Origin of the sequence: Roseovarius sp. (assembly GCF_040223625.1) — a bacterium.
Taxonomy (GTDB): Bacteria; Pseudomonadota; Alphaproteobacteria; order Rhodobacterales; family Rhodobacteraceae; genus Roseovarius.
In genome coordinates, this window is sequence record NZ_JAVKFX010000012.1 from 1 (window position 1) to 54,084 (window position 54,084).

Annotated in this window: 61 protein-coding genes (1 of these 61 only partly in view); 22 read left to right on the plus strand and 39 right to left on the minus strand. The window is 66.9% G+C overall.

The window, feature by feature from the left end; all coding sequences use genetic code 11:
• Positions 1-321 precede the first annotated feature (321 nt).
• A complete protein-coding gene (gene thyX / locus RLN94_RS03220; protein ID WP_350129428.1) occupies positions 322-1,230 on the minus strand; it encodes an FAD-dependent thymidylate synthase in 909 nt (302 codons plus the stop codon).
• Between the two features lie 203 nt (positions 1,231-1,433).
• Between thyX and RLN94_RS03225 the strand changes: the two genes are divergently transcribed.
• The 6 genes from RLN94_RS03225 to RLN94_RS03250 all read left to right on the plus strand — a co-directional run bounded on the left by RLN94_RS03225 (position 1,434) and on the right by RLN94_RS03250 (position 6,576).
• Positions 1,434-2,489: a thymidylate synthase gene (locus tag RLN94_RS03225; RefSeq protein WP_350129431.1), complete on the plus strand. Its 1,056-nt coding sequence runs from the start codon at positions 1,434-1,436 to the stop codon at positions 2,487-2,489.
• Positions 2,473-3,879, plus strand: a complete 1,407-nt coding sequence (locus RLN94_RS03230; protein ID WP_350129434.1) for a surface lipoprotein assembly modifier — start codon at positions 2,473-2,475, stop codon at positions 3,877-3,879. Before RLN94_RS03225 ends, RLN94_RS03230 begins: the two co-directional genes overlap by 17 nt.
• Positions 3,880-3,963: 84 nt before the next feature.
• Positions 3,964-4,392 carry a VOC family protein gene (locus RLN94_RS03235; RefSeq protein ID WP_350129437.1) on the plus strand — a complete coding sequence of 143 codons (429 nt, stop codon included), beginning with the start codon at positions 3,964-3,966 and terminating at the stop codon, positions 4,390-4,392.
• Complete coding sequence (locus RLN94_RS03240) at positions 4,386-5,099, plus strand: DUF1194 domain-containing protein (protein ID WP_350129440.1); 714 nt, start codon at positions 4,386-4,388, stop codon at positions 5,097-5,099. The genes RLN94_RS03235 and RLN94_RS03240 overlap by 7 nt, the downstream gene beginning before the upstream one ends.
• Positions 5,096-5,797, plus strand: a complete 702-nt coding sequence (locus tag RLN94_RS03245; protein ID WP_350129443.1) for a DUF1194 domain-containing protein — start codon at positions 5,096-5,098, stop codon at positions 5,795-5,797. Before RLN94_RS03240 ends, RLN94_RS03245 begins: the two co-directional genes overlap by 4 nt.
• Positions 5,794-6,576 carry a DUF1194 domain-containing protein gene (locus tag RLN94_RS03250; RefSeq protein WP_350129446.1) on the plus strand — a complete coding sequence of 261 codons (783 nt, stop codon included), beginning with the start codon at positions 5,794-5,796 and terminating at the stop codon, positions 6,574-6,576. Before RLN94_RS03245 ends, RLN94_RS03250 begins: the two co-directional genes overlap by 4 nt.
• Here RLN94_RS03250 and RLN94_RS03255 read toward each other — a convergent pair.
• The 3 genes from RLN94_RS03255 to RLN94_RS03265 all read right to left on the minus strand — a co-directional run bounded on the left by RLN94_RS03255 (position 6,523) and on the right by RLN94_RS03265 (position 7,792).
• Complete coding sequence (locus RLN94_RS03255; protein WP_350129449.1) at positions 6,523-7,023, minus strand: MarR family winged helix-turn-helix transcriptional regulator; 501 nt, start codon at positions 7,021-7,023, stop codon at positions 6,523-6,525. The genes RLN94_RS03250 and RLN94_RS03255 overlap by 54 nt on opposite strands.
• 90 nt (positions 7,024-7,113) lie before the next feature.
• A complete protein-coding gene (locus RLN94_RS03260) occupies positions 7,114-7,338 on the minus strand; it encodes a succinate dehydrogenase assembly factor 2 (protein ID WP_350129571.1) in 225 nt (74 codons plus the stop codon).
• 49 nt (positions 7,339-7,387) lie between these two features.
• A complete protein-coding gene (locus RLN94_RS03265; RefSeq protein ID WP_350129452.1) occupies positions 7,388-7,792 on the minus strand; it encodes a helix-turn-helix domain-containing protein in 405 nt (134 codons plus the stop codon).
• Between the two features lie 126 nt (positions 7,793-7,918).
• Here RLN94_RS03265 and RLN94_RS03270 point away from each other — a divergent pair, with 126 nt between their 5' ends.
• Positions 7,919-9,121, plus strand: a complete 1,203-nt coding sequence (locus RLN94_RS03270; protein ID WP_350129455.1) for a pyridoxal phosphate-dependent aminotransferase — start codon at positions 7,919-7,921, stop codon at positions 9,119-9,121.
• Between the two features lie 13 nt (positions 9,122-9,134).
• Positions 9,135-9,545, plus strand: coding sequence for a hypothetical protein (locus RLN94_RS03275; protein ID WP_350129458.1), 411 nt, complete (start codon positions 9,135-9,137; stop codon positions 9,543-9,545).
• 9 nt (positions 9,546-9,554) lie between these two features.
• Here the strand turns inward: RLN94_RS03275 and RLN94_RS03280 are convergent, their stop codons facing one another.
• The 5 genes from RLN94_RS03280 to RLN94_RS03300 all read right to left on the minus strand — a co-directional run bounded on the left by RLN94_RS03280 (position 9,555) and on the right by RLN94_RS03300 (position 13,819).
• Positions 9,555-10,370, minus strand: a complete 816-nt coding sequence (locus RLN94_RS03280; RefSeq protein ID WP_350129461.1) for a class I SAM-dependent methyltransferase — start codon at positions 10,368-10,370, stop codon at positions 9,555-9,557.
• A 67-nt stretch (positions 10,371-10,437) separates the two neighbouring features.
• Positions 10,438-11,802: an MATE family efflux transporter gene (locus RLN94_RS03285; protein WP_350129464.1), complete on the minus strand. Its 1,365-nt coding sequence runs from the start codon at positions 11,800-11,802 to the stop codon at positions 10,438-10,440.
• A gap of 39 nt (positions 11,803-11,841) precedes the next feature.
• Positions 11,842-12,807 (minus strand): nickel/cobalt transporter, encoded by a 966-nt coding sequence (locus tag RLN94_RS03290; RefSeq protein ID WP_350129467.1) that lies wholly within the window; start codon positions 12,805-12,807, stop codon positions 11,842-11,844.
• Entirely contained in the window at positions 12,789-13,427 is a 639-nt protein-coding gene (locus tag RLN94_RS03295) for a DUF1007 family protein (RefSeq protein WP_350129470.1), read from the minus strand. Before RLN94_RS03295 ends, RLN94_RS03290 begins: the two co-directional genes overlap by 19 nt.
• Before the next feature lie 80 nt (positions 13,428-13,507).
• A complete protein-coding gene (locus RLN94_RS03300; protein ID WP_350129473.1) occupies positions 13,508-13,819 on the minus strand; it encodes an ETC complex I subunit in 312 nt (103 codons plus the stop codon).
• Positions 13,820-14,075: 256 nt separating this feature from the next.
• Here RLN94_RS03300 and uvrB point away from each other — a divergent pair, with 256 nt between their 5' ends.
• The 3 genes from uvrB (at position 14,076) to RLN94_RS03315 (ending at position 17,275) form a co-directional block, all read left to right on the plus strand.
• Positions 14,076-16,277, plus strand: a complete 2,202-nt coding sequence (gene uvrB, locus RLN94_RS03305; protein WP_350129476.1) for an excinuclease ABC subunit UvrB — start codon at positions 14,076-14,078, stop codon at positions 16,275-16,277.
• Positions 16,278-16,450: 173 nt separating this feature from the next.
• Positions 16,451-16,702 carry a hypothetical protein gene (locus RLN94_RS03310; protein WP_350129479.1) on the plus strand — a complete coding sequence of 84 codons (252 nt, stop codon included), beginning with the start codon at positions 16,451-16,453 and terminating at the stop codon, positions 16,700-16,702.
• Between the two features lie 39 nt (positions 16,703-16,741).
• Positions 16,742-17,275 (plus strand): histidine phosphatase family protein, encoded by a 534-nt coding sequence (locus RLN94_RS03315; protein ID WP_350129482.1) that lies wholly within the window; start codon positions 16,742-16,744, stop codon positions 17,273-17,275.
• A gap of 9 nt (positions 17,276-17,284) precedes the next feature.
• On the opposite strand, the gene RLN94_RS03320 is transcribed toward RLN94_RS03315, so the two are convergent.
• Positions 17,285-18,040, minus strand: coding sequence for a sulfotransferase-like domain-containing protein (locus RLN94_RS03320; protein ID WP_350129485.1), 756 nt, complete (start codon positions 18,038-18,040; stop codon positions 17,285-17,287).
• A 119-nt stretch (positions 18,041-18,159) separates the two neighbouring features.
• Positions 18,160-18,402 carry a TFIIB-type zinc ribbon-containing protein gene (locus tag RLN94_RS03325; protein ID WP_300893978.1) on the minus strand — a complete coding sequence of 81 codons (243 nt, stop codon included), beginning with the start codon at positions 18,400-18,402 and terminating at the stop codon, positions 18,160-18,162.
• Between the two features lie 261 nt (positions 18,403-18,663).
• Here RLN94_RS03325 and RLN94_RS03330 point away from each other — a divergent pair, with 261 nt between their 5' ends.
• Entirely contained in the window at positions 18,664-19,164 is a 501-nt protein-coding gene (locus tag RLN94_RS03330) for a YdcF family protein (protein WP_350129488.1), read from the plus strand.
• A 118-nt stretch (positions 19,165-19,282) separates the two neighbouring features.
• Positions 19,283-19,828, plus strand: coding sequence for a hypothetical protein (locus RLN94_RS03335; protein ID WP_350129491.1), 546 nt, complete (start codon positions 19,283-19,285; stop codon positions 19,826-19,828).
• Between the two features lie 334 nt (positions 19,829-20,162).
• Here RLN94_RS03335 and RLN94_RS03340 read toward each other — a convergent pair whose 3' ends face one another.
• The 5 genes from RLN94_RS03340 to RLN94_RS03360 form a co-directional block, all read right to left on the minus strand.
• Entirely contained in the window at positions 20,163-20,549 is a 387-nt protein-coding gene (locus tag RLN94_RS03340) for a PLP-dependent aminotransferase family protein (protein WP_350129494.1), read from the minus strand.
• Between the two features lie 103 nt (positions 20,550-20,652).
• Positions 20,653-21,060 (minus strand): universal stress protein, encoded by a 408-nt coding sequence (locus RLN94_RS03345; RefSeq protein ID WP_350129497.1) that lies wholly within the window; start codon positions 21,058-21,060, stop codon positions 20,653-20,655.
• Between the two features lie 71 nt (positions 21,061-21,131).
• Positions 21,132-22,046 carry a DMT family transporter gene (locus tag RLN94_RS03350; protein WP_350129500.1) on the minus strand — a complete coding sequence of 305 codons (915 nt, stop codon included), beginning with the start codon at positions 22,044-22,046 and terminating at the stop codon, positions 21,132-21,134.
• 51 nt (positions 22,047-22,097) lie between these two features.
• Positions 22,098-22,415, minus strand: a complete 318-nt coding sequence (locus tag RLN94_RS03355; RefSeq protein WP_350129503.1) for a DUF5665 domain-containing protein — start codon at positions 22,413-22,415, stop codon at positions 22,098-22,100.
• Positions 22,412-22,732, minus strand: a complete 321-nt coding sequence (locus RLN94_RS03360; protein WP_350129506.1) for an antibiotic biosynthesis monooxygenase family protein — start codon at positions 22,730-22,732, stop codon at positions 22,412-22,414. Before RLN94_RS03360 ends, RLN94_RS03355 begins: the two co-directional genes overlap by 4 nt.
• Positions 22,733-22,862: 130 nt before the next feature.
• Here RLN94_RS03360 and RLN94_RS03365 point away from each other — a divergent pair, with 130 nt between their 5' ends.
• The gene (locus tag RLN94_RS03365; protein WP_350129509.1) at positions 22,863-23,507 is read left to right on the plus strand and encodes a hypothetical protein; all 645 of its coding nucleotides are present in this window, start codon (positions 22,863-22,865) and stop codon (positions 23,505-23,507) included.
• A gap of 6 nt (positions 23,508-23,513) precedes the next feature.
• Here RLN94_RS03365 and RLN94_RS03370 read toward each other — a convergent pair whose 3' ends face one another.
• Both RLN94_RS03370 and RLN94_RS03375 read right to left on the minus strand, forming a co-directional pair.
• Positions 23,514-25,805, minus strand: coding sequence for a glycosyl hydrolase family 28-related protein (locus tag RLN94_RS03370; protein WP_350129512.1), 2,292 nt, complete (start codon positions 25,803-25,805; stop codon positions 23,514-23,516).
• Between the two features lie 148 nt (positions 25,806-25,953).
• Complete coding sequence (locus RLN94_RS03375; protein ID WP_350129515.1) at positions 25,954-26,352, minus strand: DUF4864 domain-containing protein; 399 nt, start codon at positions 26,350-26,352, stop codon at positions 25,954-25,956.
• A gap of 145 nt (positions 26,353-26,497) precedes the next feature.
• On the opposite strand from RLN94_RS03375, the gene RLN94_RS03380 reads away from it, so the two are divergent.
• Entirely contained in the window at positions 26,498-26,941 is a 444-nt protein-coding gene (locus tag RLN94_RS03380) for a DMT family transporter (protein WP_350129518.1), read from the plus strand.
• 67 nt (positions 26,942-27,008) lie between these two features.
• Positions 27,009-27,317 carry a hypothetical protein gene (locus tag RLN94_RS03385; RefSeq protein ID WP_350129521.1) on the plus strand — a complete coding sequence of 103 codons (309 nt, stop codon included), beginning with the start codon at positions 27,009-27,011 and terminating at the stop codon, positions 27,315-27,317.
• Between the two features lies 1 nt (position 27,318).
• Here RLN94_RS03385 and RLN94_RS03390 read toward each other — a convergent pair whose 3' ends face one another.
• The 5 genes from RLN94_RS03390 to proS form a co-directional block, all read right to left on the minus strand.
• The gene (locus RLN94_RS03390) at positions 27,319-28,299 is read right to left on the minus strand and encodes an Ldh family oxidoreductase (protein WP_350129524.1); all 981 of its coding nucleotides are present in this window, start codon (positions 28,297-28,299) and stop codon (positions 27,319-27,321) included.
• Positions 28,300-28,373: 74 nt separating this feature from the next.
• Positions 28,374-29,057, minus strand: coding sequence for an ABC transporter ATP-binding protein (locus RLN94_RS03395; protein ID WP_350129527.1), 684 nt, complete (start codon positions 29,055-29,057; stop codon positions 28,374-28,376).
• Complete coding sequence (locus RLN94_RS03400) at positions 29,050-30,339, minus strand: lipoprotein-releasing ABC transporter permease subunit (protein ID WP_502949415.1); 1,290 nt, start codon at positions 30,337-30,339, stop codon at positions 29,050-29,052. The genes RLN94_RS03395 and RLN94_RS03400 overlap by 8 nt, the downstream gene beginning before the upstream one ends.
• A gap of 71 nt (positions 30,340-30,410) precedes the next feature.
• Entirely contained in the window at positions 30,411-30,905 is a 495-nt protein-coding gene (locus RLN94_RS03405) for a hypothetical protein (protein ID WP_350129530.1), read from the minus strand.
• Positions 30,906-30,912: 7 nt separating this feature from the next.
• A complete protein-coding gene (proS, locus tag RLN94_RS03410; RefSeq protein ID WP_350129533.1) occupies positions 30,913-32,310 on the minus strand; it encodes a proline--tRNA ligase in 1,398 nt (465 codons plus the stop codon).
• 210 nt (positions 32,311-32,520) lie between these two features.
• Here proS and RLN94_RS03415 point away from each other — a divergent pair, with 210 nt between their 5' ends.
• Genes RLN94_RS03415 through RLN94_RS03430 form a run of 4 tightly spaced genes read left to right on the plus strand, consistent with a single transcriptional unit; the run spans position 32,521 to position 38,085 of the window.
• Entirely contained in the window at positions 32,521-33,588 is a 1,068-nt protein-coding gene (locus RLN94_RS03415; protein WP_350129536.1) for an AI-2E family transporter, read from the plus strand.
• The gene (locus tag RLN94_RS03420; protein WP_350129539.1) at positions 33,588-34,262 is read left to right on the plus strand and encodes a P-loop NTPase family protein; all 675 of its coding nucleotides are present in this window, start codon (positions 33,588-33,590) and stop codon (positions 34,260-34,262) included. The genes RLN94_RS03415 and RLN94_RS03420 overlap by 1 nt, the downstream gene beginning before the upstream one ends.
• 53 nt (positions 34,263-34,315) lie before the next feature.
• Positions 34,316-36,490, plus strand: coding sequence for an RNA degradosome polyphosphate kinase (locus RLN94_RS03425; RefSeq protein ID WP_350129542.1), 2,175 nt, complete (start codon positions 34,316-34,318; stop codon positions 36,488-36,490).
• Positions 36,491-36,540: 50 nt separating this feature from the next.
• Positions 36,541-38,085: a Ppx/GppA family phosphatase gene (locus tag RLN94_RS03430; RefSeq protein ID WP_350129545.1), complete on the plus strand. Its 1,545-nt coding sequence runs from the start codon at positions 36,541-36,543 to the stop codon at positions 38,083-38,085.
• 15 nt (positions 38,086-38,100) lie between these two features.
• On the opposite strand, the gene RLN94_RS03435 is transcribed toward RLN94_RS03430, so the two are convergent.
• From RLN94_RS03435 to scpA, 8 genes are all read right to left on the minus strand, one after another.
• Entirely contained in the window at positions 38,101-38,520 is a 420-nt protein-coding gene (locus RLN94_RS03435) for a hypothetical protein (RefSeq protein ID WP_350129548.1), read from the minus strand.
• 43 nt (positions 38,521-38,563) lie between these two features.
• Positions 38,564-39,331: a potassium channel family protein gene (locus RLN94_RS03440; RefSeq protein ID WP_350129551.1), complete on the minus strand. Its 768-nt coding sequence runs from the start codon at positions 39,329-39,331 to the stop codon at positions 38,564-38,566.
• A 10-nt stretch (positions 39,332-39,341) separates the two neighbouring features.
• A complete protein-coding gene (locus tag RLN94_RS03445) occupies positions 39,342-40,373 on the minus strand; it encodes an endonuclease/exonuclease/phosphatase family protein (protein WP_350129554.1) in 1,032 nt (343 codons plus the stop codon).
• A 1-nt stretch (position 40,374) separates the two neighbouring features.
• A complete protein-coding gene (locus tag RLN94_RS03450) occupies positions 40,375-41,052 on the minus strand; it encodes a TerB family tellurite resistance protein (protein WP_350129557.1) in 678 nt (225 codons plus the stop codon).
• A gap of 38 nt (positions 41,053-41,090) precedes the next feature.
• Positions 41,091-41,585 (minus strand): GNAT family N-acetyltransferase, encoded by a 495-nt coding sequence (locus RLN94_RS03455; RefSeq protein ID WP_350129560.1) that lies wholly within the window; start codon positions 41,583-41,585, stop codon positions 41,091-41,093.
• Positions 41,582-42,193: a VOC family protein gene (locus RLN94_RS03460; protein WP_350129562.1), complete on the minus strand. Its 612-nt coding sequence runs from the start codon at positions 42,191-42,193 to the stop codon at positions 41,582-41,584. The genes RLN94_RS03455 and RLN94_RS03460 overlap by 4 nt, the downstream gene beginning before the upstream one ends.
• Before the next feature lie 67 nt (positions 42,194-42,260).
• Positions 42,261-42,776: an MAPEG family protein gene (locus RLN94_RS03465; protein WP_350129565.1), complete on the minus strand. Its 516-nt coding sequence runs from the start codon at positions 42,774-42,776 to the stop codon at positions 42,261-42,263.
• Positions 42,777-42,840: 64 nt separating this feature from the next.
• Entirely contained in the window at positions 42,841-44,970 is a 2,130-nt protein-coding gene (scpA, locus tag RLN94_RS03470; protein WP_350168543.1) for a methylmalonyl-CoA mutase, read from the minus strand.
• A 189-nt stretch (positions 44,971-45,159) separates the two neighbouring features.
• Between scpA and RLN94_RS03475 the strand changes: the two genes are divergently transcribed.
• Complete coding sequence (locus tag RLN94_RS03475) at positions 45,160-45,618, plus strand: DUF4174 domain-containing protein (protein WP_350158477.1); 459 nt, start codon at positions 45,160-45,162, stop codon at positions 45,616-45,618.
• A 10-nt stretch (positions 45,619-45,628) separates the two neighbouring features.
• On the opposite strand, the gene RLN94_RS03480 is transcribed toward RLN94_RS03475, so the two are convergent.
• The 7 genes from RLN94_RS03480 to RLN94_RS03510 form a co-directional block, all read right to left on the minus strand.
• A complete protein-coding gene (locus tag RLN94_RS03480) occupies positions 45,629-46,141 on the minus strand; it encodes a hypothetical protein (protein ID WP_350126191.1) in 513 nt (170 codons plus the stop codon).
• Positions 46,142-46,146: 5 nt separating this feature from the next.
• Positions 46,147-48,192, minus strand: coding sequence for an acetyl-CoA carboxylase biotin carboxylase subunit (locus RLN94_RS03485; protein ID WP_350126193.1), 2,046 nt, complete (start codon positions 48,190-48,192; stop codon positions 46,147-46,149).
• A gap of 341 nt (positions 48,193-48,533) precedes the next feature.
• Positions 48,534-48,890, minus strand: a complete 357-nt coding sequence (locus tag RLN94_RS03490; RefSeq protein ID WP_300893944.1) for a hypothetical protein — start codon at positions 48,888-48,890, stop codon at positions 48,534-48,536.
• Between the two features lie 81 nt (positions 48,891-48,971).
• On the minus strand, positions 48,972-49,121 hold the full coding sequence (locus tag RLN94_RS03495) for a hypothetical protein (protein ID WP_350126196.1): 150 nt from the start codon (positions 49,119-49,121) through the stop codon (positions 48,972-48,974).
• A gap of 214 nt (positions 49,122-49,335) precedes the next feature.
• Positions 49,336-49,731 (minus strand): DUF6497 family protein, encoded by a 396-nt coding sequence (locus RLN94_RS03500; protein WP_350126286.1) that lies wholly within the window; start codon positions 49,729-49,731, stop codon positions 49,336-49,338.
• A 5-nt stretch (positions 49,732-49,736) separates the two neighbouring features.
• Complete coding sequence (locus RLN94_RS03505) at positions 49,737-50,072, minus strand: hypothetical protein (RefSeq protein ID WP_350126199.1); 336 nt, start codon at positions 50,070-50,072, stop codon at positions 49,737-49,739.
• Positions 50,073-50,159: 87 nt separating this feature from the next.
• Positions 50,160-51,692: an acyl-CoA carboxylase subunit beta gene (locus RLN94_RS03510; RefSeq protein WP_350126202.1), complete on the minus strand. Its 1,533-nt coding sequence runs from the start codon at positions 51,690-51,692 to the stop codon at positions 50,160-50,162.
• Positions 51,693-51,926: 234 nt separating this feature from the next.
• On the opposite strand from RLN94_RS03510, the gene RLN94_RS03515 reads away from it, so the two are divergent.
• Positions 51,927-53,198, plus strand: coding sequence for a multidrug effflux MFS transporter (locus RLN94_RS03515; RefSeq protein ID WP_350126205.1), 1,272 nt, complete (start codon positions 51,927-51,929; stop codon positions 53,196-53,198).
• 57 nt (positions 53,199-53,255) lie between these two features.
• Here the strand turns inward: RLN94_RS03515 and RLN94_RS03520 are convergent, their stop codons facing one another.
• A protein-coding gene (locus tag RLN94_RS03520; RefSeq protein ID WP_350126208.1) for a PRC-barrel domain-containing protein crosses the window boundary here: on the minus strand, positions 53,256-54,084 show its 3' portion. The gene runs 821 nt beyond the window's last position; only the last 829 of its 1,650 coding nucleotides appear in the window; the start codon falls outside the window, past its right edge — the gene reads right to left on this strand; it ends in the stop codon at positions 53,256-53,258.

Here is a 54,084-nt window from a genome sequence, read left to right on the forward strand (position 1 = left end):
CAGCCCTCCCTGGCAACTGTTCAGGTTTGACAACGGTCGGCAGACGAGCCCCAGGCTACGCGACGGTCTCAAGGACCAAGGGTGGGACGGGGTCTCGCCTGCCGATACCGAATATCACACAGATCAAAGAGACAAGGGTGGGTGCCAACCCACCTGCCCTACACCCCATTAATCTCCACCGTCGGTGGGTTCGCAACCACCCTACCCCTGCCATTGCAACGCCCTGCAACCTTAACGGATCATTCAAAGGTTCATCCTACACCTAAACCAACACCGCCCGTCAACGAACCCGGCCATTCAAGCCCGTCCGTTAACGTTTCATTAACCTTCCAATACCCCCTGGAACTCCCGCCACTCCCCCTTGGACATGCCGGAATTCTCCTGCGTCACCTCTTCCCCCTTCAGCATCCGCCGCACGCACTCCAGCGCCGTGGCCGACAGCGTCGCACCCCCCATGCGGTAATCCTCGAAGGCGCGGTAGGCGAAGGGCACCCAGTCCGCCACCACCTTGCAGATCTCCTCGGCATAGACCCGGATCTCGTACTGCGCATGCGCATCCGCCCTAAGCCGCAGGAAATGCAGCAGGTTGTGCAGGTCGACCTTCCAGTACCACTGCGTATAGATATTCGCCGGCAGGTTCATCCGCGCCAGCTCCCGCGCCAGCCCCTGCTGGCCCTCCTGCCCGATCATCTCCTCGTAATGGTCGTAGGCACGCGTGGAATCCGCCTTGAGATATTCCAGCACCCGCTGCGCCTCCTCCCCGGTCAGCGCCTCGCCCCGCCCCTGGTTGTTCACCACCGACTGTGCTGCAAGATGCTCGGGCGCCGGGATATAGAACTCCCGGTCGAGGATGGAATACCGGGCGGAATACTCGTTGACGTTGGCCGTCCGGTGCCGGATCCACTGGCGCGCCACGAAGACCGGCAGCTTCACGTGCAGCTTGACCTCGCACATCTCGAACGGCGTCGAATGCCAGTGCCGCATCAGGTAGCGGATCAGCCCCTCGTCATTCGTCACCGACTTGGTGCCGCGCCCATAGCTCACCCGGGCGGCCTGGCAGATGGCGGCATCGTCGCCCATGTAGTCGATCACCCGGATGAACCCGTGGTCGAGCACCGGGTAGGCGGTGTAGAGATGCGCCTCCATCCCCTCTGACACCACGCGGCGGGTTTCCTGCCGGCTGTTGCGCTGCGCGTCGATTTCGGCCTGCTGCTCGGGGCTGAGGGGCATCGCCTGGTCCTTTCCACAAGAGTGAGTCGGGGCCAACTATATCTTGCGGGGGCGCCGGGAGAAACTTCAATATCGGGTATCGGCTGAGCTGCAACACCCCCTCCTTTCCCGGAATCCGTGTAAAGGAAAACATTGACTTCGCGGTGTAATGTCCTGAATTTCATTCAAAACACAAAAAATACACTGATTGAGGCAGTGACAGCATGAAACAGACAGTGGCAAGCCTGCTGGTTTGCGCCCTTCTCGTGGGGTGCGGGTCCGGCAGCAATCCTTTCGCAGAAGAACCCGCCGCCGACGACGGTGGCACGGACGGTGGCACCGATGGCGGCACGGACGGCGGCAACGATGGCGGCAATACCGGCGGCGGCACCACGATCGACACCTCGGTCGACGTCCCGACAGAGATCGCCGGCGATGTCAGGAACGTCACCTATGACGCGGCCAACGGCACGCTGATCGTCGAAGGGGTCAACCTCGACGAGGTCCCCTACAGCGCGACCTACCGGCGGGCCCCCGGGCTCGATCAGGACGGCTACGTCGCCTTCACCATCCAGGAAGACCCGCTCGACCGGCACTACACGGCCTATGCCCGCGAAAGCACCGACGGTTCCGTCCGCGCCGCGGCGGTGGCCAGCACCGGGCCGCGCAACCGCGCCTTCATGGGCGCGCATTTCGACCGCGACGGCGCCTACGATCCCCCGGAAGTGACCGAAGACAGCGGCCTCGTCACCTATGCCGGGCGCTACGTGGCGGTTACCAATGTGGGCGACCCCAACGGCAGCGACCTTCTGCCCACCGGGGTGACAGACCCCGAGCTTCTGGTGCCGCAGGCGATGGTCATCCACGGAGACGCCTTCATCAACGCCGACTTCGCCGACAACACGGTCGAGGGCAACATCTATAACCGCGAACTGCTCGACACCAACCTCAACGTCGTCTCCGACCTGCCTTCGGTGGTGCTGGTCGTCACCGATATCGAGGCCAACGGCACGTTCGCAGGCACCGTCGAATACGACACGCGCGACCCGCTTGCGGGCACCACGGCCAACACCCAGATCGGCACCTATTCCGGCGTCTTCGGCGGCACCGATGCCGGCAGCGTGGCAGGCGCGGTCGACCTGAACGAGTTCGACGGGGCCACCGAAAACCTCGGCCTCGAGACCGAACTGGAAAGCGGCGTCTTCGTGCTCGACCAGTGCGGCGCGCCCGGTTCCCCGGCCATCTGCAACAGCGTCAATCCCGATGCCGGAACGCCGTAAGGCTGCCCGCCGGCTCGCCATCTGTCTGGCCGGCCTCGTCCTTGCGGGCGGGGCCGGCCAGCCGCATGCCGAGGAAACCGCGGCCGCGTCGCAAGGCGGAATGGTCCGGCTTTCCCTGCCGCACGCCCAGGCGCTGGCCCAGCAGGCGCTGAGGCAGGGGCAATCCCGAACGGCCTTCGAGCTGACCGAGGGGCTGATCGCGGCCAACCCCGAGAACGGCCACGCCCATTTCCTGCGCGCCCATGCCCTGGGCCAGATGAAGGATTACAAGACCGGCCGCCAATCCGCCGCCCGCGCCTATCGCGTCGCCAGCACCGACGTGCAGCGCTTCGAGGCGGCCAAGCTGGCGGCCGAGCTGTCCTTTGCCGATGACAGCTATACCGTGTCTCAGCTCTGGCTGCGGCGGGCGGTGCATTACGCCCCGAACGACGACATCCGCCAAAAATACGTGAAAGCCTTCCGCAATGTCCGACGCACCAACCCCCTGCGCGTCGAATTCCTGTTCTCGGTCAACCCGTCCGACAATGTCAACAACGGCTCGAACAGCCCCTACAACCTGATCGAGGGCTCGCCCCTCGTGGGCACGCTCAGCCCCAGCGCGCGGGCGATCAGCGGCGTCGTCGCCAAGACCGACATCCGCGGCGCTTACCGCGTGCAGCAAAGCGAGGGGCACGAAACCCACATCACCGGCCGGCTCCTGTCGCGCGAGGTGCGCTTCAACGACCCCGTGCCCGGCTTCAGCGGCAGCGACATCTCCTCGCTCCGGGCGCAGCTCGGCCTGCGCCATCTCTGGGCCCCGGGCAAAAGCGGCTACTGGAGCTTCGACATCAACGGCGGCCGCACATGGTATGGCGGCTCGCCCTATTACGACTTCGCGGGCCTCGGCGTGCAGCGGCTGCAAAAGCTGACCGACAGGCTGAACCTCTCCCTCGGCACCCATGTCGAGCAACAGTTCGACAAGACCGTGCCGGTCACCGACGCGACGGTCTACTCGGTCTTCACCGGGCTCAGCTACGCGCTCGGGACCGGTGGCGAGCTGGGCGCGCAGCTTCAGTACCGCGACGTCGACAGCGAGGGGCGCAACCGCGCCTCGCAGCAATGGTCACTCGTGGCCAGCTACACGCTGGGGCGCGAGATCGGGCCGGCAGAGGTCAGCGTCTCGTTGGGCCACAGCATTCTCGATTACGAGCAATACTGGGTCCTCCTGCCGGTGCGCGGCGGCCGGACCGACGAATCCTGGTTCGGCGGGGTGACCGCCACCTTCACCGATTACAGCTACATGGGCTTCGTGCCGGTCGTCACGGTCAATGCCGAGAAGAGCCGCTCGAACATCAGCCGCTTCGATGTCGACCAGACCGCCGTGTCCTTCGGCATCCGCTCGGAATTCTGAACGCCCCGCCTGCCCTTCCCCCTCGACAGGGCGCGCCAGCCGTCTATCCTTTGTCTGAACGCAGAAACTGACAGGAGACGCTGGATGCGGGTACGCTATCTGCACACGATGGTCCGGGTGAAGGACCTCGAAACATCGATGAAATTCTACGAACTGCTGGGGCTGAAGGAAACCCGGCGCATGGACAGCGAAGGCGGCCGCTTCACGCTGGTCTTCATGGCGCCCGAGGGGCACGAGGATTGCCCGGTCGAGCTGACCTACAACTGGGACGGCGACGACGCGCTGCCCGATGACAGCCGCCATTTCGGCCACCTCGCCTACTCCGTCGGCAATATCTACGAGATGTGCCAGCACCTGCAGGATAACGGCGTGACCATCAACCGCCCGCCCCGCGACGGGCGCATGGCCTTTGTGCGCAGCCCCGACAACGTCTCGGTCGAACTGCTGCAGGAGGGCGAGGCGCTTGAACCGGCCGAGCCTTGGGCCAGCATGGAAAACACCGGCCATTGGTAAGGGCCGCCGGCTTTCTGGCCGCCTGCCTTCTGTGGGCGGCCACGGCGCAGGCGCAAGCCGCCTGCCGCCTTGCCCTTGTCCTCGCGCTCGACGTGTCCTCCTCGGTCGATGCCGAGGAATATGCCCTGCAACGCACCGGGCTGGCCGCGGCACTGGATGCGGAAGAGGTGCGCCACGCCATCCTGACCGGCGCGGGCGGCTACGTCACACTGGCGGTCTATGAATGGAGCGGTTTCAACCAGCACAAGCTGCAACTCGACTGGCTGCCGCTGACCTCGCCCGCCGCGATCGACCGGGCGGTCGCGACCCTTGCCGGGATGGAGCGCAGCCACGACAACTTCCCCACCTCCATCGGCCCGGCCATCGGCTATGGCGCCACGCTCCTGAAGCGGGCCCCGCGCTGCGAGCGGCGGGTGATCGACGTCTCGGGCGACGGGGTGAACAACTACCGCTACGGCCCGCGCGAGGCCTACCGGCATTTCCCGCTGAGCGACGTGACCGTGAACGGGCTGGTCATCTTGGGCGATGATCCCGGCGTGCTGTCCTATTACGGCGCGGAGGTGCTGCACGGTGCCGGGGCCTTCATGGTCGTGGCCCACGGGTTCCCCGAGTTCCGCGAGGCGATGACCAGGAAACTCTACCGCGAAATCAACGACATCATCCTCGGCCGCGTGCCGCATACCCTGCCCCGGCGGGTGCCCGGATGAGGGGCGCGCGGGCGCTGCTGGCGGTGGCCTGCCTGGTGATGGCGGCCCCCGCCGCGGCGTCCTGCCGGCTGGCGCTCATCCTCGCGCTCGACGTCTCCTCCTCGGTCGATGCCCATGAGTACGAGCTGCAGCGGCTGGGCCTGGCCGCCGCCTTCGACAGCCCGGACGTCCGCCACGCCATCCTCTATGGCGGGCACGGTAACGTGGCGCTGGCGGTCTTCGAATGGAGCGGGTTTCATCAGCAGAAGCTGCATCTCGACTGGTCGCTGTTGCGCACGGCGCGCGATATCGACCGGGCGGTCGTGGCCGTGGGCACCATGTCGCGCAGTCACGAGGGCTATCCCACCGCCATCGGCCAGGCCCTCGGATTTGCCGCGCAAATGATGCGGCGCGCCCCCGCGTGCGAACGGCGGGTGGTCGATATCTCGGGCGACGGGATCAACAATTACGGGTACGGGCCGGCGGCGGCGTATCGGAGTTTTCCGTTCGACGGGATCACGGTGAACGGGCTGGTGATCCTCGAAGGCTATGACGGCGTGGCCGACTACTACCGCAAGGAGGTGCTGCGCGGGCCGCAATCCTTCCTGGTCATCGCCAACGGGTTCGACGATTTCCGCGCCGCGATGACGAAGAAACTGTACCGCGAAATCAACGACGTCATGCTGGGCGACGCCGGCGCGCGGCGGCGGCGCGGATGAGGGCGGCGGCGCGCCTCCTGCTGCTGCTGACGGCGATGCTGGCCGCCCCGGCGCATTCCGCCTGCCGTCAGGCACTGGCGCTGGGGCTCGACGTGTCGGGCTCGGTCGACATGTGGGAATACCGTCTGCAACTGGACGGCCTGGCCGCGGCCCTGCTCGACCCTGAGGTGCAGGAGGCCTTCCTGCTGTATCCCGAGGCGCCGGTGCGGCTGATGGTGTTCGAATGGAGCGCGCAAGGCCACCAGCGCGTCGTGATCCCCTGGCAGTACGTGTCCGGCCCCGCCGACCTGCTGGCTGCGGCGGAGGTGCTGCAGGCCACCAAGGCGGTGCCGGTCAACAACCCGTCCACCGCAATCGGCGCGGCGATGGTCTTCGGCGCGGCCCAGCTTCAACAACAGTCGGAATGCTGGCGGATGACGCTCGACATTTCCGGCGACGGCCCGTCGAATATCGGCCGCCATCCCCGGCTGGTCGCGCCGGAGGAATCCGGCCCGGTGATCATCAACGGGCTGGTGATCGGGCCGGACGGGCCGTCGAACACGACGAAGAACCGCCACAACGTCAAATCGTTGATGGGATATTACCAGTCCTACGTCATCCGGGGCCCGGGCGCCTTCGTGGTCGCGGCGCTGGATTACCAGGATTTCGCCGAGGCCATGCGCCGCAAGCTGATACGGGAGCTTCAGCCCGCCGCCGTCTCAGGCGACCCGGCCGGGGCGGCGCCGTCAGTAGATATAGCGGATCTGGTCGGCCCAGTACCGCTCGACCCGGCGCAGTGAGCTGTTGATCTGGTCGATCCCGTCATTGCCCAGCACGCCGTTGCTTTGCAGCCCTTCGGCATGGCTGGCGAACAGCTTCGAGATGACCGCGCGGATGCCGCGCCCCTTTTCGGTCAGCCGCACCCGAACCGAGCGTCGGTCGATCTCGCATCGCTGGTGGTGCATGTAGCCCATCTCGACCAGCTTCTTGAGGTTGTAGCTGACATTGCTGCCCTGGTAATAGCCGCGCGTCTTCAACTCGCCCGCCGTCACCTCGTTGTCGCCGATGTTGAACAGCAACAGCGCCTGAACCGCGTTGATCTCGAGCACGCCGAGACGTTCAAACTCGTCCTTGATCACGTCCAGCAGAAGCCGGTGCAAGCGCTCGACCAGCGCCAGCGAGTCGAGATAACCCGACATGAAGCTTTGCTGCTCGGGCGACAGCAGAGGGGGGTTTTGCAAACTCATTCTCGGCTCCGTGCGTGACTGCTCGGAACCGGTGATAGCCTGCAAATGCCCAATAAGTGGTAAACGCGGGGCCGATAGATAAAAATCGACTCAATTCGCCGGGGTGCTGACCCGCGCGATCCGGTCGATCAGCGCCGCGTAGGGCGGCGGCGGGGCGCTCTGGCCGGTGACCCACTGGTAGAGGTCGTGATCGTTCTCGGATAGCAGTGCGTCATACAGGTCGAGCTCGGCCGCATCGAGCGTGTCGAGCCCGCTCTCGGCGAACCGGCCGAGGATGATGTCCATCTCCTTGATGCCGCGCCGCATCGAGCGCATCCGCAAGCGTTTCAGCCGGGCCTCGGCGGTCTCGCCGGCGGGTCGGGACTCAGGCAATCGCTTCCTCGCGCAGCTTGGCGCGCAGCGATTTCTCGAGCCGGCCAAGCCGATCCGCCGACAATGCAAGCTGCGAGCGGATGTCGCGGATTTCCATCAACAGCTCGGTCACGTCCGGCGACAGCTCGGTCGCGTCATCGGGGCCGTCGGGGCCCGGGCCCTCGCCGCTCAGCAGCCACAGCAGCGAGACGTTCAGCATGCCCGCCATCATCGACAGCTTGTTGGCGCGCGGCTCGCTCAGGTCGTCTTCCCAGGATTTCAGCGTCTTCAGCTTGACGCCGAGCCGCTTTGCCAGGTCAGACTGGCTCATGCCGGCCTGTTCGCGCGCCCCGGCAACGCGGTCGCCGAAGGTTGTTGCGTCCGGGTCGTACCAACCGTCCTCTGTCTGGGCGTTCATGGGAAGTCCTTTCTTTCGTCTTTCGGGAGTCGGGCCTTTACAACCGGTCAATGCTCCGGTTTGTCACTAATGAACCAGAACCCTGACTATAGAGCGTTCGCGCGCTTATTCCAACCGGAGTGCCAAATGATTTCCCTTTCCGAGACACTGGCCCGCGTCAAGCCCTCGCCGACCATGGCGATCACCGCGCTTTCGCAGGAAATGAAGGCCGCCGGCAAGGACGTGATCGGCCTGAGCGCCGGGGAACCCGACTTTCCGACGCCGGAAAACATCCGCGCCGCCGGGATTCGCGCCATCGAGGAGGGCAAGACGCGTTACACCGCGCCTGACGGCATCATCGAGCTGAAGGAGGCGGTCTGCGCCAAGTTCCGGCGCGACAACGGGCTGGAGTACACGCCGAAGCAGGTCAGCATCGGCACCGGCGGCAAGCAGATCCTCTACAACGCCCTGATGGCCACGCTGAACCCCGGCGACGAGGTGGTGATCCCCGCGCCCTACTGGGTCAGCTACCCCGACATGGTGCTGCTGGCGGGCGGTGAGCCGGTGATCGCGCCGGCGGGGATCGAGACCAGTTTCAAGCTGACGCCCGAGGCGCTGGAGGCGGCGATCACGCCCAAGACCCGCTGGTTCATCTTCAACTCGCCCTCGAACCCCACCGGCGCGGGGTACTCGTGGGACGAGCTGAAGGCGCTGACCGATGTGCTGATGCGGCACCCGCATGTCTGGGTTCTGACCGATGACATGTACGAGCACCTCGCCTATGGCGGATTCGAATTCTGCACGCCCGCGCAGGTCGAGCCCGCGCTCTACGACCGCACGCTTACCTGCAACGGCGTCTCGAAGGCCTATGCGATGACCGGCTGGCGGATCGGCTATGCCGGCGGGCCGGAGGCGCTGGTCGCGGCGATGCGCAAGATCCAGTCGCAATCGACCTCGAACCCCTGCACCATCAGCCAGTGGGCGGCGGTCGAGGCGCTGACCGGCACGCAGGCCTTCATCCCCACCAACAACGAGACCTTCCGCCGCCGCCGTGACCTCGTGCTGAAGGGGCTGCGCGCCATCGACGGGATCGAGTGCCCGACGCCCGAGGGCGCGTTCTATGTCTACCCGTCGATCAAGGGGCTGATCGGCAAGACCACCGCCGCCGGAACCAGGCTCGACACCGACGAGGAATTCGCCACCGCCCTGCTGGAAGAGGCCGGCGTGGCCGTGGTCTTCGGCGCGGCATTTGGGCTTTCCCCGGCCTTCCGCGTCAGCTACGCTACCTCGGACGAGGCCCTGAAAGAGGCCTGCAAGCGCATCGCGGATTTCTGCGCTGCGCTGACCTGAGAACCGAGGGGCGATGTCGGACGATCTGCCGGAATATTACTTTCGGGTGCGCGACAACGGCGCCTTCGTATTCCTTGTCGATACCGAGAACCGCCAGCGGCGGATCGAGATGGACCAGATCGCCGTGGTCAACATTCGCAACGGCCAGATCAAGCCGCACGGCGACCGCGAGCTGACCGAGCGCGACCTGAGCGTGATCGAGGAATGGATGGCCGAGCGGCTGGAAATCCTCGCCCACCGGGATATCGACGACATTCACCGGGCGGTCGACTACCTCAACACCACGACCCATTGGGCCCAGTCCAAGGCCACCGACGAGCAGCTGGAACTGGTGAGCGACGCGCTTTTGCTGGCGATGCACGACCTGCGCTCGGTCCTGGTGCGCAAGAAGGCCGAGCGGATGATGAAGGAACAGGGCGGCTGAGCCGTCCCGTCAGCGCCGCGTCCCAACCGCCAGCGCCGCCGGCATCGGCACCCTCCAGCCGGTGTCACGGGCGAAATCCTCGCGCACGCGGCCGGCGATGGCATTTCGGATGGCCTGCAGGTTCTCTTCGGGCTGGTCGTTCAGCAGGGCGCCGGTGTGCGGCGCGCCGGTCCGGAAGAGGTCGATCACCCCTGCCGGATCGTCGAGGTCCCACGTACAGGTAACGGTGTCGAACCGGTCGAGGGTCAGCCCGGCCTTGTCGAACAGCATCCGCGCCGACCGTTCCCGGGAAAGGCGATGGGCCCCGCGGCTGTCGGGCCGCTTCAGGCCCGCCGCGCCATGGGCCAGCACGCTGCCATAGAGCAGGGCAAAGGCGGGCGAGACATCGGGCCCGTGCCAGCTTGCCAGCACGAAGCGGCCGCCGGGGCGCAGGACGCGGGCCACCTCGGCCAGCGCCTTCGTCTGGTCGGGCAGTTGCATAAGGCCGAAGCCGCAGGTCACCGCGTCGAAGACACCATCGTCGAACGGCATCTGCTGCGCGTCACCGACGAAGAACACCGCGCCGGGCGCCCGGTCATGCGCATGGGCCAGCAACTCGCGCGAGGCATCAATCCCGGTCACCCGGAAGCCCCTGGCGTGGGCGGCGGCACTCAGGTTGCCCGGCCCGCAGCAGAGGTCGAGCATGTCACAGCCCGGATCGAGGCAGGCGAGCATCGGCCCGACGGCAATGTCGGTCGCCCCGGAAAAGCGGCCGAGGCCCGTATCGGCGGGGTCCGGGCCCGACCGGTCATCGGTTTCGAGAGGGATAAATTCCTTGATGTTCATGGCGGCCAGCCCTTCCTGACGCTGCAAACCGAGGCAGCATAGCACAGAATCGCCGCACGCAAGCGCCTTATCCCATCCGTGCGGCCACGTTCCGCGCAGACCATCCCCAGAACCGGGCCAGCATGAAGACGGCCGCAAAGGCCAGCCCCACCGCCAGCCCCAGCCAGATGCCGACACCGCCCCAGCCCAAGGTGAAACCCATCACGTAGCTGACCGGCACGCCGATACCCCAGTAGCTGATCGCGGCGATGATCATCGGCACGCGGGTGTCGTGGACCCCGCGCAGCAAACCAAGCGCCATCACCTGCCCCGCATCCATGAGCTGGAACAGCGCCGCCGCTGCCAGAAGGCCGGTGCCCACGGCGATGACCCCCGCGCGGTTGGGTTCCGACGGGCTCATGAACAGGCCGATCAGCGGCTCGGGGAAGATCAGGAAGATCGCGACCGTCACCAGTGCGACCACCCCCGACATCGCCAGCACCACCAGCGCCCCCGATCTCAGCCCCGGCCCGTCGCCCCGGCCAAAGGCCTGCCCCGCCCGCACCGTGGCGGCGTTCGACAGGCCAAGGTGGACCATGAACATGACCGAGGCGACCTGCATCGCGATGCCATGCGCCGCCAGCGGCAGCTTGCCCAGCCAGCCCATCATCGCCGTCGAGGCGGCGAACAATCCGACCTCGGCGAGGTTGGTGATGCCGATCGGCCAGCCAAGGCGGAAGACCCGGCCGAGCGCCTCCCAGTCCGGGCGCCAGACCCGCTGGAACAGCGTGTGCTCGGGCGTGGCGATGGCGACATAGACCGCCAGCACCACGAAGGACGCGATGTTGACCGCGAGCGAGGCGATGGCCGCCCCCTCCACCCCCATCTCGGGGAACCCCCAATGCCCGAAGATCAGCGCGTAGTTCACGACGATGTTGAGGCCGACCGCCGCCACCGTGACCCACAGCACCACCTGCGTGCGCTCCAGCGCCGCGAGGTAGGATTTCAGCACCATCACCAGGAGCGCCGGCAGCGTGGCGAAGCCCGCGATCCGCAGGTAATCCTCGGCCAGGGCCGAGATCTCCGGATCCTGCCCCAGCGCGCGGAAGACCGGCCCGGACCAGTAGAGCACCGGCAGCACCGCCAGCCCGTAAAGCACCGAGGCCCAAGCGCCCATCCGGGTGACGCGGCGCACCTGGGCCTCCTGCCCCGCCGCCTGCGCCGAGGCCACCATCGGCATCACCGCCCAGGCAAAGCCCGAGCCCATGATGAAGAACACGAAGAAGGTCGTGCCGCCCAGCACCTCGGCCGCCAGCGCGTCGACCGAGTACCAGCCAAGCATCGCCGCATCGGTCAGCGTGATGGCGAACTGTGCCACGTGGCTGCCGATCAGCGGCAGGCCCAGCATCAGGGTCGCCCGTGCGTGCTGGCGGTATGTCAGTGCGTCCTTCATCCCGATCGCCTACCCCCGCCGCGTGACCGCGGCAAGACGTCACAGCGCGGCGAGCAGAAGCTGGCCGGCGATGGCGGCAATCAGGCAACCAGCGGCGATCTCGATCAGGGGCAGTGCCCGCGCGGCGCCCTGCCCCGTGGCCAGCCGCGACAGCGCCCCTTCCCGGAAGGTGACAGCGGCCATGGCGACCGCGATGGTCACGCAGGCGGTGCCCAGCCCCATGACGAAGGCCCCGGCAATGCCCGCCGCGTCGAGGCCGAAGCGCCATGTCAGGATCAGCAGAAACAGCGCCCCGGTGCAGGGCCGGATGGCGACGGAGCCGACCAGCATGGCCGCGTCACGCCAGGATTTCACCTCCGCCGCCTCTTCCAGCGTTGGGCCGTGGCGGTGGCCGCAGGTGTCGCAATGGCCGTCGGGGCCGTGGCTGTGGCCGTGGTGGTCGTGGTGGTCGTGGTCATGATGGTGGTGGTCATGATGCTGGTGATCGTGGTGGTGATCCGCACGGGCGCGGCCCGAGCCCCACACCCGCCGCGCGCCCCGCACCGCCAGCCAGAGGCCGACCAGCGCGATGGCCCCGTAGCTCACCGGCGCCATCACCCGGTCGGCAAACCCCGTCATCGCCGGCCGCGACAGGTTCAGCACCAGCACCCCGGCATAGACCAGCGCCACCGCCGTCGCCGCCTGTGCAAGGCTCGAGGCCAGCGCCAGCAGCGACAGGCGCAGCGCCGGCACCTTGGCCCCCACCCCGTAGCCGCCGATCAGCACCTTGCCGTGTCCCGGCCCCGCGGCGTGAAAGAACCCATAGGCAAAACAAGTGCCCAGCAGCGCCGCCAGCGCGCCGGGATCGCCCGCGCGCAGTGCGCGCAGCCCCGCCGCCATGGCCTCCTGCGTCGTGCGCTGGCCTTCGGCCGCCCAGCGGGCCACGTCACCCGCCCCGCCAAGGGCCCAGAGCCACAGCGCCGCGCCGGCAATCAGCACGGCCGCGATCAGGAGAGCGGTTCGCATGTCACCTCGAGCGTATCGGCATAGAAGCGGCCCACCTCGACCGTCTCGAAGAAATCCTCCTTGTCGGGGTTGCCCAGGTTCTCGACCGTCTCATCGGCCGCCGCCGTGTCGGCTCGGGTCAGGTCGCCGGTGCAGCCGTCGGGCAGGATCATCTCGCCGATCATCGACAGGGCGGCATAATAGGACGGGTCATAGGCGCTGACCGTCATCCCCCGGGGCATTTCGGCCGCGACCGGACGGCGATGGCGGGTGACGATATGGCCCTCCTCCATCCGCAGCGACAGCGCCTCGGGCGAGCCGAGCGACAGTTTACCCCCGGCCGTCTCGATGAAGAGCGCGCCCTCGAACCCCTCGGGCCAGTCGGCGAGGTCGAAGCCGATCAGCTCCGCCCGCTCCGCCTCGGTCAGTTGCATGTCGCCATCCGGATCGAGCCCGTAATCCGACAGGATCAGCATCGAGAAGAGATCGTCATAGGCCCATGTCACCTCGACCCAGGACAGGTTCCCCTGCCCGTCGATTTCGAATGTCAGGCCGACATCGACGAAGACATGCGGATGTGCCCGCGCCGGGGCGGCGGCAAGGCTGCCCAGCAGGGCCGATATGAGGAGCAAGGCACGCACGGGCCCCGTCTTACGACGCTCCGCGCCAACGGGCAATCCGCCCGCCGCCCGGTCGGCGCCGTGGCGCCCGTTCGACGATTTCAGTGCGTCCAGGTGCCGCGGCGGTTGGTGGCGAAGTTCTCGCCGTAGCCGCCCGGGCGGACATTGGGTTTGCGGTGATGGGGTTCGGTCACCACCGCGTCGATCCCGTGTTCGCGGGCATATTCCAGCGCCGCTTCCTTGGTCGGGAACCGCATCCGCACCTGGGCCTGCGTGTCCGAGGACGAGGTCCACCCCATCAGCGGGTCGACATCGCGGCCGGATTCGTTGACGAATTCCAGCACCCAGTGCCTGGTCTTGGCGGTGCCGGATTGCATGGTGTTGCGCGCAGGCTTGTAGATACGGGCTGGCATCGGCGAACTCCTTGGGTCATTGGGGTTATTCCAAAATCCGCGCGGCTGGGCAAGAGGGCGTATGCAGCGCAGGGTGCTCACCCTGTTGCGTCGGCGCCCGGCGGCACGGTCGGATGCCTCCGGCGGGAGTATTTTCGGAACAATGAAAGCATGGGATGCTGACTGCGGCTGTCAGGAAGGCCGGCGGCGGCGCCGTGGCGGGTTGAACTGGCGGGGAAAGAGGCCAAGTCTAGCGCAACCCCCGAGGATTCGCCCCATGCCCTACGCCCATTCCGACAAGACCGCCCCGCTGATGCACGCCCCCGCGCCGGACGTGAAGCATCGCGACAAGCTGGAGGGCGGCAAGAAATTCGTCATGGCGACCGAGTTTCAGCCGGCGGGCGACCAGCCCACCGCCATCGCCGAGCTGTCGCAGGGCGTGGACGGCGGCGAGCGCGACCAGGTGCTGCTGGGCGCGACCGGGACGGGCAAGACCTATACAATGGCCAAGGTGATCGAGGAGACCCAGCGCCCGGCCATCATCCTGGCGCCGAACAAGACGCTGGCGGCGCAGCTTTACGGCGAGTTCAAGGGCTTTTTCCCGGACAACGCCGTGGAGTATTTCGTCAGCTATTACGACTACTACCAGCCCGAAGCTTATGTGCCGCGGTCGGACACCTATATCGAGAAGGAAAGCCAGATCAACGAGCAGATCGACCGGATGCGCCACTCGGCCACGCGGGCGCTGCTGGAGCGCGACGACGTGATTATCGTGGCCTCGGTTTCCTGCATCTACGGCATCGGTTCGGTCGAGACCTACGGGGCGATGACGCAGGACCTGAAGGCGGGCGGCGCCTATGACCAGCGGCAGGTGATCGCCGACCTCGTGGCGCAGCAGTATCGCCGCAACGACCAGGCCTTCCAGCGGGGCAGTTTCCGGGTGCGGGGCGACAGCCTCGAGATCTGGCCCGCCCACCTCGAGGACCGGGCGTGGAAGTTGAGCTTCTTCGGCGAGGAGCTTGAATCGATTACCGAATTCGATCCGTTGACCGGCGCGAAGACGGGCAGTTTCGAACAGATCCGCGTCTATGCGAATTCGCACTACGTCACGCCCAAACCGACGATGCAGCAGGCCATCATCGGCATCAAGAAGGAGCTGCGCACGCGGCTCGACCAGCTTGTCGGCGAGGGCAAGCTGCTGGAGGCGCAGCGCTTAGAACAGCGGACGAATTTCGACCTCGAGATGCTGGAGGCGACCGGCGTCTGCAACGGGATCGAGAACTACTCGCGCTACCTGACGGGCCGCGCGCCCGGCGAGCCGCCGCCGACGCTCTTCGAGTTCATCCCCGACCATGCCATTGTTTTTGCCGACGAATCCCACGTATCCGTGCCGCAGATCGGCGGCATGTATCGGGGCGACTATCGCCGCAAGTTCACGCTGGCCGAGCACGGGTTCCGGCTGCCCTCCTGCATGGACAACCGCCCCCTCAAGTTCGAGGAATGGGACGCGATGCGGCCGCAATCGGTGTTCGTGTCGGCCACCCCGGCGGCCTGGGAGCTGGAACAGACCGGCGGCGTCTTTACCGAGCAGGTGATCCGCCCCACCGGCCTGCTGGACCCCCAGATGGAAATCCGGCCCGTCGAGATGCAGGTCGACGATCTGCTCGACGAGGTGCGGCGTGTGTCGGAGGCGGGGTACCGTACGCTGGTGACGACGCTGACCAAGCGGATGGCCGAGGACCTGACCGAGTACCTGCATGAACAGGGCATCCGGGTGCGCTACATGCATTCCGACATCGACACGCTTGAAAGGATTGAGATTCTTCGCGATCTGCGCTTGGGCGCCTTCGACGTTCTGATCGGGATCAACCTGTTGCGCGAGGGGCTCGACATCCCGGAATGCGGGCTGGTGGCGATCCTCGATGCTGACAAAGAAGGGTTCCTGCGGTCCGAGACCTCGCTGATCCAGACCATCGGGCGGGCGGCGCGGAATGCCGACGGACGGGTGATCATGTATGCCGACCGCATGACCGGCTCGATGGAGCGTGCCATCGGCGAGACCGAGCGGCGCCGGGCCAAGCAGATCGCCTATAACGAGGAGCACGGGATCACACCGGCGACGATCCGCAAGAATGTCGACGACATCCTGTCGGGGCTCTACAAGGGCGATGTCGACATGAATCGAGTCACCGCCAAGGTCGACAAGCCGATGGTGGGCGCCAACCTGCAGGCCCATCTCGACGGGCTGCGCACCGAGATGCGCAAGGCCGCCGAGAACCTCGAATTCGAGGAGGCCGCGCGGCTGCGCGACGAGGTCAAGCGGCTCGAGGCCGTCGACCTTGCCGTGCATGACGACCCGCTGGCGCGGCAGCAGGCGGTCGAAAAGGCCTCCGACGCGGCCGTGGGCGCAAAGGGACGGTCAACCGCCGGACGGCCCGGCCAGCGCGGCGGCAACGTTAAGCGGCGCAAGAAGCACTGAACCACGTGTTGGTTAAGGCGCGGTTAAACGAGCGCGGCGCGGTGTTGCGTTGCATGGCGAACCCGGAGTGCTCCGCGGGGAAAATCGTTCACGGTGCGTGGGTTGGCGCGCATTTTTGAAAAGACTGCGGCTCGAAATCTTTTCAAGATTTCGACAGCGTGCGGAGGCCATCGATGCTCGAGCTTGAGGCGACGAACACCCATCTTTATCCCGGCGCGACCGGCACCATCCTGAGCGGCGAGCCAGTGAGTGGCCCGGTCACGCTGCGCTTTGCCGATGGCGGCGGGGCCGCGGGCACGCTCTCGGGCGAGGTGCTGCATACCGCGCCCTACACCACCGCGGCCGGCACCGGGATCACCGCGAAATCCTGGCAGATCGCCTTCGATGGCGACCGCTTCCGCATCACCGCCCGTGCCGCCCCCTGAGGGCTGGACAATCCGGGCCGCGCGGCTAAGTCTGCGCGCATGCGATTTCTTCTTGTCTTCCTGTTCTTTCCCGCCTTTGCACTGGCCAATGACTGGCAGGCCCTGGACCAGCCCGGCGCCATCGCAATCATGCGCCACGCGCTGGCGCCCGGTGCCGCCGATCCGGCCGATTTCACGCTTGGCGACTGCACCACCCAGCGCAATCTCGACGCGCAGGGCCGGGCCCAGGCGCGGGCGATCGGCGCGGCGTTCCGGGAGCGGGGCATCCGCTTCGACAAGGTCTTCACCAGCCAGTGGTGCCGGTGCCGCGAGACGGCGGAGCTGCTCGATGTCGGTCCGGTGGAAGAGGCGCCGGCGCTCAACTCCTTCTTCGACGACTTCTCGGAGGAGGAGGCCAGCACGAACGCCGCAAAGGCCCTGATTTCAGAGACTTCCGGGGCACGGTTGATGGTAACGCACCAGGTGAACATCTCGGGCCTGACCGGCCGCAGCACGCGGTCGGGCGAGGTGCTGATCATCCGGATGACGGGCGACGGGGCCGAGGTGCTGGGCGCGATCATGATCGCGCCCTGACCGGGTGGCTCAGGGCAGCAGCGCCACCTGCGAGAGGCGTTCGTAGAAGGGCAGATGGTGGCGCAGGTAGTCCCGCAGGTGCGGCGCCTCTTCGGCCAGGGCCTCGAACTCGGCCTCCTTGCGCAGCATCTCCTCGGCATCGGCGGCGCGGATGCCGGAGGAGGTGGAGGCGTGCTCGTGCCACGAGCTGACCTGTTCCCAGTCCTGCGGGGCCTTCTTGTTCCAGTCGAAGGCCTCCTCGCGGAAGTCGAGGCCGACGCGTTCCCACAGGCGGGCCATGGTGCCGCGGGTGTCGGCGCGGACGGTCTCGGCCTCTATCACCACGGCGTCGTGGCCGGCCCGGGTGACGGCCTGGTAAAGTTTCCACTCGTCCTCGAGCCCGATTTCCTGGTTGGACATCTGCGGATCGAGCTTGTGATAGCTGAGGATCGAGGCGAGCGGGTGGCGGATCAGGAAGCAATGGGTGACCCGTTCCATGAAGGCCGGATCCCTGGTGATTTCCGGTAGAACATAGTACGCCATGTCCTTGAAAAATACAGGATTTTCCTCGGCCATGCCGATCAGCATGTCGCGGATGCCGGCATAGGTGGTCGGGTGATCCGACTGGGCGTCGAAGCCGGGGAACGGCTTTTCCAGCACGTTGAGGTAGTAATAGTACATGAACGGCTCATGCGCGCAGGTCAGGTCGCCCCGCTCGCGCATCACGCGCTCCATCGCCGTGGACATCGAGCGGGGGTGCGACCAGAGCGCGATGATCCTGTTCATGTCCGTTGGCCTCCTGTTGATCCGGAGGTCAGACTAGCCGCAGCGCGGGGCCGGGACAATGCCGGAGACGCGGCATTGAAACCGGCCGCGGCCCCCACGACAACTTTGGCCTGCAAGTATCAGAAATCGAAGATTTCTTCCAGGAAGCCGCCGCGCTTTTTCTTCTTGCGCCCGTCATGGCCGCGGCGGTCGTCCTCGGCGTTCCATACCCGGGCCTGGGGCGGTTCGGGTTCCGAGCGGTCGATGATCTTGTCGAGCTCGCCACGGTCGAGCCAGACACCGCGGCATTTCGGGCAGTAGTCGATCTCGACGCCGGCGCGTTCGGCGAGTTGGAGGGTTTCTCCGTCGACGGGGCATTGCATGGCGGGTCTCCTCTGGTGGTTTGCAGTCATGAGGTGTGCAGTATGGGGCCGATCTGCAAGGGGATGCGACGATTTGGGCGGGGTTCTGCGAATCGGGGTTAACGGGCGGAAATGGCGGGGTTTTCCGGTGTCGGTATCGCGTCGGTATAACGTCGGTATTTTGTCGGTGTTTGTAGCGGTGCAGTGGCGCGGTTAACGGGGCGTGCGGAGGCGGGGCAACGGGGGCTTGGAGTGCCCGGGCGGATGGCGCATGGTGAGGCCATGGAGACAGATGACACCCCCCGCCCCGCGGCCGCCCTCGTGCTGGGGGCGAAGGTGCTGGAGGGTGGCCGCCCCTCGGCGGCGCTGGAGCGACGGGCGTTGCATGCGGCTTGGCTGTACCGCGAGGGGGTGGTGGCCCGGATCGTCGCCAGCGGCGGCCCGCCCGGCGCGCCGGTGACCGAGGCGGAGGCGATCCGCCGCCTGTGCCTGTCGGCGGGGGTGCCGGACGCGGCGATCCTGCTGGAGACGGAGGCCGCGAGCACGGAGGAGAACATCCGCCTTGCCCGGCCCATGTTGGAGGCGGAAGGGATCGGCACGGTCTGGCTGGTGACGGACGGGTTCCACGCCCGCCGGGCGGGCTTCACGGCGCGGCGGCAGGGGCTGGACGCGGAGATATCCTGCCCGGAGCTGACCGGCGTGCCGCTGTGGCGGTGGGCGCGGTTGCATTTGCGGGAGAGGGCAGCATTGGCGGTGTATGCGGTGCGGCTTTGGCGGGGGTGAGGGTCAAGTGACGGGTCCAGTGGCATCGCGCTGACCATACTCAGGTTCCCGCAGATGGACGCAGCGCCCTCGGCATGCGACACTTCCTTGTTTCGGCTACCCGAGTTTGGACGACGCCATGTTTACACTTATCGAGAACACCATCTCGTTCGATGATACGTCCCTTGAAAGCTTTTACGAGGGGAGCACTACAATCCATCTTGGTGAAAGGGAGGGGGCGCCGTCCTATGCACCCGACTTGTTCGACCACGGCCAACTCACGATCTACTACCAGTCCTTGCTGGGTGCGGATGTATGGTTTTCCGCCGAAGGGACCGGTTACCGCTACACTGAATGCGGGGTCATGCGTTTTTTCAACGAGTTGGCGACGGTGATCTGTGCCCTTCCGATGCACAGGCTCGACACGATAAAGTTTCGCGGGCCGGACCCGGACGAAAGCTGGGAATTGTCCCGTGCGGGCGACCGTTACATGCTTCGGGAGTCCCGGTGGACAGAGGCGCTGAGCACTGACCGTGACGCGTTCGATGCATCGGTCTGGGAGGCCATGGGCATACTGATGTGGGCTTACAGGAAGCAGTTTCCCGACATAACCGACATAACCGATTATACGCATTGCCTGCGCGTTGCCGGAGATCCCATGTTCTACGGCGCAACAGGACGGTGACCGGAGGGGCCAGGGCAGAGAATGCGGGAGCGGACTGCGCTGGCGGCGTATGCGGGATGACCTTTGGTCTCAACCTGTCCCCGCCGGGCGAGCGCCGGCCCGTGGGGAGGCGCTGCAACGTAAGTGGCCCACGCTTTATGGTGCCGAATTCATCTTCCCCAACAACGTCACGCGACACCCGCCAAAGCGCCTGCCCGCAGGAACGGGCCGACGCTCGCCCGGCGGCCTTCGGCCTTGTTCCGGGCGGGTGACAATCCACACAGGACGAACGCGACCTCGCCAACTGTCCCGGGCCAAGAGCCGGGACCGCGCTCCTCTCGTGCCCCCGCGCCCCCTACCGCGCCACCGTCACGTCCACATACCGCCCGATCCCGCCCGAGCCGTAGATGCGCACGAAGACCGTTGCCCCGCCCTGCAGCAGGTTCTGCCGCGCCACAGGGTCCATCGAGCCGTTCATGATCATTCGTTCCATCGCCGTGCGGTTGTCGACATTGCCGAAGAACGGATCCCATTCGTCGCCCATCTGCCGGATGCCGTAGCGGTGGTAATTGGCCCGGTCCTGCCGCAGCACCTGCCACGGCTGGGTCAGGCGGGCACCCTTGGAGTTGTAGAGGTCGTCGGTGCCGATGAAGGCGGCATAGGCGCCGATCAGCTGTTGCGCCGCGGCGGGGCTGGCGAAGGCCAGCAGGCCGGCGGCGAGAAATGACTTGAGGTAACGCATATTGGCCTCGGAAATGCACGCATGCCCCCGTGGCATGCACCTTGGAGCATACGCCCGGCCGGGCCGGTGCGGCGAGTCTTTTCGTGTCGCCGGGGCCTGTCGCCTATCGCACCACGTGGACCGCGCAGGTGGCGTGGCGCACCACCTGGTGCGCGGTGCTGCCCAGCAGCAGGTCGGCCATGCCGGGGCGGTGGCTGGCGATGACGATGCAGTCGACCGCGTTCTCGTCGGCCCAGTCGGTGATGGTGCGCCCGGCATGGCCGTCGACGACGATGCCCTGGGCGTTGGGGATGCGCGAGGCCATCTCGGCCAGTTCGGCGTCGATCGCGGTGCGGCTTTCGGAGAGGTATTCCTGCGGCATGTAGGAGATCGCGTAGGTCGGCACCTGCTCCATCACGTGCAGCAGGGTGACGCGGCCGGTCTCGCCGGTCAGAAGCTGGGCGACGCTCATGGCGCCGGCGGCGTCGCGGTCTTCTTCGAAGGATACGGGAACGAGGACATGGGTGTACATCTTGGCTCTCCAATACGCGTTGCGGCGCGGTGTGACTGTGAAACCGCTGCCGGCCCCGCATTGTTCCCGGATCAGCCGGCGCGGCGCCCTCTCAGCCGCGCCATGGCCCGCCCGTCGGTGACGATGAGGCCGAGCGCGATGAGCGCGAAGCCCGCGATGGCGCCGGGCGAGAGGCGCTCGCCCAGCACGCCCGCGCCCAGCGCCACGGCGACGGGCGGGATCATCAGCGTGACGAGCATCAGGTTGGCGGCCCCTGCCCTTGCGAGGATGCCGAAATAGAGCAGGTAGGCCAGCGCGGTCGAGAGGGTGGAGAGCGCCAGCAGCGCGGCCCAGGTCGCGCCCGGAAGGGCCAGCGTGGGCGCCCCGTCGGTCAGCAGGACGAGCGGGAACATCAGGAGCGTGCTGCCCGTCAGCATGCCGAGCGCGTTCATCTCGGGCGGCGTGCCCGAGAGCATGGCGCGGCCCCAGACGCTGGCGAAGGCATAGCTGAGCGCCGCGCCGAGGATGGCAAGCTGGGCGAGGTTGGCGGGGTCGAGCCCGGCAAGCGCCCCCGGCCCCATGATCGCCGCCACACCCGCCAGCCCGAAGAGCGCGCCGGCGATCTTGCGCGGGGTCAGCGGCTCGTCGGCCAGTACCAGCCCCGCCACCACCGCGCCGAACACCGCCGTGGTGCCGTTGAGGATCGAGGTGAGGCTGCTGTCGATGCGGGTCTGGCCCCAGAAGATCAGCGAGAAGGGAATGGCGTTGTTGAGCGCCCCCATCACAAGGTAGGCGCCCCAGATGCGCGGGCTGCGGGGGATGGCGATGCCGCGCAGGCGGATGACGACGAACAGCACCGGCAGGGCCCAGCCGACGCGGTGCAGCGTGACAGTGAGCGGCGGGACGTGGTTCAGCGCGATCTCGGCGAAGAAGAACGAGCCGCCCCAGACGGTGGCGAGGGCGGCCATCATCAGGGCGGCGGCGGGGGTGATGGCGGGCGATGTCATGGGCCGAGAGATGGCACGGGCGCGACGGCCGGGCGACCCGGATCCTGCGCTTTACTGCGACATCGCCTCTTCGATCTGGCGGGCGATCTGGGTGGCCCAGTCGCCGATGATCGGCAGGAACTCCACCTGGCTCAGGAACCAGCCGATGATCGACAAAAGCAGCGTGGCGCCCAGCACCGAGCCCAGCCCGAAAACCAGCCCGCGGGCGAAGTTGAAGGCCAGCACCTTGGGCAGGGAATTGTGCATGCGGATGAAATTGTGGGAGTTGAGCCGCGAGACCTCGCGCGTGAGCGAGCGCAGCTCGGCGCGCACGTCCTCGGGGGCCGGTTCGGGCTCTGCCTGTCGTCGTCTGCGGCGGAAGCGGGTCAACCGAACGTGGCCGTCACGTCGTACATCACCGGCTCGAAGCTCTTGCACAGCTCGTGGATCTTGCGGTTGCGCCTGCGCATCTCCTCGCTGCGGAGCATGGCCTGGAAATCCTGCCGCGAGCGCCATTGAGAGTAGTTGGCGATGCGGGTCTGGGCGTCGTTCACGTGCAGGCCGGCGGCGATGAAGCCGGGCTGTTTCGAGATGAATTCCTCGTAGGCGGCGGACAGTTCGTCCATCAGGTCCTGGCAGGTGCCGGGGGTCATTTCGAACGTGGTGATGACGGTCTGGACATCCTGGGACGTGGCGATCTTGGGCATCGGGCGCTCCCTCCTTGCACGGACAGCCTAACAGCTAGCACGGCGCGGGCAACGCGCAAGACGCGATCCGGGGCGATTAACCTCTCGTTTACCAGTTTCGGCAAGGCTGGAGGGACGGAGGCTGAACGACATGGTGCGGATTCTGGTCCTGCTGCTGGCGTCGGCGGCCGGATCTATGGCCGCGGCCGGGCCCTGGCCCATGGCGAGGGGCGAGGGGCATTTGTGCTTCTCGATCGAGGGAGACGCCGGCGATGGCGCGGGCGCCTATGCCACCCTTTACACCGAGATGGGTATTGGCAAGGGCCGCGCCATCGGGCTCGATTTCGGGCAGACGGAGGATGATCTCGCCAAGGCGGTGCTGTTCGCGCGGTTCCCGTTCGGGGCGCGCGGCGAAGACATTGGGCAGGCCTGGGAGATGGGCGTGGGCATGGTGGATGGCGCGCTGGCGCTGCGGCCGGGGGTGTCGATCGGCCGGGGCTTCCAGATCGGGGAGAGCGCGGGCTGGGTCGCGCTCGACAGCCGGGCGGTGTTTTCCGAGGCGGGCACGGGCGTGCTCGAGACCGACCTGACGGTGGGCGCCGAGATACGGGGCGGGCACAAGTGGATGGTGCAGCTTCAGATGGCGGCGCCCGATGACAGCGCCCCTTACGTCAAGATCGCGCCCAGCTTCGCGTTCAAACAGGGAAAGGGCCGCCACCTCCTTCTGGGGGCGACGGCCGGGCTGGTGAATGCCGACGCGGTGAAGATCACCTTCGGCATCTGGCAGAAGTTCTGAAACGCCTCAGGCCGGCGTGTCGATGCGCAGCCGGATCGTGACCGTGCCTTCGACCGGCTTCTCCCAGCGCAGGTTCACCCTGTCCTTGTTCGGCCCCTGCTGGACCTGGTGATAGGGCATGCCCCAGTAGATCGGGCCGCCCTGTTCGCGGATCGCGCCCTTGGGCGTGACCGATTCCACCGTCCGCGCCCAGGCCTCGAAGGGCAGCTTGGGGAAGGGCTCGACCACCCATGTCGCGCTATGGCTGGCCTCGACATGCTCCATCACCAGCGGGTTTTCGACCACGGTGTTGACGTTGTTGAAGGCATTGCCGGTGAAGGTGATGTTCTTGAACCGGCTGAAATCCATCGGCGCGAAGCTGGTGTCGATCCCCTCGACCCGGTCGATATTGCCGTCGAACAGCCGGAAGGTGTTGCCGGTGACGTTGAGCCCGTTGATGAAATGGCCGGTGCCGTAGGGTTTGACCCGGATGAAGTTGAAGGACGGCGCCGTGCTTTGCGACAGGAAGTTGTTGTTGGTGACGCTCATCGCCGAGAACGAGAACTCGCTGGAGAAGCCCGGGTTCTTGTCATGCTCGTTGGTCCACTCGATCGAGCAGTCGCAGATATAGTTGCAGCTGATCGTCGCCCGCGAATTGGTGTGCGCCATGACGATCCCGGCGCTGCGCGGGCCCACATCGGCGGCGTCGCCCTGGAAGATGTGGTTGCCGAGGATCACCGAACTGGTGCCGCCCACGATCGCGAAATGCTTGAAATAGGTACAGCGGTTGTGGCGGATCTTCACGTCGTTGGCGTTGATGTTGACGCCGATCGACTGGCGGTTCGGCACCAGGAGCTGGGTCTCGTCCGAGAGGAACTGGCAGCGGTCGATCATCATGCCCTGGCAGCCGTCGCCATGGCTGGACACGCCCCGCTCGCGCGGCGCGGTGAACCAGCAGTCGCGCAGATGAAAGCCGATGCCCTTGGTGGGCAGCAGAAGCCCGTTGCAATCGCCCCGACAGAGGAAATCGACATTGGAGATGGCGAATTTCGAGATCTTCGTGAAGCCCGAGAAATCGAGCATGTACTTGAAGCGGCGGAAGGTGAAATTCTGGGTGCCCACCGCGTCGTAAAGCTCGCGGCTGAGCTCGATCGTTCCGGCGCCCACGTTCTTCGACTTCACGTAGACCTCGCGGCCCACGCCGTTGCCCTCGACCAGCGAGCCCACGGGGATGTTGGCGACATTGGCCACGTTGTTGAGCTCGTAGCCCCGGCTGGTGGTGTAGCTCGCCTGCGAGGTGAAGGTCTCGGTGTCCCAGTTGGGGCCGGCCACGACCGAGAACTGGCCGTTGCTGATCAGCCGCCGCTGGGCGAAATTGCTGACATCGGGAACGGCGGCCTTCATATCGACGGGCTCGCGCAGGTCGATCTTGAGGCCCTTCATGTCGAGCTCGACATGGTGCGGCGTGCTGATCAGCGACTGGAACGCCTTGCGGAAGGCCACCTCCTCGTCTCCGAAGGCGTCGATATAGCCCGGCAGATCGAAATTCTGCATAAGCGTCAGCACCTTGTCGGCGGGCATGGTCACCGTCCCGTCGAACCGCGCGCGGGCCTGAAGGGTCACGCTGTCGCCGAGGTAATAGGTCCCCTCGGGCACCAGCACGTCGCGCCCGTCGGCGGCGTCGTCGGCGGCCTCGAAGGCGGCGTGATCATCGGTGACGCCATCGCCCACGGCGCCGTAATCGCGCACGTCCACCACGCCGATCATGTCGCGCAGGAAGAAACGGGTGACATCCTCGATCTCGATATCGTCGATGCGGACGACGCCGCCGTTCGGGCCGGTCAGGTCGAGCCCGAAATGACCGTAAAGCGCCTCGGTGCCCCAGGCCATGTCGACGCCGCCGCGGCTGCCGGTGCCGACGATGGCGCTGACCTCGACCACGTCGCCATAGCTTGTCAGCGTGACCTCCGACCCGGTCTCGTCGACGCCCGGGACATGGGCGCCGCCCGCGCCGCCGGCCCAGCCGGCGATGCGCACATCCGGCAGCGCGCCGCTGATCGCCTTCACCCGCGCCCGGATGCGCAGGTAGCAGCCCGGCAGGATCGGCGTCTCGCCGGTATGGCGCAGCTTCATGGTGGATTGCGTCTTCAACAGCTCCAGCGCGCCGCCGAAATCGGCATCCGAGGGCACGAAGGCCGCATCGGGAGATGTGTCGTAGGTGTCGGAGCCCGGCGTGCCGTTGCCGCTCGACCAGACGTCGAGCCCGCTTGCGAAGGCCGGCGGCATGAAGGTGATGCCATCGGTAACTGCCTTGTTCATCGCTTTCCCTTTCCGCATCCGCCGCGGCAAGCACGGCCGGGATGTCAATTGGATTACCTGACCGAACGGTCGCACCGCCGGCGGAAAGGGGAGTTAGACAGGGGGTGTTAACCGGATGTCACGGCAACGTACGCAGGCCCGACGCTCGTCAAGCCGTGCCTTCGGTCGCCTTGCGCACCCGCACCGCGTTGATCAGCCAGCCGGTCCCGCCCGGCACCATCTGGTACTCGAGGATATAGAGCGCGCCCTCGGCATCCCGCACCATCACGTTCTGCCACAGCTCCTTGCCGCGGCGGTCGATGGAGAGGAAATTCACCTCCGAGGGTCGCCAGACCATCGGATAGCCCTGCCGCACCATCTGGCCGAACTTCTCGGGCGTGCCGAAGATGTCCTTGATCATCGGGCTGGCATAGGTGAAGGCGGTTTCGAAATCATCGGCGAGGAAGGCGTCGATCTGGTTCGAGATCACCTTCTCGATATCCTCGTTGGCCTTCGCGGGCAGCGCCAGCGCGAGGGACATCAGGATCGCAGCTAGTATATGTCGCATATCATACCTCCATGCAGGTGATACGCAGGCGACGCCGCGTCCGGATCACTCCTGCGCCGTCCCGGCGCCGTAGAATGGTCTGGAACAGGCATCTCCCCCGTGCCAATCTCCGCGCCGAATGACACCGCAGCCGGAGGCTTCGCACATGCCCGTCAACACCACCTATGCCATCGTGATGCTGATCGCGGGCTTCGGCATCCCGATCCTCGCGGCGCTCAACGCGGCCCTCGGGGTGCGGCTGGGCTCGCCCGTCGCGGCGGCGGCGTTGCTCTTCACGGTGGCGCTCGTTGCCACGCTGGGGGTGCTGGCCTTTACACGTCCCTCGGCGCTCCTGAACGCGGCCGGCGCGCCGAAACATCTCTACCTCGCCGGGATACTGGTCGCCTTCTACATCCTCTCCATCACCTTCGTCGCGCCGAGATTCGGCGTCGGCAACGCGGTGTTCTTCGTGTTGCTGGGCCAGCTTGCCAGCGCCGCGGCGATCGACCATTTCGGGCTGTTCGGTGCCAATGTCTCGCCCCTGTCGCTGACCCGGGCGGCGGGGATCGGGCTGATGGCGGCCGGCGTCTTTCTGACGCAACAGGTCTGACGGAACGGAACCGTTGGCGCAGCCCGACCAAGCCGTGATAGGCTTGCCCGCAAAGGAGACATCACCCATGGCCCAGCATCCCCCCCGCCGCGCCATCCTCGGCTGGCTCGGCCTTGCCGCCCTGACAGGGACCGCCGCACTCGCCCAGGATGTCGAGGAGTTCGACCCGACCGACCTCGTGCCGCGCCGCTTCTCGCCCGAAGGGTTCGCGGCGCTCGATCGGAACGAGATCTACATGGCGGCCCTCGCCCTGCGCCGCGGCCGGACGATCCGGATCGACGGCTGTTCGCCCGAGGCCAGCGCCGAGATCATCCGCACCGCCAATGCCGACCGCGCCGCCGGGCTCGAGATGTTGCGCCGGCAGTGCGGCGGCTAACTCAGCGGCCCGCCAGCGCCTTTGCCTGGTGCCAGGCGGCGTTATCCACCTCGACCGGGTCGGCGCCCTGCCGCCCGGCGCCTGGAATGCGCGCGCCCTCGTCCATCGCCACCATCCCGGCGATCCGGGCGAAGCGGTCGTGGAAGGCACCCGACATCCCCGGGTCGATCAGCAGGTAATAGTCGCCGATATCGTGCGGCTCGCCCTCGGGCGCCTTGAGCGGGGCGATATCCGGCGCCGCGCGGCTGCCGGTCATGCCCGCCGCCAGCAATTCCGCCATAAGGCCGAAGCCCCAGCCCTTGTAGCCGCCCATGCTGACCAGCGAGCCGCCAAGTGCGGCCTCGGGGTCGGTCGTGGGATTGCCCTCGGCATCGACGGCCCAGCCTTCGGGGATCGCCTCTCCGGCGGCCTTCGCCATGGTGATCTTGCCCAGCGCCACCGTGGTGGTCGACTGATCGAACAGCATGGCGATGCCCCCCTCCCCGTCCGGCACGGCGAAGGAGATCGGATTGGTGCCGATCACCCGCGTCTTGCCGCCCGGCGGCGCCACGATGGGCGAGGCATTGGTCATGCCGAGCGCAATGAGGCCCTGCCGCGCGATCTGCTCGGTGAAGAAGCCCAGCGCGGTGCAGGTATGGGCGTGGCAGATGGCAAGGCTCGCCACGCCGTTCTCGCGCGCGGCCGTGACCGCCTCGGGCAAACCACGCGAGAAGGCGGGCTGCGCGAAGCCCAGCCGGGCGTCGACCACCACCGCGCCGGGGCGCGGGCGGCTGACCTCCGGTTCCACGTCGCCCTTCACCCGGCCCGACCGCAATTGCCGGCAATAGCTTTCGAGGTAGTAGAGCCCGCAGATCCGGTTGCCGTGGCTCTCCGCCTCCCGCACCGCGCGCGCCACCTCGCCGGCGATCCAGCCCTCCGCCCCATGCGCCACCAGCGCCGCGCGCGTTACCTCTTCGATCTCGGCCAGCGATAGTTTTGCCATGCCTGCCACCCCCGGGCTTCTTCTTGGTCCAAATACTCATTCCGACGGCGCCCCAAACACCGCCGCCCGAAGCCCTATCCCGCGACAACCGCCCCCTGGTCGAGCTTGACCACCCGGTCCATCCGCGCCGCCAGCTCGAGGTTGTGCGTCGCGATCAGCGCCGCCAGCCCGGTGCCGCGCACCAGGGTCATCAGCGTGTCGAACACCGTGTCCGAGGTGACGGGGTCGAGGTTGCCCGTGGGCTCGTCGGCCAGCAGCAGGCGCGGGGAATTCGCCAGCGCCCGGCAGAAGGCCACCCGCTGCTGTTCGCCGCCCGACATGGCCGAGGGGCGGTGCCCGGCGCGTTCGGCGATGCCCACCTGCCCCAACAGTTCGTCCGCCCGGGCGATGGCCTTCGCCCGCGGCACGCCGTCGGCCAGTTGCGGCAGCACGATATTCTCGCGCGCGGTGAATTCCGGCAGCAGGTGGTGGAACTGGTAGACGAATCCCACCTCGCGCCGCCGGGCGATGGTGCGGCGGCGGTCCGACAGGCCCGTCATCGCCTCGCCGCCGATCTCGACGATCCCGCTGTCGGGCGTGTCCAGCAGCCCCGCGATATGCAGCAGCGTCGACTTGCCCGCGCCCGAGGGCGCCACCAGCGCCACCATCTCGCCCGCGGCAATCTCCAGCCCGGCCTCGCGCAGCACCCGCACCTCGCCTTTCTGGCCGGCATTGTAGGTCTTCTCGATCGCCTTCAGGCGCAGCATCGGGTCACTCATAGCGCAGCGCCTCCACCGGGTTGAGCCGCGCGGCACGGCGGGCGGGGAAGATGGTGACGATGAAACTCAGGCCCAGCGACAGGCCCACCGCCGACATCACGTCCCAGAATTGCAGCTTGGCGGGCAGGAAATAGATGCCGCGGCTGTCGGGCGTCCAGATCGGCTGGTCCGAGAAGGAATCGAGCAGCGCGAAGATCGGGTCTATATAGATGGCAAACAGGCACCCGAGCAACACGCCGAAGGCGGTGCCGATCACGCCGGTAAACGCCCCGCAGATGAAGAACACCCGCAGGATCGACCCCTCGGTCAGCCCCATGGTGCGCAGGATGCCGATATCGCGCCCCTTGTTCTTGACCAGCATGATCAGGCCGGAGGTGATGTTCATCGCCGCGATCAGCACCAGCACCGACAGGATCACGAACATCACGTTATCCTCGACATCGAGCGCCCGCAGGAAGCTGCCCGAGGAATCCTTCCACGTCCAGAGATAGGCGCGCTCGCCCGCCGCCTGACGCAGGGGGGCCGCCATCGCCTCCAGCGCCTCCGGCTCCTCGAGCATGACTTCCAGCTCGTCCGCACGCCCTTCGCGGTTGAAGAAGCTCTGCGCCTCCCCGAAGGGCAGGTAGGCGCGGGTCTTGTCGATGTCGTAGCGCCCGGCCTCGAACACATAGACCACCTCGTAGGCGTTGATCCGGGGCGAGGTGCCGAAGGCCGTCTTGACCCCGTTGGGCGAGATCAGCTTGACCTTGTCGCCGATCGAGACGCCCAGCTCGCGGGCCAGGATGCCGCCCAGCGCGATGCCGTCCGGGAAGGCCTCGATATCGCCGTTCGAGGTCTCCTCGTTGGCGATGCGGGGGATGGTCTTGAGGTCGTCGAGCGCGATGCCGAACACCTCGACCCCGGCGTTGCGGTCGCGGGCATTGGCCATCACCTGCCCCTTCACCAGCGGGGCGACGCGGGTCACGCCCGGCACCTGCCGCACGCGCTCGGCCATGGCCTCGTAATCCTCGATCGTGCGGTCGATGCGTCCGGTCTGCTGGTCGACATCGCCGCCGCTGTAGATCGTCACATGGGCATTGGCGCCAAGGATCGTGTCGACGAACTCCGCCCGGAAGCCCGAGCGCACGGCCAGCGTGGCGATCAGGGCGAAGACCGCCAGCGTGATGCCGATCAGGCTGATCCACGTCATGGTGGAGACGCCCCCCTCGGCCCGCCGGGCGCGCAGATAGCGCCAGGCGATCATCAATTCGAAGCGGGAAAACGGGGCTGTATTGGCTGCCACTTGGACCTCGGGATCATTTTGCGCGGACCTTGGGCGCTGGGGCCTGCGCCGTCAAGCGAAACGCGCAGGCCTCAGCAGGAGCCGACGCGCAGCCCCTCGGCCATGCCGCCGACGCGCGGATCGTAGAGCGCGCGGTCGCTCTCGGCATATTCGATCAGCCAGTGGCCCAGCACCACGTCGCCATCGCAGGACTTGCCCTGCTCGACCCGCAGGTAGAACACCGTCTCGCCATCGCTACCCGACAGCACGAACCAGTCGTCCTGCCCGTCCTCGTAGGTGATCTCGTCCCCCTCGTTGACATGCAGGGCGCGGGTCTGCTCGCGGTAGGCGGCAATGCTCTCGGTGGTGTTGTAGCTGCCGTAGATGCTGATCTCGCCGCTGTCCTCGGGGCTGGCGAAGGACTGCCCGTCGCCATTCTGCGGCGCGGGGCCGGCCACGAAGCCCACCGGCAGCGTGCCGTGCACGTCGAAACGGTCGTTGTGATAGGTCAGGCTGTCGGCCAGGGCCGCCGCGCCCCAGAGAAGCGCGCCGCCCGCCAGTGTCAGCCCTGCCGCCCGTCCGGTCATCGCGCCCTCACATCCACGTGTGGAACGAGCTGTTCGCCATCGGCTCGACCTGGCCCAGGTGGGGGTGATGGGGCCCGTAGATCGCCGCCAGCGTCTCGATCGCCTTCTCGGGGGGCATCTCCACGCTCTCGCCGGTGCGGCGGGAGGTGAGTTCCACCACCCCGTTCTTGAGGCCGCGCGGCCCCACGGTGATGCGCCACGGCAGGCCGATCAGGTCCATCGTCGCGAACTTGCCGCCCGCCCGCTCGTCGCGGTCGTCGTAAAGCGGCTCGAGCCCCAGCGCGGTCACCGACTTGTAAAGCGCATCGCAGGCGGCGTCGGCCTCGTCGTCGCCCTGCTTGAGGTTGACGATGCCCACGTGGAACGGCGTCACCCCCTCGGGCCAGATGATGCCCTTGTCGTCGTGGCTGGCCTCGATGATGGCGCCCACCAGCCGGCTGACGCCGATGCCGTGGCTGCCCATGTGCACCGGCACGGGCTTGCCGTCGGGGCCTTGCACGGTGGCACCCATCGGCTCGGAATACTTGGTGCCGAAATAGAAGATCTGGCCCACCTCGATGCCCCGGCCCTCGCGCCGGCGCTCTTCCGGCACACGCTCGTGGAAGACCTTTTCCTCGTGCGTGTCGTCGGTGCGGGCATAGCGGCTGGTGAACTCCTCCAGCACCGCCTGGCACTGGTCGATATCGTCATAGTCGATCTCGCGGTCGCCGAATTTCAGGTCGGTGATCTCGCTGTCGTAGAACACGCCCGACTCGCCCGTTTCCGCCAGCACCAGGAATTCATGCGTGTCATCGCCGCCGATGGGCCCGCTGTCGGCGCGCATCGGGATCGCCTGAAGGCCCATCCGCTCATAGGTGCGCAGGTAGCTCACCAGGTGGCGGTTATAGGCGTGCAGCGCGTCCTCTTTCGTCAGGTCGAAATTGTAGCCGTCCTTCATCAGGAACTCGCGGCCGCGCATGACGCCGAAGCGCGGGCGCACCTCGTCACGGAACTTCCACTGGATCTGGTAGAGCGTCATCGGCAGGTCCTTGTAGCTGCCGACATGGGCGCGGAAGATATCCGTCACCAGCTCTTCCGCCGTGGGGGTATAGAGCATGTCGCGGCCGTGCCGGTCCTGCATCCGCAGCATTTCCTTGCCGTAATCGTCGTACCGCCCGCTTTCGCGCCACAGGTCGGCCGATTGCAGCACCGGCATCAGGATCGGGTTGTGCCCGGCGCGTATCTGCTCCTCGTGGACGATGTTCTCGATCTTGCGCAGCACCTTGAAGCCCAGCGGCAGCCACGAGTAGATCCCGGCGGTGGCCTGCTTGATCATCCCCGCCCGCAGCATCAGCCGGTGGCTTACGATCTGTGCCTCGGCGGGGTTCTCCTTGAGAACGGGCAGGAAGTAACGGGACAGGCGCATCGGGCGGACCTCGTGATGGGTGGCGTTCGGCCCCCCGTTTATGGCTTTGCAGGGGGTGAGACAAGTCATGCGGGCATTCCGGGCCCGGTTTTCGCACCTGCCTGCCCCTCCGCGGCGGAAATGGCCCCCTGCCCCCGCTTTCGCGCAACCCGCCCTTGAAAGCGCGGCCCGCATCGGCAATGTGTAGACCGACGCTTAACCGGGGCAACCATGGCACTTCCCGTCTCGACGCAGGCAAGATACTGGGGCATCGCCGCGGCGGTGTTCCTCGTGCTGCTGTGGTTCCTGGGCGACGTGATCCTGCCCTTCGTGCTGGGCGGGGCCATCGCCTACCTGCTCGACCCGATCGCCGACCGATTCGAGAAGATGGGCTGTTCGCGCGCCGTCTCGGTCATGCTGATCACGCTGGTTGCCCTGCTGATCTTCGTCATTCTCGCGCTCTTGGTGATCCCGACGCTGGTGAACCAGACCATCACCCTGTTCGAGACGGTGCCGCGGGTCTTTGCCGAGCTGCAGATGTTCCTGACCAACCAGTTCCCGGCGCTGGTCGACGAGGGCTCGACCCTGCGCCAGTCGCTGACCGCCCTGGGCGAGACGATCCGCGACCGGGGCGGGCAGATCGTGGAATCGATCATCACCTCGGCCGCCTCGCTGATCAACGTGGTGGTGCTGCTGGTGATCGTGCCGGTGGTGGCGGTCTACCTGCTTTACGACTGGGATCGCATGGTCGCCGAGATCGACGCTCTGCTGCCGCGCGACCACGCCCCGGTGATCCGCCGCCTTGCGCGGGAAATCGACACCGCGCTGGCCAGCTTCATCCGCGGCATGGGCACGGTCTGCCTGATCCTCGGCACCTATTACGCCGTGGCGCTGATGGCGGTGGGGCTGCAATTCGGTCTCGTGGTGGGCGCCGTGGCGGGGCTGATCACCTTCATCCCCTACGTGGGCGCGCTGGTCGGCGGGGTTCTGGCCATCGGGTTGGCGCTGTTCCAGTTCTGGGGCGACTGGGTCTCGATCGGGCTGGTCATCGGCATCTTCGTGCTGGGCCAGGTGATCGAGGGCAACGTCCTGACGCCCAAGCTGGTGGGCAATTCCGTCGGCCTGCACCCGGTCTGGCTGATCTTCGCACTGTCGGTCTTCGGCGCGCTTTTCGGCTTCGTCGGCATGCTGGTCGCGGTGCCGGTGGCGGCGGCGCTTGGGGTGCTGGCGCGGTTCGGGCTGCAACATTACAAGGACAGTTCGCTCTATCGCGGCCAGGCCGAGGACGACTTCCGGTAATGGCCCGGCAGCTCAGCTTCGACCTGCCGGTGCGCACCGCGCTCGGGCGCGACGACTTCTTCGTATCGTCGGCCAACGCCACCGCTGTGGCGATGATCGAGGGCTGGCGCACATGGTCGGCCCGCAAGCTGGTGCTGGTGGGCCCGCGCGGGGCCGGCAAGACCCACCTCGCCCATGTCTGGGCGGCGCAGAGCGGCGCGCGGATCATCGCGGCGCGCGAGGTGACGGGGGCCGACATCCCGGCGCTGGCCGAGGGCCCGGTGGCAATCGAGGATTGCGACGCCATCGCCGGCGACCGGCCGACCGAGGATGCGCTATTCCACCTCCACAACCTCGCGCTGGCCGAGGGTCAGTCGCTGCTCTTCACCGCCACCGCCGCGCCCAGCCACTGGCCGCTCGGCCTGCCCGACCTCGCCAGCCGGATGCAGGGCACGCCCACGGTCCAGATCGCGCCGCCCGACGACGAATTGCTGATGGCGGTGATGATGAAGCTCTTTTCCGACCGCCAGCTCTCGCCCGCGCCGCCGACGCTGACCTACCTGATCCGCCGCATCGACCGGTCCTTCGATGCCGCGAGAGACATCGTCGAGCGGCTCGATGCGGCAGCGCTCGAGCAGCGTCGGCCGATCAACACCAAGCTCGCCAGCGAGTTGCTGGACAATGACGACACGTAAGGGCAGACTCCGTCACCTTCCCGTCACGAAAATCGCGCAAGACACCGAGCAGAATGAACAACGCCGATTTCCTCAAATCCCCCATGCCCGACCCCGTCGAGCTGCCCGATCTGGACCTTGACGGGCCGGGGCGGTTCTTCAACCGCGAGCTGAGCTGGCTGGGCTTCAACTGGCGCGTGCTGGAAGAGGCGCAGAACCCGCGCGTGCCGCTGCTGGAGCGGCTGCGCTTCCTGTCGATCTCGGCCAACAACCTCGACGAGTTCTACAATGTCCGCGTCGCCGGCCTGCGCGAGCTGGCGCGCGAGGGGCGCTCGAACCCCGGCGCCGACGGGCTGACGCCGGCCGAACAGCTTGTCCTGATCGACGAGAACGCCCGCCGCCTGCTGGCCAGCCAGCAGACCACGCTGGGCGGGCTGCGCGCCGAGATGGAAGCGCAGAACATCCTGATCCTCGACCGCGACAGCCTGTCGGAAAGCGACCGCGCCTACCTGTCCGACGCCTTTCTCAACAAGGTCTTCCCGGTGCTCTCGCCGCTGGCCATCGACCCGGCGCACCCCTTCCCCTTCATCCCCAACCTCGGCTTCTGCCTTGCCCTGCAGCTCGAGCGGAAGTCCGACCGGCGCGCGCTTCAGGCGCTGCTGCCCATCCCGCAGCAGATCGACCGCTTCACCTTCCTGCCCGCCCCCGAGGGCACGCATCGCGCCCTGCCGCTGGAAGAGCTGCTGCTGCTGCATCTCGACAGCCTTTTTCCCGGTTACCGCTGCCGCGATCACTGCGCCTTCCGCGTGCTGCGCGACAGCGACCTCGAGGTCGAGGAGGAGGCCGAGGACCTCGTGCGCGAATTCGAGGTGGCGCTGAAACGCCGCCGCCGGGGCGAGGTGGTGCGGATGAACATCTCGGCCAACGCCCCCGACACTCTGCGCGCCACCATCATGCGCGAGCTGCACGTGGGCGCCGACGAGGTGGTCGAGGTCGACGGCATGATCGGGTTGGCCGACCTCAAGGAGCTGGTCATCGACAGCCGCCGCGACCTGCTCTGGCCCGCCTTCACCCCCCGCGTGCCCGAGCGGGTGCAGGACCATGACGGCGACATGTTCGCGGCCATCCGCCAGAAGGACATGCTGCTGCACCACCCCTACGAGACCTTCGACATGGTGGTCCGCTTCCTGGCCCAGGCCGCGCGCGACCCCGACGTGGTGGCGATCAAGCAGACCCTCTACCGGACGTCGAAGAATTCCCCAATCGTCGAGGCGCTGTGCGAGGCGGCGGAAGACGGCAAGTCGGTCACCGCGCTGGTCGAGCTCAAGGCGCGGTTCGACGAGGCCGCCAATATCCGCCAGTCCCGCCGTCTGGAGCGCGCCGGCGCGCACGTGGTCTATGGCTTCATCGACTGGAAGACCCACGCCAAGATTTCCACCGTGGTCCGGCGCGAGGGCGACAACCTTGTCACCTACACCCATTACGGCACCGGCAACTATCACCCGATCACCGCCAAGATCTACACCGACCTCAGCTTCTTCACCTGCGATGCCAAGCTGGGGCGGGATGCCACCAAGGTGTTCAACTACCTCTCGGGCTATGCCCTGCCCGAGACGCTGGAAAACCTGTCGATCTCGCCCCACGAGATGAAGACCGAGCTGATCCGCATGATCGACGCCGAGATCGCCCATGCCGAGGCCGGCCGGCCGGCGGAGATCTGGGCCAAGCTGAACTCGCTCATCGAACCCGACGTGATCGACGCGCTCTACCGCGCCAGCCAGGCGGGGGTGAAGATCAGCCTCGTGGTGCGCGGCATCTGCGGCATCCGCCCCGGCGTGAAGGGGCTGTCGGACAATATCCGCGTGAAATCCATCGTCGGGCGCTTCCTCGAACACTCCCGCATCGTCTGTTACGGCAACGGCGCCGGGCTGCCTTCGAAGACCGCCCGCGTCTTCATCAGCTCGGCCGACTGGATGGGCCGCAACCTCAACCGCCGGGTCGAGACGCTGGTCGAGATCGAGAACGCCACCGTCAAGGCCCAGATCGTCAGCCAGATCATGGCCGCCAACATGGCCGACATCGCCCAAAGCTGGACGATGGCGCCCGACGGCACCTTCACCCGCGCCGAATGGCCCGAGGGCGAGTTCGCCTTCAACTGCCACCGTTTCTTCATGGAAAACCCGTCATTGTCGGGGCGCGGCTCGGCCGGGGCGGCGGACGTGCCGAAACTGACACATACGGGCGATTGACCACCCCCGCCCCATGTCGCATACCATGGGCAGGACCAACCGAGGGCCAGATGGACGGCACGAACGATCCCGCTGAAACCGATTGGGGCCCATTCGGGCGGCCGCTTTTCGACGAGGCCTCGGCCCAGGGGCTGAGCCGCGTCGGCGTGGTCGATATCGGCTCGAACTCCGTCCGGCTGGTCATCTTCGACGGCGCGGCCCGCAGCCCGGCCTATTTCTTCAACGAAAAGATCATGTGCGCGCTTGGCGCCGGCATGTCGGAAACCGGGCGGCTCAACCCCGAGGGGCGCGCCCGCGCGCTGGCCGCGATGCGCCGCTTCAAGCATCTGGGCGACGGGATCGGCACCGACGGGCTGACCGCCGTGGCCACAGCGGCGGTGCGCGAGGCCGAGGACGGGGCCGAGTTCTGCGAGGAGGTCGAGCGCGAGACCGGAATCCACATCCACGTCATCGACGGCAAGGAAGAGGCGCGGCTCTCGGCGCAGGGGGTGCTGCTGGGCTGGCCCGGCTCCTATGGCCTCGTCTGCGATATCGGCGGCTCGTCGATGGAACTGGCCGAGATCAACGGCGGCCGTGTCGGCCGGCGGCTGAGCTCGTCGCTGGGCCCGCTCAAGCTGCGCGACATGAAGGGCGGCAAGAAGGCCCGCAAGGCACTGATCCGCGACCGCATCTCGTCGATGCAGGACGACCTCGGCGAGCAGAAGAACCGCCTGTTCCTCGTCGGCGGCTCGTGGCGGGCCATCGCCAAGATCGACATGGAACGCCGCGGCTACCCGCTGCACGTGCTGCACGAATACCGGATGACGGCCAAGGCGGTGCGCGAAACGGCCAAGTATATCGAGAAATCCGACCCCGAGGACCTGCGCAACCGCGCGGGCGTGTCGTCAAGCCGGATGGCGCTGGTGCCCATCGCCTCGGAAGTGCTGCGCGAGGTGGTACGCACCTTCAAGCCGCGCGACATCGCCATTTCCAGCTACGGCATCCGCGAGGGGCTGCTCTACGAACAGATGCCCCAGCGCCTGCGCGACCGCGACCCGCTGATCGAGGCCTGCGCCTTCGCCGAATCGCGCGATGCCCGCGTGCCGGGCTATGGCACCGTGGTCTACAAGTTCATCGAGCCACTGTTCAAATCCGTCCGGCCCGAGCGGCGGCGCATCATCAAGGCCGCCTGCCTTTTGCACGACGTCAGCTGGCGCGCCCACCCCGATTACCGCGCCGAGGACTGTTTCGACAACGCCACCCGCGCCAACCTCGGCGGGCTCAAGCATTCCGAACGGGTGTTCCTTGGCCTCGCCCTGCTGCACCGCTATTCCAACCGGCGCGAGGGGACGCGGTTTCAGGATCTGAATTCGCTTGTGTCCGAAGACGACCAGGTCCAGGCCGAGGTGCTGGGCAAGGCGATGCGCTTTGCCGCGATGCTCTGGCTCAAGCGCGACGCCCGGCTGGGCGAGCTGCGCTGGTTCCCGAAGAAGAAACGCCTCGACCTGCGCCTCTCGCCCGAGGCGGCGCCGCTTTTCGGCGAGGTGGCCGAGGCGCGCTTCCGCTCGCTGGCGGAAACCCTGCAGGCGGAAGCGACAATCAAGATGGGTCAGTAGGTCGGCCCGGCGAAATCAGATCTCGATCTCTTCCCCCGGCTCGATATCCAGCTCCGGATCGACCGGCGTCTCCGGCTCGTCCGGAACCTCGGGCTCCAGCGGCTCCTTCCGGCGGATGATGATGTCGCCGTTGGGCAGCATCTCGGGCATCTCGTAATTGCTCAGATCGTCCACTTTGGCCATCAGTTCGGCAAAGGCCGGGCCCATCTCCTGCGCGAACTCCCGCAGGGCCGGCTCGATCTCTCCCGCCATGCCTTCGAGGTCGCGCAGCGCCGGTTCCATGTCCCGAAGGATGCCTTCCAGGAACATCCGCGCGCCTTCTTCCATCAGCGAACGCTCGTTTCCGGGCGCCTCCGGCTCCGTTTCCGTGTCCTGCGCCAGCGCGGGCGCGGTCAGGCTGAGGGTCACAGCGGTGATCAGGGCCAAGCGTGTCATGACACCGATATAGGAAGCCCGGTTGACAGTTTTAAGACGTGGCTCACCCGACCCCCTCGGTCTCGATCTTCATCTCGGCCCCGCAATGCTTGCAGTGGATCGCATCGGAATCGTGCCGCATGAGCCCGCATTGCTCGCATTTCTGCCGCACCTTCGCGGGCGAGAAGATGGCGCTGGCCAGCCGCAGGAACAGCCCCACCCCCACCGCCATGATCACCACCGCCAGCAGCCGGCCGTATGTCGTGGTCATGGCGATATCGCCGAACCCCGTCGTGGTCAGCGTCGCCACGGTGAAATAAAGCGCGTCCACGTAGCTTTCCAGCGCCGGTTCCCGCGCGCGCAACACGTAGACCAGCGCGGTCATCGCGAAGATGAAGACCAGCAGGTTCACCGCCGAAACCACCGTATCCTCGTGCCGGCGGAAGAACCGCCAGTCGCGGCGCAGGTCGCGCAGCAGGTGATAGGAATGCACCAGCCTGAGCGCCCGCAAGAGCCGCAGCATCATCAGCCCCTGCCCGATGAACGGCGCCGCCAGAAGCGACAGGATCACCACGATATCGACCATCACGTAGAACTGCCGCAGATGCCGCCAGCGGTTGGGCGCGATCCAGAACCGCGCCAGCAGGTCGAGCAGGATCAGAAGCGCGATCATCCCGTCGGCGACCAGAAGCCACGGCGTCAGGTCCAGCATTGCGGTCGCAAGGAAGAACACGATCGACACCGCGTCGAAGGCCAGCAGGGCGTAGCGGAACCGCGTGGCCCGGTTGCTGCGGCCCTCGTAGAGCAGGCGAAGCCGTTCCTTCATCGTCATGCGCGCCCCCTCACAGCTCTATATCCATGGTCACGGGAAAATGGTCCGACGCGGTAAGCAGCGCATCGCGCAGCTCCGGCACCCGCCAGCAGCCCGGATCCTCGAACGGGTGCCAGATGCGCCAGCGCGGCTTCTTCTTCCGCAGGCCCGGCGAGACCATGATGTAATCGAGCAGCGCCTGAAGATAGCGCTGTTCCGACTGGATGTAGAACCGCGCCGTGGTGTTCATCGCCCCGATCCGCCGGGTCAGGGCGCGGCGCGCGTGCGGGTCGTAAAGCCGGTGTTCGGTATCGGCCCCCTCGCCCATGATGATCTCGATCGACGAACGCCCGAACAGATCCTCGTACTCGTCAAGCCCCGGCCCGTCGTTCAGATCCCCCATCAGGATCAGCTCCTCGCCCGCCTCCAGGTGCTGCGCGATCCGCTGGCGCAGCCACACCGCCTGTGCCTGCTGCTTGCGGCGATTGGAAATCGCCATGCGCATCACCTCGTCGCGATTGGTCGCCCCGTGCGGCGCCTTCGACTTCAGATGCGCCCCGATCATCCGGAAGCTGGCGCCCGTGGGCGTCTCGGCGGCAATCTCGAAGGGCGGCTTGGAAAACACCACCAGGTCCTCGGTCGCGTCGATATCCAGGTCGATCCGGAACACCCCGTCGAACCGCGGCGCCTCGCGCGCGCCCTTCTGGCCGGTGGGCTCCCCCTTCGGATCGTGCCGGCAGGACAGCCTGTCGGGGTCGAACAGCAGCGCGATCTCCTGCTGCGTGTCGTTGTGAAACCCGATCAGCGCCTTGCGCGCCCGCAGCCCCACCGCCGCCGCGAACCCTTCCAGCGCCGTCACCGTCGACCGCCGGCTGTTGTGATCCGGCGCCTCGATCACCATCACCGCGTCGGCGTCGAGCGCGCTGAACACAATCCCAAGCGCGGCAAGCTGCTCGCCCCGCGTCACGTCGTGCCGGCCCGACCACTCGCCGTCGTCGAAGGCTGTGCCGGCGTCATCGAAAAGCGCGTTGAACCATTCCACGTTGTAGGTGGCAAAGCGCATCTCAGACCCTTTCGGAAATCTCTTCCCAGGCGCGGTTGATGTCGATGATCCGCTTCTCGGCCAGCTTCACCGCCTCCTCCGGCACGCCGCGGGCCAGCATCCGGTCGGGGTGGCTCTCGCGCACCTGCCGGCGCCAGGCGGCGCGGATCTGGTCCATCGGCATGTCGGGGGTGACCCCCAGGATGGAATAGGGATCGGGCTTGGCATCGGGCACGAAGCGGGATTTCAACGCGTTGAATTCATGGGGTTTCAGCCCGAAGAGCTCGGCCACCCGTTCCAGGAACTGGTCCTCGTTCGGGTGATAGACCCCGTCCGCCACAGCGATGTGGAACAGCCCCTCCATCAGGTCGTTCAGCGTGTCGGTATCCTCGCCGAACATCCGCCGGATGCGCTCGGCATATTCCTCGAAGCCCGCCACGTCCTGCCGGGCGAGATTGAAGACCTTCGCCGCCCCCGCCTCGTCGGCCTGCGCGATCTGGAACACCTCGCGGAACGCCGTCACCTCGTCGCGCGTCACCAGCCCGTCGGCCTTGGCCATCTTTGCGCCCAGCGCGATCACGGCAATGGCGAAGGCCACGCTGCGCTCGGGCGGCGTGCGCAGGCGGTCGAAGACCTCGCTCAGCGGCTCGCCATTGGCCAGCGCCGACAGCGCCTCGGATATGCGGTTCCAGATCGACATGGGCGCGACCCTATCGGCTTCCGCACGGGATGTCAGCGTCAACCGCCGCCGGGGCCAAGGATTTTCTGCATCAGCACAAGATCCATCCAGCGGCCGAACTTGGCGCCCACCTCCGGCATCCGCCCCACGGTCTCGAAGCCGATGGCCCGGTGAAAGGCAATCCCCGCCGCGTTCTCGCCGCTGACACCCGCCACCAGAACGTGACAGCCCGCCTCCCGCAGCGCCGCCTCCAGCCGGTCCATCAGCGCCCGGCCCGTCCCCCGCCCCCGCGCCTCCGGCGCCAACTGCACGGTATGCTCCAGCGTATGCCGGTAGCCCGGCCCGCCCCGGAAGGGAAAGGCCGTGGCAAAGCCCAGCACCGCGCCGTCTTCCTCGGCCACGAAAAACGCCCCCGGCCGCGCCGCGATATCGGCGGCCAGCCCGGCTTCGGTCTTCTCATCGGTGGTGAAGGTGACGGCGGTCTCGCGGATATAGGGGTTCCAGATCCCGGCGATGGCGCCGGCATCCTCCGGCACGGCGGCGCGGACGCTCATTCCAGCACGCGCAACCCGTGCGGCGTGTCGATCTCGTAGCGCATCGCCTGCGCGCCGGGTTCGATCACCACGCGCTCATCCTCCAGCCGATCCTTCAGCGCCGCCCGCAACGCTTCCGCCTCCGGATGCGCGATCACCAGCCGCCGGAGCGCACAGCCCGACGGCGCCAGCCGCGCCGCCGGATGGGCCGAGCCCTCCCACTGGATCACCGCCGGAAAGGCATTGTCGAAGGGCAGCACGCCATCTTCCGGCACCGCCATGCGCCAGCGCAGGTCACCCCGCTCCAGCGCAACGGGCACGCCCGCCCCGGGGATATCGGCCACCACTCCGTCAAGATCATCCGTCCGGCAGATCCAGATCCGCGGCCGCGGCCGCCCCTCGAACCGGTCGAGGTCAAACCAGCGGGGATAGGGCAGCGGCGCCGCAGCGGGGTCGACCGCGATCACCTCGAGGTAAAGCCCCTCCTCCATCCCCAGAAGCACGTTGTGGGTGCCGAATTTCACATGCTGCCCGCCCGGCTGCAGGCTGACGCCCAGCGCGTGCTCGACCGCCTCGCGGCCCTCGTCCAGCGTCTCGGCCGCCACGGCCAGGTGATCCAGTTCCAGCATGTCGCGCCCCTTACCCGTTCCCACTCCGCGGCCACCTTAGGCACCGCGCGCCCCGCTTGGCAATCGCTCAGACCACCACCCGCCACAGCGCCCAGAGCGCGACCAGGACGGTCGGGTAGAAGGTCGCCGCGAAGCCGAAGGCGCGCAGCGGCGGGGCCATGTGATAGCCGGCCCAGAAGGCCAGCCTTGCCACCGCGAACGCCACCCCCAGCACCAGGATCACGCCGGGCCCCTCGGGGCCCAGCAGCACCGCCGCCGCGGGCCAAACCGCCATGGCCAGCACAAGCTGCTCGGTGGTGTTGACCAGCACCCGCCGGTCGATCTCGGCCGCGCCGCTCAGCGGGCCGCCGTCGATGATCTCCTCGTTCAGGAAGCGCCGGTTGCCCAGCGTGGCGACCATGGCGATCATCACCAGCCCGGGCGCCAGAAAGGCCGTCATGATCGTCGGCATCAGCGCAAAGACCGGCAGCGTCACGAAAAGCGCCGCCCCCGCAAGCACGGCAAAGGCCCAGACCACGCCGGCCGCCGCCCCGATGGAAATCTTCCGCCGCCTGTCCATCACCCCGCCCTTCTTCTTGGTCAAAATACTCTGGGGGAGGCGTTGAAACCCCGCAGGGTTTCAACGACGGGGGCAAAGCCCCCTCAGCCTACCCCCGCGCCTCGCGAATGAGCTTCAGGATATCCTGCGCCGCCGTGGGAATATTCGTCCCCGGCCCGAAGATCGCCTTCACCCCGGCCTCCTTCAGGAACTCGTAATCCTGCTGCGGGATGACCCCGCCGCAGATCACGATGATATCGCCCGCATCCTTCTCGCGCAGCGCCTCGATCAGCTGCGGCGCCAGCGTCCGGTGCCCCGCCGCCTGAGAGGAAATCCCCACCACATGCACATCGTTGTCGATGGCGTCCTGCGCCGCCTCGTCCGGCGTCTGGAAGAGCGGGCCCACGTCCACGTCGAAGCCGATATCGGCAAAGGCCGTGGCGATCACCTTGGCGCCGCGGTCATGCCCGTCCTGCCCCATCTTCACCACCAGCATCCGCGGCCGGCGGCCCTCCTCCTCGGCGAATTCCTCCACCGATTTCTGGATTGCGGCGAAACCGTCATCGCCCTCGTAGGCCGCGCCATAGACGCCGGCCAGCGTCTTCACCTCGGCGCGATGCCGCCCGAATACCTTTTCCATGCTCATGCTGATCTCTCCGACAGTGGCGCGGGCCCGGGCGGCCTCGACCGCCCCTTCCAGCAGGTTGCCGCCCTCTTTCGCGCGGCGTTCCAGTTCTTCCAGCGCCTTGGTACAGGCCGCCTCGTCGCGGTTGGCGCGGATGCGTTCAAGCGCCGCGATCTGCGAGCGGCGCACCTCGTTGTTGTCGATCGACAGGATGTCGATCGGGTCTTCCTTGTCCTTGCGGTACTTGTTGACGCCGACGATCACCTCGTCGCCTCGGTCGATCATCGCCTGCCGGGTCGCGGCGGTCTCCTCGATGCGCAGCTTGGGCATGCCGCTGGCCACCGCCTTGGTCATGCCGCCCATCTCCTCGACCTCCTCCATCAGCGCCCAGGCCTTCTCGGCCAGGTCATGGGTCAGCTTCTCGACGTAATAGGAGCCCGCCAGCGGGTCGACCACGTTGGTCACGCCCGTCTCCTCCTGCAGGATCAGCTGGGTGTTACGCGCGATCCGGGCGCTGAAATCCGTGGGCAGGGCAATCGCCTCGTCAAGCGCGTTGGTGTGCAGCGACTGCGTCCCGCCCAACACCGCGCTCATCGCCTCGTAGGCGGTGCGCACGACGTTGTTGTAGGGGTCCTGCTCCTGCAGGCTGACGCCGCTGGTCTGGCAATGCGTCCTGAGCATCATCGAGCGCGGGTTCTTCGGTTCGAACTCGCTCATCACCCGGTGCCAGAGCAGCCGCGCGGCGCGCAGCTTGGCAGCCTCCATGAAGAAATTCATGCCGATGGCGAAGAAGAAGCTCAGGCGGCCTGCGAACTTGTCCACGTCCATGCCCCGATGGGTCGCCGCCCGCACGTATTCCCGCCCATCGGCCAGCGTGAAGGCCAGCTCCTGCACCAGGTTCGCGCCCGCCTCCTGCATGTGGTAGCCCGAGATCGAGATCGAGTTGAAACGCGGCATTTCCCAAGCCGTGAACTCGATGATGTCGGCCACGATCCGCATCGACGGCTCGGGCGGATAGACATAGGTGTTGCGCACCATGAATTCCTTGAGGATGTCGTTCTGGATCGTCCCCGACAGGACCGACTTGTCGTGCCCCTGCTCCTCGCCCGCGACGATGAAACTGGCGAGGATCGGGATCACCGCGCCGTTCATCGTCATGCTGACCGACACCTGGTCGAGCGGGATGCCGTCGAACAGGATCTTCATGTCCTCGACGCTGTCGATGGCCACGCCCGCCTTGCCCACGTCGCCCGTCACCCTCGGGTGATCGCTGTCATAGCCCCGGTGGGTGGCCAGGTCGAAGGCCACGCTGACCCCCTGCTGCCCGGCGGCGAGGTTGCGGCGGTAGAAGGCGTTCGATTCCTCGGCCGTCGAGAACCCGGCATATTGCCGGATGGTCCAGGGCCGGCCGGCATACATCGTGGCCTTGACGCCCCGGGTGAACGGCGCCGCGCCGGGGATCGAGCCCAGGTGATCCAGCCCCTCGACATCCTCCGCCGTGTAGACCGGGCTCACGTCGATGCCTTCCAGCGTCTTCCACGTGAGGTCCTCCAGCTTGCGGTTCTTCAGTTCCTTCTCGGCGATCTCGCGCCATTCGTCTTTCTTCGATGCCATTGCCTTGTCCTCTTCTCGTCCGGCCGGCGGCAGGGTCGCCCCCGCGCTCACCGGTCCCTGATTTCCGATCCCTGCCGCCCCGCGCGGAGGCCGCCCGGCGCCCCCCGCCTGCGACTTTTTCCGTTCTCGCGGAATTCTGACTTCGCATCCCGCGCCCGACGGCCTATATCTGGGGCGACGGGAGTATCCATGCAAAGAACGTTAGCACTTGTTTTCGTATGCTTTTTGACGGCCTTCGCCGGGGCCGGCCCGACCGTGGCGCAGGACGATCCGCCGCGTGACGACATCATCCTGCCCGGCGAGAATGTCGACCTGGAAGAGTTCATGTGGACGAAACGCCCCCTCGTCGTCTTCGCCGACAGCCCGGCCGACCCGCGATATGTCCAGCAGATGGAATACATCAACGAGCGGCTCGACGATCTGGCCCTGCGCGACGTGGTGGTCCTGACCGACACCGAGCGCGGCGCCGACACCGCGCTGCGCCGGGAATTGCGGCCGCGCGGGTTCATGCTGGTGCTGATCGGCAAGGACGGCACCATATACCTGCGCAAGCCGCTGCCCTGGTCGGTGCGCGAGATTTCCCGCGTCATCGACAAGCTGCCCATGCGGCAGCAGGAAGTGCGCGAACGGCGCGGCGGCGAAAGCTGAGCGGCGCGCATCACCCCTCCCCCATCGCGGCGAACAGCAGGTCGCGGCGCGTGTCCATCACCATGACCGTGCCGCTCTCGCTGTCATAGGCCAGCAGCGCATCGGGGCTCAGAAGCGCCCGGCGAAACGCCCCCTCGGCCCCGTCATCCATGCAGGACCGCGCCTCGAGCCCGGCGCGGCGCATCGCCATGCCGGTCGGCCGCGCCTCGTTGGCCAGTTCCACCAGCGCGGCATCGGGCGCCATGCCCTCGGCCCGCAGCGCCGCCCGCCCCTGCCGCGGCAGGGCCCACAGCATTTCAGGCACCGAGCCCGTCACCGGCATCGCCGCGCCCACGTCCGTGCCCGCCAGCCGGAACACGCCGGCCACGCAATCGCCGCGCGCCTGGAAATACGCGGTCTCGCCCAATGCGAACCACTGCTCCAGCCTTGCCCGCATCTCCGCCTCGTCCTCCCGCACGCAAGCGGTCAGCGCGGCCAGCGCCACCGCGGCAAGCATCGCGTTGGAGGCAAGGCCCGTCCCCATGGGCCCTACTCGAACTCCATGATCACGTCATCCACCGCAAGGCTGTCGCCCGGCCCGGCGTTGATCTTCGAGACCACGGCCTTGCGTTCGGCCCGCAGGATATTCTCCATCTTCATCGCCTCCACCGTGCAAAGCGCCTGCCCTTCCTGCACTTCCTGGCCTTCCTCCACACCGATGCTGACGATCAGGCCCGGCATCGGGCACAGCAGCATCTTCGAGGTATCAGGCGGCTGTTTCTCGGGCATTAACGCGGCCAGCTCGGCCTGCCGGGGCGTGCGCACATGCACCTTCAGGTCGGCCCCCCGCGTGCGGATGCGGAACCCGCCCGAGATCTTGCCCACCTTCAGCACCAGAAGCTCGCCATCCACGTCCAGTTCGGCCAGCTGATCGCCCGGCGTCCAGCCGCTGGTCAGCCGGTGGCTGGTGCCGTCCTCGAAGGTCACCGTCGCGCCCTCGCGGTCGGCGTCCACGGTCACCGGAAAGCTCTGCCCCTGCAGGGTCACGACCCAGTCGCTGCCCACGTGGCGCTCGTGGTTGTCCATCCGGCCCGACACGCGCGTCCGCCGGATCTCGGCGATCCGGTGCATCGCGGCACAGCCCGCGGCCACCCGGCGCAGCGCCGGCTCGGCCAGTTCCACGCCGTCGAACCCCTCGGGGTATTCCTCGGCGATGAACGCCGTGGTCATGTCGCCCGAGACGAATTTCGGGTGATCCATCACCGCGCTCAGGAACGGCAGGTTATGACCGATCCCCTCGATCTCGAAACTGTCGAGCGCCACGCGCATCGCCTCGATGGCGGTCGCCCGGTCCTCGCCCCAAGTGCACAGCTTGGCGATCATCGGATCGTAATACATCGAAATCTCGCCGCCCTCGTAGACGCCGGTATCGTTGCGCACCGCCGTCTCGCCGCTGCCCGCCTCATCCTGCCACTTGCCGCTTTCCAAGAGCGGACCGGCCGACACCTCGACCGGCGGGCGATAGCGCGTCAGCCGCCCGATCGAGGGCAGGAAGTTGCGATACGGATCCTCGGCATAAAGCCGGCTTTCCATCGCCCAGCCGTTGAGCGTCACGTCCTGCTGGCTGATCGACAGCTTTTCACCGGCGGCCACCTTGATCATCTGCTCCACCAGGTCGACACCGGTGATCAGTTCCGTCACCGGGTGCTCCACCTGAAGCCGGGTGTTCATCTCGAGGAAGTAAAAGTTCTTCTCGCCATCGACGATGAACTCCACCGTGCCCGCGCTCGCGTAACCCACCGCATGAGCCAGCGCGACGGCCTGCTCGCCCATCGCCTTGCGGGTCGCCTCGTCAAGGAAGGGGCTCGGCGCCTCCTCGATCACCTTCTGGTTCCGCCGCTGGATCGAGCATTCCCGCTCGCCCAGGTAGATGCCGTTGCCATGGCTGTCGCACAGTACCTGGATCTCGATATGCCGCGGCTGGGTCACGAATTTCTCGATGAACATCCGGTCGTCGCCGAAACTGCTCGCCGCCTCGTTCTTCGACGCCTGGAAGCCCTCGCGCACCTCCTCGGCATTCCACGCGATCCGCATCCCCTTGCCGCCGCCGCCGGCGCTGGCCTTCAGCATCACCGGAAAGCCGATCTCCTCCGAGATCTTCAGCGCCTCCTCGGCATCCTCGATCAGCCCCATATGCCCCGGCACGGTGTTCACATCCGCGTCCTTGGCGATCTTCTTACTGGTGATCTTGTCCCCCATCGCCTCGATCGCGCCCTTGGGCGGCCCGATGAAGGCCACGCCTGCCTTCTCCAGCGCATCGGCGAATTTCGGGTTCTCCGACAGGAAGCCATAGCCCGGATGCACCGCCTCGGCGCCGGTCTGGCGGATCGCCTCCATCACCTTGTCGATGACGATATAGCTCTCACTCGCCGGCGGCGGGCCGATATGCACCGCCTCGTCGGCCATCTGCACATGCAGCGCGTTGCGGTCGGCATCCGAATAGATCGCGACCGTCTGGATCCCCATCTTGCGCGCGGTCTTGATGACGCGGCAGGCAATCTCCCCCCGGTTGGCGATCAGGATTTTCTTGAACATGTCTCAGGTCCTCTTCTCGGGTCTTGGCCGCGCGGCGCGCGGAAGGGCGACTGCGGGCATTGGCGACAGGACGCCATGCACGCAAAGCTCTGGAATGAAACGAAAAAGGGGCGGCCTGCACGTTGTGCAAGGCCGCCCGTCAGGGGAAGGGTAACGGATAAGACGAAACGTCCTGGCCCCTTGGGGAAGGGCCACCACTACAAGGCCCACGCTGCACGCCCGGGCGGCTCTCGCCAAGCGGCGCGTTACACGGATAGGGAGATCGGCTGCAATCCGCACAAATCCGGCGGTCGTGGGCAAGTTCATGCCCAAATCGCCGCCCATTCTCACGGCACCCGGCATCATGCCCCCTCCCCCTCGAACGCCTCGGGAAAGGCCGCGCGCGCCGCGTTCACGTCCAGCACCAGCAGCGCTTCGTAATCCTCCGGGTCGAACGGGTCCTCGGCGGGTTTCACCTCGCGCCCGAACAGCCAGCTCAGCCGCCCGGCATCGAGGTTGCCCCGCTCGAACGGCTCGTCGCCGAACTGCTCCCACAGCGCCCGCACGAAGGCCGTGTCGGCCATGCGGTCGGCCGGCCGCCTATCGCGATAGCGCTCGCGGCGGACGATCGGCGTGGCCCCCTTGGGGTTGGCGCGCCGGATGGTGAACTGGAAATCCGATCCGGGCAGGCGCCCGGGAAAGCCGCGATGCTTCAGCATGGGGCGCCCTCCATCTCGACGGGGCGCGGTGCGGCGGTCAGGACGGGCCCGAAGGCCCGCCCCGTGCTTTCCCTCGCGGGATTACTTGTACTTGCCGGTGTAGACGGGCTCGACCGAAATCGGCGCCGGATCGACCACGACGAATTCTTCTTCTTGCTGCTGTTGCTGGCCACAGGCGGCAAAAGTCGCCACGATGCCGAGCGCAAGAATGCTCTTGATAGTCTTAGACATAAATGTCTCCTGTATGTGTACACATTTGGACGCCACGTTAAACGCCCCACCTGCCTCACGTGGGTCATTGCGGTCACTCGAGTGCAACCGGAGTCCAGAATACTGGAATCCGCGCCGATTTGATACTTGTCCACAGCGATGTCCGTCTCGTGTGACTCCAAAGCCTCAAACTTGACCACACTTGAGATTCGAGCCGCAAGATATTGTGTAAACATCAGAAAACCTCCCAGATACAGGTGCCGTTTTCGACCCTGTAGGCCTCGAACACCTGCACCACGTCCGGGTCCGGCACGCCGAATTCCGTGGCCGCACTGCCCAGCGAGACGATGATCGTCGCCCCCTCCGCCTCGGCATCGGGCGCATTGGGCAGGGCATGGGCGTTGCACAGGTGCTCCAGATCGGCCGAAACCACCGTCAGGTCCGCCCCCCGGACAAGCCCCGCCGCCACGTAGCGGAAACGCAGCACCGGCCCGCCCTCGCCGCCTTCCTGCCGCAGCACCTCCTGCAGCCCGGCCTCCAGCCCCGAGGGCAGGACGAGGCGCTCCTCCTGCGCCCCGCCCTGCCGGGCTCCGGCCGCGATCGCAATCGCGGCCACGCAAACCATCGTCATCAATCTCACGACGCCCACCTGATCCACCTCTCCCGGGTCCCGGCATCCGCCAGCACGCCGGCAATCCGCGCCTCGACCTGCGCCCGCGCCACCGGCCCGTCCACCTGCCCGCCCGCGGTCACCGCCAGCATCCCGTCCTCATCCGCCACGCGCACCACCGGCGCGAACCCCTTCACCCGCCGCAGTGCGCGCCACACGTCCTGCCGCACCTGCCGGGCCAGCCGCCGCCGGTTCACGACCGGCACCAAGGTCGAGGCCGCCACGTCGAACCGCGCCGGCCACCGCCGCGCCACGGTCAGCACGCCCGCCTCCTCCACGATATGCCACCCGTCACGCGCCATCGGCCAAAAACCACCCCATGCTTCTTCTGGCCAGAAATATCCCGGGGGCGTGGGGGCTGGCCCCCACTTCCACACTTTCCACAAGCGTCACAGCGGAATATTGTCGTGCTTCTTCCACGGCAGGCTGCGCTTCTTCTTCCGAAGGCTGGCAAACGCCCGGCTCACCCGCATCCGCGTGTTGTGCGGCTGGATCACCTCGTCGATGAAGCCCCGCTCGGCGGCCACGAAGGGGTTGGCGAACCGGTCCTCGTAGCTCTTGGTATGCGCCGCGATCTTCTCGGGGTCGCCCAAATCGGCACGGTGGATGATCTCCGTCGCCCCCTTGGCGCCCATCACCGCGATCTCGGCGGTGGGCCAGGCATAGTTGAAATCGCCCCGCAGATGCTTCGACGACATCACGTCATAGGCCCCGCCATAGGCCTTCCGGGTGATCACCGTCACCTTGGGCACCGTCGCCTCGCCGAAAGCGTAAAGCAGCTTGGCGCCATGCTTGATCACCCCGCCATACTCCTGGCTCGTGCCAGGCAGGAAGCCGGGCACGTCCACCAGCGTGAGAATCGGGATCTCGAAACAGTCGCAGAACCGCACGAAGCGCGCGGCCTTCCGGCTCGAGTCGATATCGAGGCACCCGGCCAGCACCATCGGCTGGTTCGCCACCACTCCCACGGTCCGGCCTTCCAGCCGGATGAAGCCGGTGATGATGTTCTTGGCGAAATCCTCCTGGATTTCATAGAAATCGCCCTCGTCCGCCAGCTTCTCGATCAGCTCCTTCATGTCGTAGGGCGTGTTCGGGTTGTCGGGGATCAGCGTGTCGAGGCTGGGCTCCTGCCGGCCCGGCTCGTCGAAGAACGGGCGCACCGGCGACTTCTCGGTGTTGTTGAGCGGCAGGAAATCCACCAGCCGCCGCACCTCGGCCAGCGCTTCCACATCGTTCTCGAAGGCCGCGTCAGCGACCGAGCTTTTCTTGGTATGCGTGCTCGCCCCGCCCAGCTCCTCGGCCGTCACCTGCTCGTTGGTGACGGTCTTGACCACGTCCGGGCCCGTGACGAACATGTAGGAGCTGTCCTTCACCATGAAGATGAAGTCGGTCATCGCGGGCGAATAGACGGCCCCGCCCGCGCAGGGCCCCATGATCACGCTGATCTGCGGAATGACGCCCGAGGCCTCGATATTGCGCTGGAACACTTCGGCATAGCCCGCAAGGCTCGCCACACCCTCCTGGATGCGCGCCCCGCCCGAGTCGTTGAGGCCAATGATCGGCGCGCCGTTCTGCAGCGCCATGTCCATCACCTTGCAGATCTTCTCGGCATGGGTTTCCGACAGCGAGCCGCCGAAGACGGTGAAATCCTGGCTGAAGACATAGACCTGCCGGCCGTTGATCGTGCCCCAGCCGGTGATCACCCCGTCGCCGTAAAGCTTGTTTTCCTCCATCCCGAAATCGATGCAGCGATGGGTCTTGAACATGTCGAACTCTTCGAAGCTGCCCTCGTCGAGCAGGATTTCGATGCGTTCGCGGGCGGTCAGCTTGCCCTTGGCGTGCTGGGCGTCGATGCGTTTCTGGCCACCGCCAAGGCGCGCCTCGGCGCGGCGATCCTCGAGTTCCTGCAGGATATCCTTCATGAGAGTCCTCTTCCCGGTTTTCGCCGGAAAATAGAGAAGACGGCGGCGGATACAAAGCGGAAATCGGCAAATTTGCAAATCTTTAGCAGAGCATGCGAAGCTAACTGCAAAACCGGCAAACCCCGCCCGCCCCTGCCAGCCCGCTTCCGACCGTGCATCACCGCACAACCCAGTGGCAGGCGGCTATGCACTCCGCGATATGGACACCGCCGCGCGACGCGTTAGATTGCGCCCATGACCGACACCCCCCACGGGGACCCGGCCGCGCAGACGGCGGCGGACCCGACCACCCCGCCCCCGCGCAGGTTCCTCGATCGAACCACGCCCCCGCACGTGCTGACGCTGATCACCCTGTCGGCGCTCGCGGCGCTGGCGATGAACATCTTCCTGCCCTCGCTGCCGGCGATGGCCGCGCATTTCGGCACCGACTACAGCGTCATGCAGCTTTCCGTGGCGCTCTATCTCGGCGTGAACGCGGTGCTGCAGCTTTTCGTCGGCGCCATCTCCGACCGGGTCGGGCGGCGGCCGGTGCTGCTGGCCGGCGTGGCGATCTTCCTGCTGGCCACGCTGGGCTGCATCTACGCCACCAGCACGGCGATGTTCCTCGTCTTCCGCATGTTCCAGGCGGCGATCGTCACGGCGCTCGTCCTGTCGCGCGCCGTGGTGCGCGACATGGTCCCCGAGGCCCAGGCCGCCTCGATGATCGGCTATGTCACCATGGGCATGGCCGTGGCCCCGATGGTGGGCCCGGCGATCGGCGGCGGGCTTGCCTCGGTCTTCGGCTGGCAGGCCGGGTTCTGGGCGCTCTTCGTGATCGGCTGCGTCACCCTGTGGCTGACATGGTCCGACCTCGGCGAAACCGCCCCCTCGCGCGCCGGCACCACCTTCCGGGACGAGCTGCGCGACTATCCGGAACTGCTGAAATCCCCCCGCTTCTGGGGCTATACCGCCACGCTCGGCCTCTCCTCGGGATCGTTCTTTGCCTATCTCGGCGGCGCGCCCTATGTCGGCGACCAGGTCTTCGGCCTCGACCAGGCCACCTTCGGGCTGTTCTTCGGCGCGCCCGCCGTGGGCTATTTCTGCGGCAACTTCCTCGCCGGGCGCTTCTCGGTTCAGGTGGGCATCAACCGCATGGTGCTCTGGGGCTCGCTGATCGTCGCGGCCGGCGTCTCGCTGAGCCTGCTGCTTTTCGAACTCGACCTCGGCACGCCCTACACCTTCTTCGGGCTGATGACCTGCGTCGGGCTCGGCAACGGCATGGCCATCCCCAACGCCACCTCCGGCGCGCTGTCGGTCCGGCCCCACCTTGCGGGCACCGCCAGCGGGCTGTCCGGCTCGCTGATGATCGGGCTGGGCGCGGGCCTGTCGGCGCTGGCGGGGGCGCTGCTGACACCCGGGGCGGGCGCGGCGCCGCTGTTGTGGATCATGGTGGTCACCGCCATCGGCGCGGTCTGCGCGATCAGCCTCGTGATCCGGCGCGAGAAGCGGCTGGCCCTCGCCGGCTGACACAGGAAAAGGGCCGCCCCGCAGGACGGCCCCTTCCGATCCGGTCATGACGCCAGGTTACTGGTCGTATTCCGGCATCTGCTCCAGCTCGCTGCGGCTCATGTCGGTGTAGACCCGCAGGTCATCGCCATTGTCGGCGCGCTTGATCTCGACCTCGTCGAACGCCACGGCAACGCTGCGCTCGCCGATGCCAAGGAAACCGCCCACGTCGATCACGATATCCTCGACCTGCGCCGGGCTATCGCCGACCACGGCCACCGAAACCTCGCCCACGCGTTCCTGCTGGGCATAGACCCGGGCACCGGTCAGTTCTTCGGCGGTGAAGGTGCCGGCTTCGGCATTGGCATAGCCGTCAACTTCCGTGCGCTCTTCGCGGTTCTGGTCCGACGCGACCTGCTCGCCCTGGTCCTCTGCGGACTGCTGGCTCGAGGTCTCTTCAGCCATCTCTTCGTCGGTCTGCTGACCGCTCTGAGATTGCGCAACGCGCTCGCCGTCGTCGCCCTGCTCGGACGATTCGGCCGATACGTTGCCGGTGACGACTTCGTCGGCGTCCTGGTCGGTCTCCGACTGCGCCATGCGCTCGTCATCTTCGGTCTGACCGCTCTGCTCGGTCTGTTCCGCCGAAGCCTGCTCGGTCATGTCCTCGTCGGACTGCCGATCGCCCTGAGACTGTGCCTCCTGCCGATCGCCGTCCTCGCCGGCACGGTTGATGGTCACTTCGGGCTCACCCACGCGGGTGACTTCCACCGTCGGCTCACCGCTTTGCGTCACGTTGACGTTCGGCTCGGCCCGCTCGAACTGGATCGAGGGCTCGGCGCGCGAAATCTCGACGCGCGATGCGTCCTCTTCCGAGTCCGGCCGGTTGACCGTCACGTTCGGCTCGGCG

Bases quoted from the DNA above. Each gene is read 5' to 3' on its own strand.
- thyX (WP_350129428.1), bottom strand. From the start codon at position 1,230: ATGCCCCTCAGCCCCGAGCAGCAGGCCGAAATCGACGCGCAGCGCAAC.
- RLN94_RS03225 (WP_350129431.1), top strand. From the start codon at position 1,434: ATGAAACAGACAGTGGCAAGCCTGCTGGTTTGCGCCCTTCTCGTGGGG.
- RLN94_RS03230 (WP_350129434.1), top strand. From the start codon at position 2,473: ATGCCGGAACGCCGTAAGGCTGCCCGCCGGCTCGCCATCTGTCTGGCC.
- RLN94_RS03235 (WP_350129437.1), top strand. From the start codon at position 3,964: ATGCGGGTACGCTATCTGCACACGATGGTCCGGGTGAAGGACCTCGAA.
- RLN94_RS03245 (WP_350129443.1), top strand. From the start codon at position 5,096: ATGAGGGGCGCGCGGGCGCTGCTGGCGGTGGCCTGCCTGGTGATGGCG.
- RLN94_RS03250 (WP_350129446.1), top strand. From the start codon at position 5,794: ATGAGGGCGGCGGCGCGCCTCCTGCTGCTGCTGACGGCGATGCTGGCC.
- RLN94_RS03255 (WP_350129449.1), bottom strand. From the start codon at position 7,023: ATGAGTTTGCAAAACCCCCCTCTGCTGTCGCCCGAGCAGCAAAGCTTC.
- RLN94_RS03260 (WP_350129571.1), bottom strand. From the start codon at position 7,338: ATGCGCTCGATGCGGCGCGGCATCAAGGAGATGGACATCATCCTCGGC.
- RLN94_RS03265 (WP_350129452.1), bottom strand. From the start codon at position 7,792: ATGAACGCCCAGACAGAGGACGGTTGGTACGACCCGGACGCAACAACC.
- RLN94_RS03270 (WP_350129455.1), top strand. From the start codon at position 7,919: ATGATTTCCCTTTCCGAGACACTGGCCCGCGTCAAGCCCTCGCCGACC.
- RLN94_RS03275 (WP_350129458.1), top strand. From the start codon at position 9,135: ATGTCGGACGATCTGCCGGAATATTACTTTCGGGTGCGCGACAACGGC.
- RLN94_RS03280 (WP_350129461.1), bottom strand. From the start codon at position 10,370: ATGAACATCAAGGAATTTATCCCTCTCGAAACCGATGACCGGTCGGGC.
- RLN94_RS03285 (WP_350129464.1), bottom strand. From the start codon at position 11,802: ATGAAGGACGCACTGACATACCGCCAGCACGCACGGGCGACCCTGATG.
- RLN94_RS03290 (WP_350129467.1), bottom strand. From the start codon at position 12,807: ATGCGAACCGCTCTCCTGATCGCGGCCGTGCTGATTGCCGGCGCGGCG.
- RLN94_RS03300 (WP_350129473.1), bottom strand. From the start codon at position 13,819: ATGCCAGCCCGTATCTACAAGCCTGCGCGCAACACCATGCAATCCGGC.
- uvrB (WP_350129476.1), top strand. From the start codon at position 14,076: ATGCCCTACGCCCATTCCGACAAGACCGCCCCGCTGATGCACGCCCCC.
- RLN94_RS03310 (WP_350129479.1), top strand. From the start codon at position 16,451: ATGCTCGAGCTTGAGGCGACGAACACCCATCTTTATCCCGGCGCGACC.
- RLN94_RS03315 (WP_350129482.1), top strand. From the start codon at position 16,742: ATGCGATTTCTTCTTGTCTTCCTGTTCTTTCCCGCCTTTGCACTGGCC.
- RLN94_RS03320 (WP_350129485.1), bottom strand. From the start codon at position 18,040: ATGAACAGGATCATCGCGCTCTGGTCGCACCCCCGCTCGATGTCCACG.
- RLN94_RS03325 (WP_300893978.1), bottom strand. From the start codon at position 18,402: ATGCAATGCCCCGTCGACGGAGAAACCCTCCAACTCGCCGAACGCGCC.
- RLN94_RS03330 (WP_350129488.1), top strand. From the start codon at position 18,664: ATGGAGACAGATGACACCCCCCGCCCCGCGGCCGCCCTCGTGCTGGGG.
- RLN94_RS03335 (WP_350129491.1), top strand. From the start codon at position 19,283: ATGTTTACACTTATCGAGAACACCATCTCGTTCGATGATACGTCCCTT.
- RLN94_RS03340 (WP_350129494.1), bottom strand. From the start codon at position 20,549: ATGCGTTACCTCAAGTCATTTCTCGCCGCCGGCCTGCTGGCCTTCGCC.
- RLN94_RS03345 (WP_350129497.1), bottom strand. From the start codon at position 21,060: ATGTACACCCATGTCCTCGTTCCCGTATCCTTCGAAGAAGACCGCGAC.
- RLN94_RS03350 (WP_350129500.1), bottom strand. From the start codon at position 22,046: ATGACATCGCCCGCCATCACCCCCGCCGCCGCCCTGATGATGGCCGCC.
- RLN94_RS03360 (WP_350129506.1), bottom strand. From the start codon at position 22,732: ATGCCCAAGATCGCCACGTCCCAGGATGTCCAGACCGTCATCACCACG.
- RLN94_RS03365 (WP_350129509.1), top strand. From the start codon at position 22,863: ATGGTGCGGATTCTGGTCCTGCTGCTGGCGTCGGCGGCCGGATCTATG.
- RLN94_RS03370 (WP_350129512.1), bottom strand. From the start codon at position 25,805: ATGAACAAGGCAGTTACCGATGGCATCACCTTCATGCCGCCGGCCTTC.
- RLN94_RS03375 (WP_350129515.1), bottom strand. From the start codon at position 26,352: ATGCGACATATACTAGCTGCGATCCTGATGTCCCTCGCGCTGGCGCTG.
- RLN94_RS03380 (WP_350129518.1), top strand. From the start codon at position 26,498: ATGCCCGTCAACACCACCTATGCCATCGTGATGCTGATCGCGGGCTTC.
- RLN94_RS03385 (WP_350129521.1), top strand. From the start codon at position 27,009: ATGGCCCAGCATCCCCCCCGCCGCGCCATCCTCGGCTGGCTCGGCCTT.
- RLN94_RS03390 (WP_350129524.1), bottom strand. From the start codon at position 28,299: ATGGCAAAACTATCGCTGGCCGAGATCGAAGAGGTAACGCGCGCGGCG.
- RLN94_RS03395 (WP_350129527.1), bottom strand. From the start codon at position 29,057: ATGAGTGACCCGATGCTGCGCCTGAAGGCGATCGAGAAGACCTACAAT.
- RLN94_RS03405 (WP_350129530.1), bottom strand. From the start codon at position 30,905: ATGACCGGACGGGCGGCAGGGCTGACACTGGCGGGCGGCGCGCTTCTC.
- proS (WP_350129533.1), bottom strand. From the start codon at position 32,310: ATGCGCCTGTCCCGTTACTTCCTGCCCGTTCTCAAGGAGAACCCCGCC.
- RLN94_RS03415 (WP_350129536.1), top strand. From the start codon at position 32,521: ATGGCACTTCCCGTCTCGACGCAGGCAAGATACTGGGGCATCGCCGCG.
- RLN94_RS03420 (WP_350129539.1), top strand. From the start codon at position 33,588: ATGGCCCGGCAGCTCAGCTTCGACCTGCCGGTGCGCACCGCGCTCGGG.
- RLN94_RS03425 (WP_350129542.1), top strand. From the start codon at position 34,316: ATGAACAACGCCGATTTCCTCAAATCCCCCATGCCCGACCCCGTCGAG.
- RLN94_RS03430 (WP_350129545.1), top strand. From the start codon at position 36,541: ATGGACGGCACGAACGATCCCGCTGAAACCGATTGGGGCCCATTCGGG.
- RLN94_RS03435 (WP_350129548.1), bottom strand. From the start codon at position 38,520: ATGACACGCTTGGCCCTGATCACCGCTGTGACCCTCAGCCTGACCGCG.
- RLN94_RS03440 (WP_350129551.1), bottom strand. From the start codon at position 39,331: ATGACGATGAAGGAACGGCTTCGCCTGCTCTACGAGGGCCGCAGCAAC.
- RLN94_RS03445 (WP_350129554.1), bottom strand. From the start codon at position 40,373: ATGCGCTTTGCCACCTACAACGTGGAATGGTTCAACGCGCTTTTCGAT.
- RLN94_RS03450 (WP_350129557.1), bottom strand. From the start codon at position 41,052: ATGTCGATCTGGAACCGCATATCCGAGGCGCTGTCGGCGCTGGCCAAT.
- RLN94_RS03455 (WP_350129560.1), bottom strand. From the start codon at position 41,585: ATGAGCGTCCGCGCCGCCGTGCCGGAGGATGCCGGCGCCATCGCCGGG.
- RLN94_RS03460 (WP_350129562.1), bottom strand. From the start codon at position 42,193: ATGCTGGAACTGGATCACCTGGCCGTGGCGGCCGAGACGCTGGACGAG.
- scpA (WP_350168543.1), bottom strand. From the start codon at position 44,970: ATGGCATCGAAGAAAGACGAATGGCGCGAGATCGCCGAGAAGGAACTG.
- RLN94_RS03475 (WP_350158477.1), top strand. From the start codon at position 45,160: ATGCAAAGAACGTTAGCACTTGTTTTCGTATGCTTTTTGACGGCCTTC.
- RLN94_RS03480 (WP_350126191.1), bottom strand. From the start codon at position 46,141: ATGGGGACGGGCCTTGCCTCCAACGCGATGCTTGCCGCGGTGGCGCTG.
- RLN94_RS03485 (WP_350126193.1), bottom strand. From the start codon at position 48,192: ATGTTCAAGAAAATCCTGATCGCCAACCGGGGGGAGATTGCCTGCCGC.
- RLN94_RS03490 (WP_300893944.1), bottom strand. From the start codon at position 48,890: ATGCTGAAGCATCGCGGCTTTCCCGGGCGCCTGCCCGGATCGGATTTC.
- RLN94_RS03495 (WP_350126196.1), bottom strand. From the start codon at position 49,121: ATGTCTAAGACTATCAAGAGCATTCTTGCGCTCGGCATCGTGGCGACT.
- RLN94_RS03500 (WP_350126286.1), bottom strand. From the start codon at position 49,731: ATGACGATGGTTTGCGTGGCCGCGATTGCGATCGCGGCCGGAGCCCGG.
- RLN94_RS03505 (WP_350126199.1), bottom strand. From the start codon at position 50,072: ATGGCGCGTGACGGGTGGCATATCGTGGAGGAGGCGGGCGTGCTGACC.
- RLN94_RS03510 (WP_350126202.1), bottom strand. From the start codon at position 51,692: ATGAAGGATATCCTGCAGGAACTCGAGGATCGCCGCGCCGAGGCGCGC.
- RLN94_RS03515 (WP_350126205.1), top strand. From the start codon at position 51,927: ATGACCGACACCCCCCACGGGGACCCGGCCGCGCAGACGGCGGCGGAC.